Genomic DNA, 57,671 nt, shown 5'->3' with positions numbered 1-57,671 from the left:
GTGGACGGTGGGAGCCGTGTGGCGACAGGGAACTGTGGGCGCGTCAGACTCTCGTAAGACGGTTCTCTGGCGCGCGGTGCCGTGGCGTCGATCGCCCCGGCGAGAGTCTTACGGAACCCTTACGCGGCCGTATCCGACGGCGTCACGCGCTTACGCTCGCAGGCGTGTTGACCATACGAAACATCGCCCTCGCCACCACCGCCCCACTGGTTCTGGCCGTGGCGGGCATCGCGCATCCGCATGGGCTGTCCCGATCGACGGCCTCGGACTGGACGCAGTTGCACATCGTGCTCCTGCCGGTCTTTCCGCTGCTCACGGTCGGTCTCCTGGTGCCTCTTTGGCACCGGCCCCGACCCGGCCTCGCGGGCTTCGCCACGGTGGTCGCCTGGGCGGGTGCCTTCGGCTACGCGGCCTTCTACACCGGCCTCGACGCGGTCGCCGGTATAGCCGCGGGGACCGCGGTCGAGCACGTCGGCGCGACAGCCGACCTCGGGCCGGTCAAACGCCCGCTGTACGACACGGGGGAGATGCTCGGGCAGGTCGGCGTCTACGCGCTCATCGGCGCCATCGCCGCCACGGCGGTCGCGCTGTTCCCGAAGCACGGCGTCCGGATCCTGCCCGGCACGCTGGTGCTCCTCGGCGCCGGCTGGTCCTTCGTCGACAGCCACATCTTCTGGCCGCGCGGTGTCTGGACGATGTTCGGCTTCGCCCTGGGCTTCGCGCTCCTCGCCTGGGGGACCGCGGACAGCGGACCCACCGGTACGGACGACAAGGCTTCCCGCCGCCAACGATGCTGAGCGCCGCCCCTGCCAAGCAGGTGCGGGCCAGAGGCATCTTGCGTCACCAGCCGGTCAGCCGCAGGTGAGGAGTGCGCGGCCAACCGCGTCTGCAGCATGATCGCCGGGCCTGGCCCATGGGCGGCCACGCCGGCGCAGCCGCCGGGACGGCGGGCGCTCACCGGACGGTCAGGGTGCCGGGCCGGCGTGGCGGCACGAGAGCGGGCAACCCTCCCTCATAGGCATCTGTGACCAGGCGAAGGAGTGTGGCACCAGCAGCGGTCTCGGGCGTTCGTCGAACGCTCTGCTCGATCACCGCGACATGGCCGGCCACGACCGTCATCAGAACCAAGACCGGCTTCATCGTCGGGCTGGCCTACAACGCGAACGCGAACTGGGCGCTGAACATCCTCGCCGCCGACGGTGGCGCGATCAGCCGTGGCGGGCGCCGCTACACACTCAGCCAACCCCGCAAGCGTGGCGCGGAGGCCCGCGCCGACCTGCCGGAACCGATCGGGTTCACCATGCGCAAGCTCGGCATCGACGCCTTCCTCGAGTTCGACGCCACTCGCATCTGAGTCGGCCCGAGCGGATTTGAGTCGGGCAGGCGCTCATCGGCAGGTGGGTCCAGCGAAGTCACGGGCTTGTGGGCCAACGGAATGATCGAGCGATCAGCCAGCGACGTGTTCAGCGGGTACCGCGCCTGGTGGTTCGGCGATTGAGGCCGCCAGCAGATCTCGCCGGCGATCTTGGCGGTCTGTCATGGATCGACAGCTGTCCAAGTGACAACCGGTGTCCGTCACCTGCGCCCTTGGGGCAAGCTGATCTGCCGCTGATTGCGATGCTCTGGCAGCGTTGAGCGGTCGTACCCGAGGCCAGTGCGTCTTCGCAGGTCGCGGGGTTCCGGTCCGGAGGTGAGGAGTTGCCGAGAACCGTCTATCGCCTTCGCCGAGTGGACTACGGAGGTCTTCGTCACTCAGGCTCGGTGAGGGGCTACTTCGACTCGATCCTGCCGAAGGGTTCCGGGCGGGCCTCCAATTCCGCGACTGCCTTGTCCCACGACGGGTCGTCCTCATACAGCGCGGAGCGGAGGTAGGCCCAGGCGAGCGCGCGCAGCGTGGAGACACGCTCCGGGTTCTCGTCGGAAGCCTCGACCGCGTCATAACCGGAGATGCCACCGAACATGTGCTCCGCGCCGAAGACCGTCAGCAGGGTCTTCGGGCCCGGGCTCAAGGTGTACGTGTCCCAGCGATAGCTGAGGCGCTCGGAGAAGTTGGGGTTCAGGTCCTTGTCACCCGCGATCACGAGCGCCTTGCCCGTCATGTTCGAGAAGTTGTTGCCCTTCGTCACCGGGTAGTGTTCCGCTGCCCAGTCGGCCAGACCTTCGGCGCTGCCAGGGGCGCCGAAGATCACTCCTGCCTTGACCCGGGCGTCGGTCAGGTCCACTTCGATCCCGTCGTTCGGGTCGGTGACCCGCATGCCCAGCAGCATCGAGGCGGTCGCACCACCGAGGGAATGCCCGGCAACCGCGATCCGGCCTCGGTCCAACCGGCCCGCGAGGCCCGGAACCGCCGCCTCGATTTCGTCGAGCCTGTCCAGGATGTGGTGCATGTCTTCGCCACGCGTACGCCAGTACAGCGGGGCCTGTGGATCGTCGGCCTCGCGAAGACCGAGTGCGACGGAGTCCAGGTGGGTCGGCTGGATGACGACGAAGCCGTGCGCCGCCCAGAAGTTGGCGAGCGGGCCGTAGCCGTTCAGTGACGACAGGAAGTTGGTCATCCCGTGGCCGTGGGACAGCAGGATGACCGGGAGGTCGCTCCCCGTCTCCGGCGCTGAGACCTTCATCTCGAGACTGACCGCTCGACCTGGGACATCCAGTACCACCGGGCTGTACGTGACGACAGCAGTGGGCTCGCTCACCGGAATATCTCCGGCTTCGCTGATCGGTGCGCTCATGGAAAAGGGTCTCCTTCATAGTGTCCTGCGCCGTAGAAAACGTCGGTTTCCAGCAGCGCGCCGCTGGCATTGAGGTACGCGTGAGTCCTACGTGCGCGGTTGTCGTCCGTACGGCGGTGGGCGCCCAGACCGATGCGGACAAGGTCGGGCGAGCTCACCAGAAGGCCGGCGGGGCCGAGGCGACGGGGAGCAGGCCGGGTGGTCATGACGCCACAGTGCACTGGTCGCCGCGCCCGTAACAGGGGCAACCTATCCAGGGACTGGCTGACCCTGGATGATCGACTGGCATGATAAATACATGATTGACCGCGTCGGGTTGGCCGACTTCCTTCGCCGCCGTCGTGAGTTACTGCTCCCCGCCGATGTCGGTCTGCCCGACGGTGTGCGACGCCGCACGCCTGGTCTGCGGCGAGACGAAGTAGCGCAGTTGGTCGGCATATCCAGCGACTACTACGCGCGGCTGGAGCAGTGCCGAGGGCCACGTCCGTCCGAGTCGATCGTGGCCGCCCTGACTCGCGCGCTGCGCTGCAACCTGGACGAGCGCGACCACCTCTTCTACCTCGCTGGGCTGACACCACCGACACGTCGTGCCGGCCGGTCCATCCGTCCAGGGCTGATCAGCCTGGCCGAGCGGCTCGCCGACATCCCGGTCTGTATCTGCACCGATCTGGACGAGGTGCTGTGGCAGAACGGCCTCGCCGACATCGTGCTCGGCCGCCGGAGTGACGACCCTGGACGGGCCCGCAACAACACGTGGCGGTGGTTCACCGAACCCGGGGCTCGCAACCTGTTCCCGGAAGAAGACTGGGTTCGAAACTCTGCCGCGCACGTCAACGAGCTGCGCGCCACGCACGCACGCCGCGCCGGTGAGGACGACGTCGCGTCTTTGGTGGACGATCTGTTGGAACGCAGCGCCGAGTTCCGCTCGTTGTGGGAGCGGCATGAGGTCGCCGAGCGCCGCACGTACCGCAAACGCATCCTGCACCCCGAAGTCGGAGTGCTGGACGTGACCTGCGAGGTGTTGCTCACCTACGAGGCGGACCTCACCTTGCGCGCGTTCTTTCCCGTCGAGGGAACTGACGCGCGAGCGAAGCTCGACCTCTTACGTGACGCCAGAGCGCAGAGCCCTCAGTCGACCGACTGACTGCTACGGGTCAACCCGCTCAAGCGGCGCGGCGATTCGCTTGCAACTCCTCAACGGCCCTGTGACCACGAGCTCGACCAACACCACTCCTCCCTCTGAGGTGTGGATGTCGACAGGATCACGGCTTGAGGGAGCCTCAGCTCACCGGAAGTGGTGGACGAACTCGTGCCATTGTTCCTTCTTCTTCATCAGGCTGATCATGTGGTGCGAGCGCTCGTTGATGAGGTACTCGGCGCAGGAGGACCAGCCCCCGTCGACGACGATGTCGGTCCGGTGATGTAGGAGGACTCGTCGCTGAGGAGGGAGAGCGCCGTGTTCGCGATCTCATCGGCCTTGCCGGTCCGGCGGAGCAGAACGGTGTTGTTCATGATGCGCTCGTTCATCTTCTTCATGACCGGGTTGCTCGAGATGGCCGCGGTCATGTCGGTCTCGATCCTGGAGACGGCGGGATTGCTGCGACGCGTGCCCTCCCCGGGCGATGAGCACGCGGTCGCCGCAGTGATCACGGACGCGGGGCGAGAGCTGCTCGAACGGGTACTGCCCGGCCATGTCGCGGTCGTGCAGGAAGGCATGTTCGACGCCCTGGACGACCGGCAGGCGGAAGCGCTGTCCGATGCGCTGGGTGCGGTACGGGACCGGCTGCGGCAACTGGCGCCGTCCCCGGCTGAACGGCGGCGCGGCCGCAACTGAGCGTGGTGATGGTTCGCCCCCTCGCACGCTGTCGCGATTCCGGGGGCGCCGCTCGGCGGCGGTCGCGGCGCCCACCGGGACGGCGGGCCGCAGGCCGGGCTCCACCAGGTGTGGATCTCCCTGCGGGTGGCCACCGAGGTCCTGCCTCTGCTGGTCGACGCCGGCTCGATGGCTTGCGTTTCCGCTCTTCCCTCCGGCGCCGAGGACTACGTGCAGCTGCCGCACACAGGCGGCGGCGTCGAGCAGCCACCGTCGGACTGGACCTGATCGGACGGTCGGCGGGGCAGCGTGGCCCTCAGAGGTTGAGACTTCCGACCGATTGGCCGATCGCAGAGCATGTCAGGCCAGACGGAAGTCCGCGTCCTCCTCGGACGGCTCCAGAGGCGTGAACCGTCTCAGTTCGCCGCCTCGGATCATCCACAGGCAGAAGACAAGCCGCCGACCGGGATGCCCCACAGGCCCGTTGCTCCGTCCCTCGACACGCCGGATTCATGGGGCGGCCCGCCGCCGTCCCCCGGACGCGCGGTGGCCGACAACCCCGTCTGCTCGCGGCGCAGTTGCGCCATGGCACAAGAGCGACATGTGTGACCCCTTGAACGACGGTGGGGGAGGCCGGAGGATCCAGTGATCTTTCGATCTTCGCCGCGTCTCAGGAGTCTTCCTTGCCCAAGGTTCCCATCCCCCGGCCCGGGCCGATCGCCCTCGCCGTGGCGGCCGCGCTCACACTCGGCGTCATACCTGCGACTGCCGCTGTGTCCGCGTACTCCACCGGTGAGGCGTCGCACAACGACGCCGGACACCGAACCCCCGGCGCTGCCGGCACGCACACCATCACCCTGATCACGGGTGACAAGGTCACCATCGGGACCGCCGCCGACGGCACCGTCGTGCGCTCCTTCCAAGCAGCGAGCGGAGCCACCACCGGCTTCCACCGCGCTGTCGTGGACGGCGCCACCTATGTCTACCCCGACGCCGCCCTGCCATATGTGAGCGCCGGCAAACTCGACAAGCAGCTCTTCAACGTGACGCGGCTGATCGCCGAGGGCTATGACGACGCGCACAGCTCCCGGCTGCCGCTGATCGTGCGTTACACCGGAGCCGCCGCCAAGGCCCGCACCCGGACGAAGATGGCCGGCTCGACCGACGTCCGCCGCCTGGACAGCATCCAGGGCGCGGCCCTCGCGCAGAACCACAAGCAGGCACCGGAGTTCTGGTCCTCGCTCACCGGGGGTTCCGGCGCGGCGGCCCGGTTCGCGAAGCCGTCTTTCACGGGCGGCGTCGCCAACGTGTGGCTCGACGGCAAGGTGAAGGCAGACCTGGCCGACTCCACCGTCCAGATCGGCGCGCAGAAGGTATGGGCGGAGGGCGACACCGGCCAGGGCGTGAAGGTCGCGTTGCTCGACAGCGGCGCGGACACCGAACACCCGGACCTGGTGGGGCAGGTGTCCGACAGCGCCAGCTTCGTCCCCGGCGAGGACGACATCGCCGACTACAACGGCCACGGCACGCACGTCGCCTCGACCATCGTCGGCACGGGCAGTGCCTCCGACGGCAAGGAGCGGGGTGTCGCCTCCGGCGCCCGGCTGGCCGTCGGCAAGGTGCTCAACTCCGAGGGCAGCGGCCAGGAATCCTGGATCATCGCGGGCATGGAGTGGGCCGCCCGCGACCAGAAGGCCAGGATCATCAGCATGAGCCTGGGCGGCGGCGGTGACAAGAGCGACCCGATGAGCCAAGCCGTCGACGAACTCAGCCACGACACGGGCGCGTTGTTCGTGATCGCGGCGGGCAACGGCGGCCCGCACTCCATCAGCAGCCCCGGTGCCGCAGACTCCGCGCTGACCGTCGGCGCCGTCGACTCCACCGACACGCTCGCCGACTTCTCCAGTCAGGGCCCGCGTGACGGCGACGGTGGGCTGAAGCCGGAGATCACCGCGCCCGGCGTCGACATCGTCGCGGCGCGCTCGCACTACAGGCGCGGCTCCGGCTACTACACCACGATGAGCGGCACGTCGATGGCGACGCCGCACGTCGCCGGTGCCGCCGCGCTCCTCGCCTCGGAGCACCCCGACTGGACGGGCACCCAGCTCAAGGAGGCGCTGGTCAGCAGCGCCAAGGCAACCCCGGCGTACACCCCGTACCAGGCGGGCGCCGGCCGGCTCGACGCGCTGGCGGCCGTGCACACCACGGTCTTCGCCACCACGAGCGCCTACTCCGGCTTCTACACGTGGCCGCCGAAGCCGGGGCAGACCGATGTCCGGACGGTGACGTACACCAACGTCGGCGACGCACCGGCCGACCTCAACCTGGCGGTCAACGGCACCGTCCCGGCAGGGTTGTTCAGCCTCTCCGCCGACCACGTCACCGTGCCCGCCCACGGCACCGCCACGGTCACCCTGACGGCGGAGGTGGACAAGCTGGGTGGCGACCGGTCGGTCAGCGCCATGATCACCGGTACGGACGGCAGCGGAGCGGTCCGCGCCCGGACCCTGATCGGCGCGGCCCGCGAGGGCCAGCGGCAGAATCTGACCGTGGTCGCCAAGGACCGTTCGGGCAAGCCGCTGGAGGGCCGGGTCGTCCTGACTGCCGAGCACCTCTTCACAGTGATGGACCTCGACGCGTCCGGCACCGGCACGGCGAGGCTGCCCGTCGGCAGCTACAGCGGCTGGCTCACCGGTGACGTGCAGGGCGCCGAAGGCCCGCACTCGCGCGGCATGGTGCTGCTCGCCTTCAACGACGTGAAGCTGGACCGGGACCGTACCGTCACCCTGGACGGCCGCAAGGCACGCCGGATCCTGGCGCGCGTGCCGCAGCAGACCACCGCCGTCGCGCCGCGCCTGGACGCCCACCGGTCCTTCACCGACAGCCTGGTGGAGACGTCCATGCTGCCGGACCCGTCGTACGACAGCATCTGGGCGCTCCCGACCGGCAAGAAGGTCACCGACGGCGAGTTCGAGACCGGCGCCCGCTTCCGCCTCGAGCAGCCCGCGCTGACCGTGAGCACGAAGTCGACGACCTTCAACGACCCGCTGGTCAAGCGCGCGGCCACGCCGCTGCCCGCCGGTACCCGGAACCTGACGGCGGTCTTCGCCGGTGACGGCACGGCCGAGGAGCTCGCGCGGCAGAACGTGCGCGGCAAGGCCGTCGTGGTGCGCGGCGCCGGCACGGAAGGGATCAAGGCCCAGGCGGAGGCCGCCGCGGCCGCTGGCGCCCGGCTGCTGCTGGTCGTCAACGACGGCGTCGGCCGCCTGGAGCCCTGGGACGAGAACCCCTGGAGCCCTCAGAGCCCGGCCCCGGTGACGGTGGCGACGCTCAACGCCGACCAGGGCGCCGACCTGCTCGGCCAACTTCGGCACGGCGCGGTCTCGCTGAAGGTCACCTCGCACCCCACGACCGACTACGTCTACGACGTCGTGCACCACTGGACGGGCGCCGTTCCGGCGGACCCGACCTGGCGTGAGGGGTCCGAGGACCTCGGCCGGGTGAACGTCTCCTTCCGGAACTACCGGCAGGGCAAGGCGCTGGAGTTCCGTCCGGACGTCTGGCGCGGCTGGGCCGTCGGCAACCAGCTCACCGCGCCCGCCCAGGGCCGGCGCACCGACTGGGTCACCGCCGGCACCACGTGGCTCGACGACGCCTTCATCCAGGGCGAGACCGGGCAGCACTCCATCAACCCGCTGAACTACCCGGCGCGCAGGACCGGCAAGGTCAGCTGGTTCGGCCCGATCCAGCGGCCTCGTATGGGCCCGGTGAACTACCAGCCGGTGCGCTACCTCGACACGATGTACATCACCGCGCCCGGCTGGGGTGACTCGGGGTCCGGCCATGTCGGCGAGGCGGGCGCGAACTTCGACGTCAAGGACTGGATGTCGCTCTACCAGGGCGACCGGCAGCTCGACTGGGGCAACGCCGAGTACCTGCAGGTTCCCGGCCTCGGCGCCGAGCGCCTGCCCTACCGGCTGGTCCTCGACAACGACCGCGGCACCTGGGCCGACCCGTACTCGACGCACACGCTGACCGAGTGGGACTTCACCTCCGCGGTCACCGGCAGCGATGCGGCGGTGTCCCTGCCGCTCATCCAGCTCGACTACGGCGTGGACACCGACAAGTCCGGCCGTGCCGACCGGCACGCCGGCCTGACGGTGACCGCCTCGCACCTGCCGGGCACCACCGCCACCATCGGGAAGCCGACCGTCGAGGTGTCGTACGACGACGGTGCGACCTGGCAGCGGACCGACCTGAGCCGGTGCGACGACGGATGGCGGACGAACCTGCGCGCGCCGCGGTCCGCCGACTTCGTCACCCTCCGGGTCGGCGCCCGGGACAGCGCGGGCAACACCGTCTCGCAGACGATCACCCGGGCCTTCGGCCTGCGCTGACGTCACACCCCGGGAGATCAACTGGGAGCACCGCGTGGGTGGGACCGCAGCCGGCGGCCCCACCCACGCGGTGCTCCCAGTTGTCAGAGGATCCATGAGGAGACCTCGTCGCGGAACGGCAAGCGGCTGCTCGTCGACCGACTGTGGCCCCGCGGCATGAGCAGTGGATCGGCGCCGCCGGCACAGCGAGCCGCTAATTCCGTCGCTCCGTCATCCGGCGGGCGCGTGGCGGACTGCGCGGCAGCAGGTTCTTCGCCCCGAGGACGGCGAACACCTCTCGCGCGCGGGGCGGCGGCCGGTCAGGGTGTCTGCGGCAGAGCCTGCCCCGTCGCCTCGGCTTCCTTCGGCGCGGCGGGTCCCGTCTGCTCGGGGCTCCGGCCCCGTCCTCGGCTGAGCTGCGCCCCGACCGCCGAGGTCGCCAGGCTCAGCGCCGCGGCTGTGTACCAGACGACCCGGAAGTCGTGGTGCGAGGTGGCGTCGACATGGGAGCCGACGACCGCGACCAGGACGCCGACGCCGATCGTGGCCGAGATCTGGCGCACTGAGTTGACCAGCGCCGACCCGGTCGCCGCACGGTGTCCCGGTACCGCGTGCACGCCAGCGGCCACCAGTGTGCCCAGGGCCAGGCCCACTCCGGCACCGGTCAGCAGCTGGCTGGGCAGCAGCTCACTCACGTAGTCCGGTGTGACCGACGCGAAGATCGCGAACCAGACCATGCCACCGGCGAACAGCACGCCGCCCGCCGTGATCAGCGGTCCCTGCCCGAAGCGCTGCGTGGCGCGGGTGGTCAGCACGGTGACGACGGGCACGAGCGCGGGGCCGGTGGCCAGGGCGAGACCGGTGCGCAGCGCGCTCCAGTGCCAGACCTCCTGACACCACAGCACGTTCGACAGCAGCATGATCGAGAAGGCCACGCCGAACAGGAGACTGCCCGCGTTCGCCGCACCGAAGCGCGGCAGCCGCAGCAGGTCCAGCTCGAACAGCGGACGGGGGTGCCGCAGGGACCGGAGCGCGAACGCGGCGCCGCCGATCACGGCGACGGCCAGCAGCAGTAGGGTCTCGCCGCTCGTCCAGCCCTGGTCGGGTGCCTGGACCAGCGCCCCGGACATCGAAGCGATCGAGACGATGACCAGCAGGGCGCCGAGGAGGTCGGGCAGCGGCCCGGTCTCCCGCGCGGCCGGCTTCGGCAGCGCGGATCGGCCGACGACGAGCGCCGCGATGCCGATGGGCAGGTTGACGGCGAAGACCCACCGCCAGTCCACCTCGGTCAGCAGGCCACCGGCGACGGGCCCGGCGGCCGCCGCGAGTCCGCCGACCCCGGCCCAGCCGCGGGTGGCTTGGGTGCGGCGCTCGGCCGGCACCGCCGCCAGCAGCAGGGCCAGGGAGGTCGGGATCTGGGCCGACGCCCCTACGGCCTGCACTACCCGGGCCACGATGAGGGTTCCCAGGTTCGGGGCCAGGGCACAGCCCAGCGACGCGAGCGTGAAGACGGCGATCCCGGCGAGGAAGACCGGCCGCTGCCCTATGCGGTCTCCGGCACGCCCGGCCACCACCAGCAGCGCGGCGAAGGTGATCGCGTAGGCGTTGAGGACCCAGGACAGCGATCCGAGGCCCGCTGCGCCACCGCCTTCGGAGAAGTCCTTTCCCACGGCGGGCAGCGCGACGTTGACGATCAGCAGATCCAGGTTGGTCATGAAGACGGCCACCAGGACGACGACGGCGGCCGCCCGAGGGTGCTTTGAAAATCGAAGCAGCATGGACATGATGCAACCCAAGCACAGGGTGATTTGGAAATCAAACCTGGCCGGGTGATACTGGGACGGTGACCACACGCATCGACCCCCGGGACATGGCGGGGCGCCCGTGCTCCCTCGCCGCGGCCCTCCAGATCATCGGTGACCGCTGGGCCCTGCCGGCGATCCGCGAGGTCATACTCGGCAACCACCGCTTCCGGCAGATCGCCAGGAACACCGGCGCTCCCACGGACCGGCTCGCCGCGCGCCTGAAGGCGCTGGTGGAGGGCGGTGTCCTCGAACGGCGCCCGCTGCCGGACGACGCCCGCTACAGCGGCTACTACCTGACGGAGGCCGGGCGCGATCTGGGGGCCATCACTCGCGAGCTGATCGGCTGGGGCGACCGCTGGGTCGTCACCGCACCGCCTGCCCGGATCCGGCACCGGGATCACGAACTCGTCACCCACACGGTGTGCGAGACCTGCGGCGAGCGGGTCCACGGGGAAGATATCCACCGTGACGACCTCGTACCCGGCTGGGACCAGTCGGGCCCGGTGACGACCCCTTAGACCGAACGGCCCCACCTCAGCGAAACGAAGGTCCGGCATGATCAACGGCGCCCACGTCATCCTCTACAGCCAGGACGCGGAGGCCGACCGCGCCTTCATCCGCGACGTCCTCGCCTTCCCCGGTGTCGACGCGGGCGGCGGGTGGCTGATCTTCAAGCTGCCCCCGGCAGAAATCGCCGTACACCCCACCGAGGGCGCCCCCCAGCACGAGTTCTGCCTGATGTGCGACGACCTCGACGCCCAGCTCGAGGAACTGCGTGCGCGGGGCGTCGAGATCACCCGCCCGGTCAGCGAACAGCGCTGGGGCAGGCTGACGGCGGTGCGTCTGCCCAGTGGCGCCGAACTGCCGCTGTACGAACCTCGCCACCCCGTGGCCCACAGTCTGTGACACTCGAGCGGCCCCGCCCGGGTCCACCGGATGCTGACGGCACCATCCCGTCACGGTGAACCAGATCGCCGGCGACAACCGTCGTCGCGCCTGGTCGCAGGGTTCTGGCGGAATCATCCGCCGGGACGACCGCGTTCCCCCCGCGGAAACCCGGGCGAAGGCGGCCCGGAAGGTGAGAAAGGTGGCGACATGCTGGAGACGGTGGGCCTGACGGCCGACGAGAGCGAGGTGTACCGCCTTCTGATCGCCACCGGGACGGCGTCCGCTCAGGACATCTCCGGCCGCTCGGACCTCGACGTCGTGACCGCTCGGCTGCTGCTGCGCGCGCTGGAGCACAAGGGCCTGGCGTCGTCGGTCGAGGACACTCCCGAATGGTTCACGGCCGTGCCGCCGCAAGTGGCCCTCATGCCCCGGCTCCAACGCCACTTCGACGCCCTGGAACAGACCCGGGCCGCCGTCTACGAACTGGCGGAGACACACCGCCGCAGCGCATGGGCCCGGAGCACGGGCGAGGCCGTCGAGATCATCACCGGCGCGGCGGCACTGCGCCAGCATCTGCGCCAGCTCCAGCACGGCGCCGACCGCGAGATGATGTGGTTCGTGAAGGCCCAGTACGTGGCCATGTCCCCGGAGAGCAATCACGAGGAGTTCGACGCGCTGGACCGGGGCGTGCTCTACCGGGCCCTGTACGAGCAGGCGTACTTCGACGACCCCGACTCGGTGGACTACGTCGTCAAGGGCGTGTGCGCCGGAGAGGTCGCCCGGGCGGTGCCTCTGCTGCCGCTGCGGATGGCGATCGCCGACCGCTCGGTGGCCATCCTGCCGCTGGCCGCCTCGGGCACGTCCAGCAACCCCCGTGAACTGCGGGCCGCGGTGGTGCGGGAGAGCAGCCTGCTGGACACGCTCATCGCCCTGTTCGAACACCACTGGGAGATCGGTGCCCCGCTCCGGGTGACCGAGGAGGGCCAGATCCGCGGCGCCGGCACCACGGACGCCGCCTCGCCGGTCGGGGAGGACCGGCACCTGCTTTCCCTGATGGTCGCCGGCATGACGGACGAGGCGATAGCCGGACAGCTGCGGGTCAGCAAGCGCACCGTCCAGCGGCGCATCCAGGGCCTGATGGGCCTGGCGGGCGTCGCGACCCGTATGCAGCTGGGCTGGCACGCGGCCCGCCGCGACTGGCTCTGAGCACGGCGGACGCCGCAACGCACACGGACAGGGCCCACCGGACATGTCCGGCGGGCCCTGTCCGTGTGCGTTGCGGCCGCTGCGGCCGGGCTGCGCTGCTCGCGGAAGCAGTTGCTCGAGGACGTGACTACTCCGTGAAGGCGGCTACTTGAGCAGGTAGCCTTTGATGACGGTCTCCTTGAAGGAGTTGCCCGCCGCGTCCTCGACGTGGACGCGCAGGCTGACCGAGCCGCCCGCGGCGCGGCGCGGGTGCTCCACGGTCACGGTGCGCTCCATGCTGGAACCCTTGACCCGCACCGACTGCCAGGTCTTCCCCTCGTCGAAGGAGACCTCGGTGGTGAAGAGGCGGATGGGCGACGCCGGTGCGCCGGCCGTCCGCTGGATCAGGACCGGGATGTCGAGCTTGCGGCCGGCCTCTGCCCGGTTCCACTCGTCCAGCTTCGGCGACATACGGACCGCGTACAGCGGCAGCGCCTGCCGGGTTGCCGTGCTCTGCGACCGGAACCGCCATTCCGCCCGCACGCTCGTGGAGACGGAGCTGGGGGCCATGTCACGGTCGTGCTCGACCGTCAGACGGTAGTCGGCGGGGGTGGCGTCGGCCGGGACGTCGCTCATGCTCCAGTCCTGGGAGACCAGCTCGCCGTTGCGCCACAGCTTCACCTCGGGCAGGCCGGACGTGGTGTCGGCCACCAGGTCGAGGTTGCCGTTCGCGGCCGACTGGAAGGGCCGGTACATCGTGTCGCCCTCGCGGAAGGCGGCCATCTGGGACGAGAGTCCCACGGCCTGGATCCCGCCGTTCCAGCGCTCCTCGACCCGGGAGCCGGCCTGGTAGCCGTGCAGGTCGCTGAGGTAGCTCTGCCCGTGCGCGTTCGGGTCGAGGAAGCTGTTCTGGTCGAAGGCCGTCTGCCAGCGCAGGCCTTCGGCCGCCGAGAAGTAGTCGACGCGCCGGGCCGGGACCGGGATTCCCTCCATCGCCCGGCCGCTGAAGCGTATGTTGCCGACGTACGTCCAGACGATGCGCGTGGCCGTGGTTCCCGGCGTGGTGGCGGCGAACGTGGTGTTCACCCTGGCCAGTTCCGACGTGCGGGGGTGGTAGGCGGGATCTGCCGGGATGGCGCCGTGCACCGGTCGCGTGAGGTAGTAGACCGAGGCGGGGTTCCCGTCCGCGCCGGCCGGGTCGCCCCAGACGCTGGTGACGAGGTAGGTGAACTTCGAGTCCTTGTACCGGGCCGTCGGCACCGCGTACACGCCGTCGATGTGGTCGGTGCCGATCGCGTTGTTCATGGTGACCGAGAGCAGCTGGTCGGCCATGCTGATCGTGCCGATCTCGGCCGACATGATGCGCGCGGAGCGGCTCGGTGCCGACACCGTGACGGGCCTCGCCTTCCGGGCGTCGATGGTCACCTGCCGGTCGGCGGTCATCACGACCTTCGGCACGCCGACGATGGTGCCCTCGGTGAAGGAGGCGTCGAAGTAGAAGCCGCTCACCGAGTAGGTGTCCTTCGGCAGTCGCACCACCGTGCTGCTCCTGCCGAGCGCCTCGACCTCGTACGCCTTGCCGTCGGCCGAGTTGACCAGCAGGTAGGCGTTGTCGGGGGCGGCGCCCGTGCGGCTCTTCATGCCGATGCGCAGGTCGTAGGACGGCTGCTCGACGTCCATGCCGAACGGGACGCGCACCGACACCTGGTCGTCCGCGGTGCTTGCGATCACCGCACCGCTGTAGGCGGCGTACGTCGCGGTGGCTTCCGGGGTCGCGGTGAGGGTGACGGCCGCGGTTCCGTGCGCGGGCACGACGACCGTGTCGGCGCTGAGCCGGAACAGCCCGGCGGGGGCGGGCACGTCCTTCTTCCCGGTGCTCGGGTTGTCCTTCAGCTGAAGGGTTACCGGCGCGGCGCCCGGGTTGCGGTAGGTGATGCTCTTGGTCACCGGAGGCCGATTGCCGTCCGTCCAGCGGATCAGCCCGAAGTCCAGTGCGTCGGTGTCGGCGGTGACGTCCTGGTCGACCGCCCGGGCGACGTCGACACGTCCGGCGCCCTGGAAGTAGGCGCCGTGCTCCTTGGCGCCGGTCGCCGACTGCATCAACTGGCTCTTGACCTGCTCCGCCGTCCAGTCGGGGTGCTGCTGGAACAGGATGGCGGCGGCTCCGGCCACATGGGGCGTGGCCATGGACGTACCGCTCATCGCGACATAGCCGTCGTCGGCGGTGGTGCCACCCGCCCTCGCGGCGACGACGTTGACGCCGGGGGCGATGATGTCGGGCTTGAGGCCGGAGTCGCCCACCCGCGGGCCGACCGAGCTGAAGGCGGCGAGGTCGTCGTCCTCCTCGGCCGCGCCGACGGCAAGCGCCCGGTCGTCGGAGGCGGGCGAGGAGACCTTGCCGGGACCGCTGTTGCCGGCCGCGGCCACGACCAGCGTGCCGTAGTCACGGGTCACGGTGTCGACCATGGCCTCGAGGGCGTCGGTCTCCGGTGTGTCCGTGTCGCCCAGGCTGAGGCTGATCACCTTGGCGCCGTGCTGGGCGGCCCAGGCCAGTCCCTCGACGATGTCCGAGTTGTCGCAGTTGCCGTCCGCGGTGCACACCTTGCCGGACAGGATCTGCACACCGGGTGCCACACCCTTGTACTTGCCGTCGGAGGCCGCGCCGGAACCGGCGACCGTGGAGGTCACATGGGTGCCGTGACCGTTCAGGTCATCGGTGTTCGGCTCGGTGGTGAAGTTCGCGGACTCGGTGACGAGGCCCTTGAGGTCCGGGTGGTCGGGGTCGTAACCGGTGTCGAGCACGGCGACCTTGACGCCGGTGCCGGTGTAGCCCTTCTCCCAGGCGTGCGGGGCGCCGATACGCGGCACCGTGCTGTCGAGCTGGATCCTGGAGTGGCCGTCCAGCCAGACCCGGCGCACACCCGCTCCGAAGGACGTGGCGTCCGCCCGGCCGGGGGCGATGCCCTTCCAGAACCCGGCGGCGTCCGCGCGGTGTTCGCCGAGGGTCGCGAAGGGGGTCCCGCCGATGGGGCGGACGGTGTCGGCGCCGGCGGCGGCCAGCTGTCGCCGGGCGGTGCCCGCGTCCCCGGCGTACTCGACGATCAGCGGCAGGCTCGACCGCTGCGCGTACTTGCCCCGGACCAGGGCGGAGACGTTGAACAGCGCCTTGTCGAGGCGGCCCGTCGCGAGCAGCGGGAGCGTGTCGGCGGGTATGACCGTCCAGTCGCGACCGGCCTGGCGCTTGATGAACGCGACTCGTTCGCGGCCCTCGGCGGGTTCGACCGACACACTCTGCTTGCCCGAGGTGTCCGTCTCCAGCGTGACGCGGTCGCCGGTGATCAGGGTGAGCTGATGCCGGGAGGTGATCGGCGCCCGGGCCGCTCCGGTCTGCGCGGCGGCTTCCGTTCGCCCGGTGTGCGGGCCGAGGTCCTGCGCGGCGCCCGGGGCGGCGGTCAGACCGGCCACGAGCGCCACGAGGGCGGCGGCTGCCACCGTATGCCGGGGCCGGGGAGGGCGGATCCCGCGGCGCCACCTGTTGTTCATGTCTCTCATGGGAGGACAGCGTGGTGCCGTCAAGTGCCGAGGTCAGCAGTTTGCCCTGTCCACCAGGCGTCAAGTCACCTTTACGCCAGCCCCTATGCTTCAGAAAAAGGGCAAAAGAGGCCAGGTCGGCGGCTCGTGGACGGACCGAGCGAGCCGCTCCCCGGAGGCGGACGCCCGCGGCATCTCCACCGGAGCACCTCCGCTCGCGCGGAGTCGACACCGGGTCCTCGTACGGGGTCGACACCGGGTCCTCGCACGGGATCTTGCAACAGCACGGGACACCTCCGCTCGCGCGGGGCCGACTGGGAATGCGCGATGTTCGTCAGGTGGGGCGGCGGGAGACCTCTGCTCGCGCGGAGCCCATGCGGTCGTGACGTCCAGGGATGGCCGTTCTCCGGGCCACCTCGTCGCCGCCCTGGTGAAGTCGGCCGGCGACGACATGGAGACCAGGCCACTCAAGGTGCTCGCGCAGGGCCGGCGCGGGACATGGATGCTGGAAGCCCTGTCCGGCGCCCAGCTCGCCCCGCCTCTGGCGCGTGCGGCCATCCAGGTGCCGGGGACGCGACGGACCCCGCCGATAGGGCTCGGCCCCCGGACCGGACCCGGGAGACCTTCTTCCACCGGTGGCGAGGCCCGTCAGACAGCCGCCCCGCCAGGCCCGCTGACGGCACATTCGGGAGATGGACGAACCGTGCCGCCCCCGTCCGGCCGGACAGATCAGATGCCTCGAAGCGCGACCCGTTGTCCGTCAGGGCTGCAAGCGCGCCTGGACGAGACGCCGGTCGAACGAGCACGGTCGGCTCCGACAGGACGGCATCCCGGTCGACGGGGCCGTAAGCGATGTTGAATGTGTCGAGCGAGTACGACCACCCGCGGATTCCCAAGGCGCTGGTGCACCGGCAGTTCAACTGCCAGCGGACCGATTGCCCGGCAAGCAGACGAACTGGCGGCGGCCTGCACGGCCGAGGCGGCAAGCCCAAGAGCGGCTCCGCACGAGCCAGCACTCGGAGCCGATCACCTTCGTCCCGCAGGCTGACACCGATCTCGCGAAGGTCCTTCTGGCTTGGCCTGGGCGGTTGGTGGCGGAACTACTCTGCCGGTCAGTGCCTGCTGGCGGACCGTTTGCGACTGACCACAACAAGTCCCGTGCCCGCGATGAGCATCGCGCCGGCCGCGCCGACCCCGACGCGCCCGAGAGTGGTGAGTCCTGTTTCGGCGAGGGCCGGGGTGCCGGACTCCGCGCGGGCGGCAGCGAGAATAAGGTCCGTGATGGCGTCAGGGTGGGAAATCATCACACTGTGTGAGGAGTCGATCTCGACGGTGTGCGACCCGGCGCGCTTGGCCTGGAAGCGCTCCAAGTCGGGTGAGATGGCCTTGTCGTTGGTGGCGACGGCGGCCCAGGACGGGATGGTCCTCCACGCGGCGGACGTGACTTTGTCGGTGAAGGCCGTGGCCGAGATGGGACGCTGGGCCGCAGCCGCCACCGATGTGGCGGCCTCGGGGAGGTCCGCGGCTGCGACGGCGCGGAACTTGTCCGGCGAGACGTACAGATCTGTGCCCGAGGAGCCGTCCGCGTTCTTGATGGGCACTTGCACCAAGGCCGGGTTGAGCTCGCTGCCGGGGAATTTCGCGCCGAGCTGGCCGAGCGTCTCGCCCTTGTCCGGCATGAAGGCGGAGACGTACACGAGTGCCTTGACGTTGGGGTTGCCGGTGGCGGCCTCGCTGATCACTGCGCCACCGTACGACTGGCCGACCAGGACGATGGGGCCCTTCACGCTGCGGAGGATGCTGGCGATGTAGGCAGAGTCGGCAGGCAGACCGCGCAGCGGATTGGGAGCAGCGATGACCCGGTAGCCGTGGCTCTGCAGGCGTCCCACGACGGCGTTCCAGCTGGACGCGTCGACGAACGCGCCGTGCACCAGTACGACGGTCGGCTTGCTGCCGGCGGCACCTGCTTCGGTGTCGGCACTTGAGGCTGCGGCCCCTCCGTCGGCGAAGGCCGGCACCGACGCCGACAGAGCCGCCGCGGTGAGCAGTGCGGCAGCGGCGGCGTGTATTCGGCGGCGGTGGGGTCGCGGCGCAGAGGACGGCGTCATGGGTGCTCTCCTTCGATGGACGGGCTGGCTGATGGAAGCCTGTCCATCACGCGACAAACCCGCATTCGCGGCGAAGCACACGAGCGAATCGGCGCACCCATTCAGGTCGCATCTGGGTACTTTCGGTTCAAAGGGCCTCTGGCCCCTGTGCGCTTCAATCGTGTGCTTGCTCCGCTACCAGCTACTCATCCGAGAGTTCATACACATGGGCCCGATGCACGGTTGGGTGACCCGAGCCGTTGGCGTTCGCAGGCGGTCTTCAATGGCCCGAACCGTTCCAGCAGATCCCGTCCTGCACCCCGGCCCGGACTCGGCAGCTGCCCTGTTCGCCGGGCTTGAACAGGGCGCCGCGGTCGCCTGTGAGCTTCTCGACGGAGGTCTTCGGGTTGTCGAGGCCCTTGGCGCCCTGGACGTGTCAGCCGCGCGGGATGGTGTGCGGCCGGTGGGGGAGCCGTTTGCCGGTGTTCGGGTCAGCCGGGCGGCGATGCCCTCGCCGCCGATGGCGCCGGGAACGGTGACAGGGTCCCCCTCGCCGAAGCATGGCGCTCCGGTAGCGACCCCTGGACCGCCGAGCAACGCAAAGCCTCCGGCGACGACCTCAAAGATCACCAACGTCCCACCTGGAAGGCATGGTCAGGGCAAAGCCTTTCGCGAGCTGTTGATCCCTTTCCTTCGCTCGCCTGACACTGTGTTCTCTGCGCGTCCACACAGGGGCGTACGGCGGAGGGGGTTGCAAGGACATGAACAGACCGATACCAGGCACTGTGGAAGTCTCGGTGCGCCACATCCTCAGTGACCGGACAACCGGTGTCCTCACCCGAACCCGCAGGATCACGTGGCGGGACAGCCTGTACCGCGTGCGCCGACCGGCATCCGGCAAGCACAGCGTCGAATTGGCCTGCCCCATGTGCGACGCCTCCCTGCTGGCCGAGGTCCGCACGGAGGCCCGCACCCGCCGGACCAGCGCACTCCTGCTGGTCCTGGCTGCCCTGAGCGTCGTTGTCTTCTTCGCCGCATTCGCCTATGCCGTCCACGAGGGCGGCCGCACTCTTCCCGAGGGACAGTCGCTCCCGGCTCTGTTCCCCGTCAGCGTCGTCTCGATCTTCATCACGTTCGTTGCAGCTCCCGTGCTCTTCCTCCAGGGCCGCCGCTACAACGGCGTCACCCTGCTGGACGCCCCCAAACCCCGCCGGCTCCACGGGATCATGCCAGTACGCGGCCAAGTACCGGGAACCGCGACGAGGTAGCCCACTGCCTTTGGCCGTAGTCGTTCTCTCGCGGCCCTCCCGGCGTCGGTCGGCCCGCCGTCCTGCACGTGCATCACGCCCCCATGACATGGCCTCAGGCCGGGTTGAGGATGCACGTGTGACTCGTGACGATGCGTCAGACGTCGTCCGGGGGTGAGAAGTCGCGGACGACGCTCGTCGTCTCGTCCGCGAGCCAGAAGGCGCCGTCGGCGGCGACGGTGCTGCCCAGCGATCGCGCGCCCGGCGCGGGCCACATGGTGAGCTTTCCCGCCGGTGTGAGGCGGCCTACCTGGGACTCCGTGGTGAACCACCGGGCGCCATTGGGGCCTTGGACGATGGTTTGCGGATCGGTTCCGGCGGGCAGGGGCCAGTGTTCGTAGTCGCCGTCGGCCGTGACGCGTCCAATGCCGTCCACGGCAGCCCACGTCAGCATCGCCCCCCTGTCGCCCCCCGGCGCCACCCGCTCAGCCGAACCGCGTACGCCAACTCGCTTACAGCGAAGAGAAGTTCGACACACAGTCCTCAATGATGCACGGGCCGCGCCAGACGTGTGCGGGCATCACGACAACTACCTGACGGATACACCAACTCTCCCCGAACGCCCAGCCGTTCTCGCCGCACCGTCGGACCCGTTCCGCGACGTCGGGCACCCCGGTTCTTCCACCTCGGGCGCGCGGAAATCGGTCGTCGGATGCGGGGCTGAGGCATGCTTTGGGGCGCAGGGGTTGGCTACTCGCCGGTGACGCCATCGATGGCCTCCCGGAGGAGATCCGCATGGCCCACGTGGCGGGCGTACTCCTCGATCACGTGCTCAAGGACGAACCGCACATCGGTGTCACCGAATTCCGGGTTCGGCACGATGCGTGCGACGTCGACGGTCACCTCCGCGAAGGCCTGTCGCGACTCCTCGCACGCCGTGAGGTAGTCCTCGTAGACGTCCCCGGCCGGCGTGGTGTCCGACTCGTCATACCACTCGCCACCGTCAGCGGTGACGTAGGTCCGATAGGGGAAGAAGCGAGGCGTCGTGGCGGCCAACGTCCGCTGGAACCAGGCACGTTCGACTCCCTGAAGGTGGCGCATGAGCCCCAGCAGGGTCAGCGCCGACGACCGCATTGGACGTTGCCGCAGTTGTTCATCCGAGAGGCCTTCGCATTTCCACAAGAAGGTCGCTCGGTGGTAGTCGAGATTCGAGGCGATCACCTCCAGCCACGGGCCCGATACTGTGCGCTCAGGCCGGACGATCTTCGGGACCACGATGTCGCTCACGCGGAGTCTCCTCACCAGTCATCAAGCTTCTTCGAGTCCCTACGTGCCCACGATCCGAGGACTGGCCGACGTCACTACCGGCGCCTCACGAGCACGTACCCCAAGAAGACCTCTCTTGGCATCGGAACTGATCGCTCGATGTCGCCTCGGGATCGCCCCTCCACGGATGCAAGCTCTTGACCTGGATGCCCCTGCTCGCTCTCACCGGCCAAGACCGCCGATGGGAGCCCCTAGGTGGGCGAGGTTTGCCCCGCGCCTGGTTGCGGCCGGGACCAGCGGTGGCGGGATCAGCCCGCCGAGCCCCCGCCGGAGGCGAAGTGACGGTCCACCGCCTGCGGCATCCTGTGGGCCACCTCGTCTCCGAGGCGCTCGAATTCTCCGCGCAGGAACGGAGAGGCCAGCCGGGCCAGGCCGTGGAAGTCGATTCGGGCCCGGTAGGTGAGACGGGTGGCGCCGTTCTCCTCGCGGAAGGTGAGGTCGTCCGTGGAGGTGGCGGTGCGATTACGTCCGACGAAGGTCAGGCGCTGGTCTTCGAGCCGGGCCAGTTGGTAGCGGAGTTCGGTGCGCCGTCCGCGGAACGTAGAGACGTTGAGCCATTCAGCGCCCTTGGCGACGGGGGCGCCGGCTCTGGCCGGACGGCAGCTGACCGTGCCCGGGTCCCATTCCTGGGCGTGCGAGAAATCGGCCAGGTAGGCCACCACGTCCGGAAGGGGGTGGTGCAGGGTGAGCGTGCGTTCGACTTCGACCATGGAAGGTCCCTTTCGCGGAGACCGCAGCGGCTGACTTCAGGAGTACGGGAGGTTCCTACGTCTTCCCGACAGGAACGCTGAGCGGATGCACCGGATCCGTATTTCGAGATCTCGGGCCTCACGATTCGATCCTGCCCTATGCGCGCGGGTCAGCACCTGCGGCCGTCGCGCAGCGCGACGATCTGGTGACCGACGCGATGGTGCCGACCGCCGCCGGCCGGGCCGACGCGCTGTGTGCCGACCGCCGCCGGCAGGGCCGCCGAGTTCGATCTGTGGCAGCCGCGCCCCGAACAGCCCGCGAGTCCGGACCAGGTGGTCCCGGCTCGCTCGCGTATCCGCGGGCGGCGGTACCTCTATGTCCTTCATCAAGGCTGAGCGGTCTGCGGTGGCTGTTCCGGTGGTGCGTGGTTCGCAGAAGGCGCCGTCGTGGTGCATCTCGGAGGGCACGCCCACGCGGGTGCCGGGGGAAGGGGAAGGGAACCTGGATGCGGGTCTTGTCCTGATCCCGCCATATGTCGCTCCTGTGGTTCGCCTGGCCGCCGCAGGTGAACTGGATCGGTGGCGATTCGCCTGAGAGCCCGCCGGGGGTTGGGCCGTGTTGCCGGACGCGTCATCACGCGGCGTCGCTCGCCGGGGCCGGTGCCCCGGGGCACGTCACAGCGCGAACACCGGGACCCCGGGGGTACGGGTCACACCGCGCACCCCCCGTGCGCGCGAGGGCGCCGGCGGCGGCGCGAGGGTCTGCCCGATCAGCGGCATGACGGCCGCCAGCATCTCCGCCTCGCTCGCGGTCCCGTCGACGACCAGATCGGCTGCTGCCCGGGAGGGCGCGACGTGGGCTGCGTGGCGGTCCCTGCCGGTCTGGAGATAGTTGCGCAGGGACAGCCGGGGGTCCTGCCGCTGCATCTCGATCTTCCGGAGGATCTTGCGGGCCAGGCGTATGTCGTCGGGGGTGTCGACGTACACCCGCCACGCCGCTCGCCGGACCACGGACGGCAGTGACAGCGCGAACAGGCCCTCGACCACCACCAGCAGCACGCCGGGGCGCCGCAGCGCCGCGTCGATGGCGTGTGTCACCGCTGTCTCGTCGATCGACCCCGGATGGTTCCAGTCGAGGACGGTGTGCCCGTCGGCACTGACTGTCCACACACCCCTCAGGGTGTCGTGCGCGGGCACGTAGTAGTCGTCCAGATGGATCAGCGCCACGCTCTCGGGACACTGCAGCGACAGGGCTTCGGCAAGGGTGGACTTGCCGGATGCGGTGCCGCCTGAGACCGCCATTACACCCGTCATACCGGGCGCTCCTCATGTGCTCAAAGGGGATAGTCGAAGCGGCCGGACAAGCCGGGTGCAGGGAATGTACGGCGGTGAGATCGCTCATGGCAAGCAGGGAAACGCGGCCCGGTTCAGCGGAGGCCAGGGCCGCTGCCTTCGGGTCGACCTGAGCACCGGTCTCGGCGATGTCGCGGACCTTCAACGTGGCGTAACGGCCATCGCGCGCGGGCGTGACGTCGACGCACGGGAACGATAGTCATGCATCCGGCTAGACGTCTGCTCAGCGTTGCGGCCGCCGTCGTCGCCGTCCTCGTGACCGCCCTGTCCGCTGCTCCGCCGACCGCTGCCGCACTGTGTACGTCGACGTGGCGGGCGGTCCAGAAGGTGGCGGTGCGCAGGCCGACGCGGAACGAGGGACCGGTCGCGACGACACGTTCGCCGATCGTGCGGTTCCGCCCGGGGCGAGCGGGTGCGGTCGTGCATCGTCGCCGTCGGCCGGGACCGTCGCAGTACCGCGAGAGCGGCGGCGGGAGCCTGTGGCGGGTCGTATCCGACGGCCAGGTGCCGTCCGGGTGCCTGCGCCCGGCATGAGCCGACAAGTAGATCCGGTGCACCGCGACCACAACCAGGCGCTCGCGCTGGGCGTGTCCGAGGATGTGAAGGACGATCGTTCATTCGGCCTACATGAACGCGCTCCATTCCTGTCATGACTGAAGCAGACACGGGCGCGGGATGTTCAATATGAAAATATTGCTTTCCGTAATCGTTCGGGAGTACACCCCCGGCGGCCCGGTGCCGGCCAGCCTGCTCCACCAACTGTCGGGTAAAAAACCTTGCATCCCGCCTGCGGCGCGAGTTCCTCACCGCCCACAGCTTCCTCGAGGACGACCTGCCCCAGACGATCGAGGTCTCGTTCGCCCGCACCACGGCGGCTCTGTCCGAGGTCATGACCGGCCAGCTCGCCCACTGGTTCACCACCCGCCTGCACGGCCGAACCGACCCGCCCCGCAGCCTGGCCCGTCCCGGCCATCATGCGCCACCACCTGCAGTTCGCCGTGCCCGTCCTCACCCGCCTCGCCGCGGTAGGCCCGAGCGACCTCACCCACGTCAGTGCCACCCAACTCCGCCAGGAACTCGACGCCTGCCACCTGACGGGCAACGACTACACCAATGCCGCTTCCGCCCTGCGTACCGTGTTCGCCTTCCTGCACACCCACCACGGCGCACTCCGCAACCCCGCCGTCAATTTGCGGGTCGGCACCCTCTACCGCGGCATCCCGCTGCCGGCCGACCTCGACCCCATCCGCGAGGCCCTCACCTCACCCGACCCGGCCCGCGCCGCCGTCACCGCCCTGCTCGCCTTCGACGCCCTGCGCACAACCGAGATCCGTGCCCTCACGCTCAAAAGGACCGCGACAGTGTGCGCGTTGCGCTCACGCTCGATCTGCACCGCTGTACGTGCGTGGAGCCGTTCCGTCGGATACCGCAGGATGCCGCCGCACCCCCGAACGGCGCGTCCCACGGCCTTCGCTCCTGCCACGACGTGCTCGATCATCCCGTTCTCGTCTCACTCGTCCCGAACTGACGCAAGCCATAAGGGACGTTCACCGAAAGCGGTGGGACGTTCACGAGTTGGTCCCTGGCACGTTCACGAATTACCGGTCGAGTCATATGACTCACCGGTTTTTCGTCGTTCCTGGAGCCTTCGGGTCGTGTGATCGGCTCGGTGAGGGGTTGGTGCGGTGGCGCTCCGGGTGCTGTACCTCTCACCTGCAAAAACAGGACATGCCTGCGCGACACGTCCGTGCGGCAGGTGGAACCGGGGATTGTCGATGCTGTCGAGGGCGGACTTCTTGAGGTTGCCGTTGCCGCCCTCGTTCTGACCACGCAATCCGGCCCAGGCTTCCTGCCAGGGCGCGGTGAACAGGGCGTACTTTTGTCGCCACTTGGCCGGCACGGTGCCCGGAACGGTTCACCCTGGAGGCGGACGAGGTCGACGCCGCCTCCGATTCAGGTTGGAGCGGTGTCGTCACCGGTGTGGCGGAACCTGGTCACCGATCCCGCCGAGCACGCACGGCTTCTGTGGACGGGTCCGCGTTCGTGGGTGTCGGCGCCACGCGAGGTCTTCGGGCGCATCGAGTCGGAGTTGGTCACCGGGCGCCGACTCGTCGGTGGCCGCGGCCTGTACGGCTTGCAACTCTCTTCTTGAACTCCGCGCCGTGCGCGGCCTCGCCTGCGAGGGCGAGGAGGAGCGTCTGGTCGACTTCGAGGCCGATGCCGGGTCGGTCACAGCAGGCTGCTCCAGTACGGCCAGAAGCGGGTGAGGACGAGCAGCGCGATCACCCCGTACCAGGCGCCGAGCAGCATCCAGTGGGTGTCGCGGACGACCACCAGTACGTGGTGCGGTGCGGGGAGGATTCCTTGCTCCAGGCAGTGCAATGTGACGTACCAGAACAGTGCGATGGTGGAGATCCACACGACAGCGCAATAGGGACAGAGCTTGTTGAGTTCGTAGAGCGACTGCGCGATCAGCCAGTGGACGAACACCACGCCCATCAGCGCCCCGGCGTCCAGCCCGAGCCAGAGTCCGCGGTGCAGGCGGGTGCCGGTGAGGGCGGCGATGCCCAGGGCGGCCACGGCGGCGAAGGCGCCGAGCCCGAGCAGCATGTTGGGGAAGCCGAACAGGCTGCCCTGCGAACTGGACATGACGCTGCCGCAGCTCACGACCGGGCTGATGTTGCACGGCGGTCGGTAGGAGGGGTCGCGGAGCAGCCGCCAGTCGTCCACGGTGAGCTGGAAGGAGGCGAGCCAGCCGACGATCCCGGTGAGGAGCAAGACCAGGCCCGTTCGGCGGCCGGCGCCCGCTGGGTGCGTGCTCCCGGCGGTCGTGGACTCCGCCGAGAGTGCGGGACCGTGGCTCACACGGCACGCCGGGAGTTGGAGGCCGACCGGGTCCGGCCCGCGGCCGTGAGGGCTGCCGTCGACGTAGCCCTCCTGCGGTAGACCAGGTAGGGCCGGGTGAGGTACCCGATCGGCGCGCTCCACACATGGACGAGGCGGGTGAAGGGCCAGGCGGCGAAGAGCAGGCAGGCGGTCAGGGCGTGCAGTCGGAACAGGATCGGAGCCCCGGAGATCGCTTCCGGCTGCGGTTGGAGGGTGAACAGGCCGCGGAACCAGACGGAGATGGTGGAGCGGTAGTCGTAGCCGGGGCCGAAGACGTTGTGCGCGGCGGTGGCGGAGATGCCCAGCAGCACGGTGGCGGACAGCAGCGGGAAGAGGAGCTTGTCGCTGCGGTCGGTGCCCAGCCGGATCCGCCGGGTCAGCAGCCGTCGGGCGCACAGCATGCCGAGGCCCGTGACCATGGCGACGCCCGCCACCGAGCCCGCCCAGACGGCCGTGGTGTGGTACATGTGCTCGGAGATGCCCGCGGCCTCGGTCCACGAGTCGGGGACGGCGAGCCCCACGACATGTCCGCCGATCACCATGAAGGCGCCGAGGTGGAACAGTGGGTTGGCCCAGCGCAGCCAGCGGTGTTCGAGGAGCTGGCTGGTGCGGGAGGTCCAGCCGAACTGGTCCTGCCGGTAGCGCCAGATGTGCCCGACCACGAACACCGCGAGACAGATGTACGGGATCGCGACCCACAGGAGCAGATCGGCGCCGCTGACGGAGGTGGCGGCCACGGGGAGGAGCGGGGCGTTCATCGGGGGCCTTCCATAAGGCTGGTCGGGTGGGGCGGCACGCGGGTCGGCGGGGCGGACACCGGGGGCACGAACGTGCCCGGAGGGGCGAACTCCCCCTCCCCGTAGGTCCCGTAGGGGTCGAGGCCGACGTCCTCGTTGGGCGGGCCCTCGGCGACCAGCCGGGCTACCGCAGCCCGGTCCGCCTCGGTGGACGGGGGAAGCAGGGTGAGCAGCGCTCCCAGCACGTGCCGGTACGCGGAGTCGGCGTCTGTCAGCGCCTGGTGGATCAGCTCCAGTCCCCGTCGGTGCTGACGCAGGGGCGCCTCGCCCGCGCCGGGGCCGGTGAGGGCGGCGAACTCCAGCACGACCGGGAGGTGGTCGGGCAGTTCACCCCCGTCGGTGTCCCAGCCGGCAGCCTTGTATCGCTGGTTCAGGGTGAGCAGGGCCATGCCGCGGCGGCGGGTGTCGCCGTGCAGGTAGTAGGTGAGGTAGAGACTGCTCTTGCGGCGCAGGTCGAACATCTCGACGTAGTGGCGCTCCAGGGCATCCGTCTCCTCGGCGGTGAGCCAGGCGCTGAAGGAGGTGAGGTGCTCGGCGGCGGGTGAGGGCGGCAGCGCCCTGACGGCGGCTGTCAGGACCGGCCGGGCGGTGGTGAGTTCGGCGTCGGGGTACTGGAGCAGGAGCGAGCACAGGCGCAGCAGCAGCGTGCGCGCCTCGGCCTCCTCGGGCGTGAGCCGGACCGGGCGGCGTACGGCCGCCCGTACGCGGGTGCGGACCAGGGCGGGAATGCCGGCGGGCAGGGGGCTCATGGTCGGTCTCCGGTGTTCTTGCGGCGCAGGGTGGGGATCCCGAGCATCACCCGTCCACCCCCGGCGTCCTGCTCGGTGTCGGACGATTCGACCGGGCAGCGGTTCTCCATCGCGGTCAGCGCGGCCGCGTCCTCCTTGTGCGCGGCCGGGACGACATAGCGGTCGGCATACTTCGCGACCGCGAGCAGCCGGTGCATGTCCTCGGCCTCCCGGGCGGTGAGGCCGACGGCCTTGAGCACGGCCTCGTCCCCGTCCTCGCCCAGGGTGCGCTCGCGCATGTAGGAGCGCAGCGCGGTGAGCTTCATCAGCACTCCGCCGACCACGTCCGCGTCCCCGGCGGCGAACAGCTCCGCCAGGTACTCCAGCGGGATGCGCAGCCGGGTGACGGCGGCGAAGACATGGTCGGGGTCGTCCTGGTTCCCGCCCGCCGCGTCCACGGCGTCCAGCACGGGAGAGAGCGGCGGCACGTACCAGACCATCGGCAGAGTCCGGTACTCCGGGTGCAGTGGCAGCGCCACTTTGTAGCGCATGACCAGGTCGTACACCGGAGAGCGGCGGGCGGCGTCCAGCCAGTCCTCGGGGATGCCGGCCTCCCGTGCCGCCGCGATGACTTGGGGGTCGCGCGGGTCGAGGAAGACGCCGCGCTGGGCGTCCAGCAGGTCCTTCTCGTCCTGGGTGGCCGCGGCCTCGCCGACGCGGTCGGCGTCGTAGAGGAGCAGGCCGAGGTAGCGCAGGCGTCCGACACAGGTCTCGGAGCAGACGGTGGGCTGCCCGGCCTCGATGCGCGGGAAGCAGAAGGTGCACTTCTCGGCCTTGCCGGTGGCGTGGTTGACGTACACCTTCTTGTACGGGCACGCCGTCACGCACATCCGCCAGCCGCGGCAGCGGTCCTGGTCGACCAGGACGATGCCGTCCTCGACCCGCTTGTACATCGCGCCGGACGGACACGCCGACACACAGGCCGGGTTGAGGCAGTGCTCGCACAGGCGGGGGAGGTGGAAGAGGAAGGTCTGCTCGAACTCGAACTTCACCTTCGCGGCCCATTCCCCGGTGAGGTTGGGGTCGGCGCCGGCGTTCTCGCCCGCGCCACCGAGGCCGTCCTCCCAGTTGGCGCCCCAGGTGATGGCGGTGGGTTTTCCGGTGAGGACCGAGCGGGGGCGGGCAACCGGCATGTCCGGGCCCGCCGGGGCGTTGACCAGGTTGTCGTAGTCGTAGGTGACCGGCTCGTAGTAGTCCTCGATGGATGGCAGGTCGGGGTTGGAGAACAGTGACAGCAGCCGCTTCAGGCGGCCTCCGGAGCGCAGGACGAGGCGCCCGCGCTTGTCGAGCATCCAGCCGCCCTTCCACTGCTCCTGGTCCTCGTAGCGGCGCGGGTAGCCGACGCCGGGCTTGGTCTCGACGTTGTTGAACCAGGCGTACTCGACACCGGTGCGGTTGGTCCAGGTCTGCTTGCAGGTGACCGAACAGGTGTGGCAGCCGATGCACTTGTCGAGGTTCATCACCATCGCGATCTGAGCCATCACGCGTCCGATAGTGGCTTCGCCACGGGGCATGTCAGTACTCCACATCCTGCGAGCGACGGCGGATGACCGTGACCTCGTCGCGCTGGTTGCCGGTCGGGCCGTAGTAGTTGAAGGCGTACGTGAACTGGGCGTAGCCGCCCGCCAGATGGGTGGGCTTGATCAGCAGGCGGGTCAGGGAGTTGTGGATGCCGCCGCGTTTGCCGCTGACCTCGGTCTTCGGCACGTTCACGTTGCGGTCCTGGGCGTGGTACATGTACACCGTGCCCTCGGGCATGCGGTGGGTGACCACGGCGCGGGCGGCGACGACACCGTTGCGGTTGTACGCCTCGATCCACTCGTTGTCCTTGACGCCGATCTTCTCGGCGTCGGCGGTGGACATCCAGATGACCGGGCCGCCCCGGGACAGCGCCAGCATGTGGGCGTTGTCCTGGTAGTTGGAGTGGATGGACCACTTCGAGTGCGGGGTCAGATAGCGGACCGTGACCTCGGCCCGGCCCTCCTCGTGCAGTTGATCGTCGCCGTAGTGCCGAGGTGTGTTCAACGGCGGCCGGTAGACCGGGAGTTGCTCGCCGAATTCGGCCATCCAGTCGTGCTGGACGAAGAAGTGCTGCCGTCCGGTGAGGGTGTGCCAGGGCTTCTTGTGCTCGGTGTTGATGACGAATGCGGAGTAGCGGCGCCCGCCTGCCTCGCTGCCCGACCACTCGTACGACGTCATCACGGCGCGGGGCTGGGTGCGGGTGTCGGCGAAGGTGATCCGCTCGCCCTCCCGTTCGGCGGCGAGTTCCACGAGACCCTTGCTGCCGGTCTGCCGTTCCAGTTCGCGGAAGCCCTCCGTTGCCAGGCGACCGTTGGTGGTGCCGGACAGGGCGAGGATCGCCTCGCACATGTCGGAGGCGGTGGCCAGCGAGGGGCGCCCGGCGGCGATTCCGTCCCGGACGGTCCCGTTGCGGTGGCGCAGTTCCTCGATTTCCTGGTCCGGGTGGACGGTGACGCCCTTGGTGGTGGTGCCCAGCGTGTCGAGGAGCGGGCCGACGGCGCGCATCTTCTGCGCCACCGCCGCGTAGTCGCGCTCGATGACGACGAGTTTGGGCATGGTCCGGCCGGGGACCGGCTCGCACTCGCCGGCCTTCCAGTCCCGTACGAACCCGCCGGGCTGGGCGAGTTCGTCGGGGGTGTCGTGCAGCAGAGGTACGGCCAGGACGTCGGTACGGGTGCCGAGGTGCTCACCGGCCAGTTCGCTGAACTTGTCGGCGATGGTCAGGAACGTGTCGTAGTCGGTGCGGGCCTGCCAGGGCGGGGCGATGGCCGGGGTGAAGGCGTGCACGAAGGGGTGCATGTCCGTGCTGGACAGGTCGTCCTTCTCGTACCAGGTGGCGGCCGGCAGGACGACGTCGGAGAGCAGGCTGGTCGAGGTCATCCGGAAGTCCATGGTGACCAGCAGGTCGAGCTTGCCCTCGGGGGCCTCCTCCCGCCACACCACGTCCTTGGGGCGTGCCTCGGGCGGGGTCTCCTCGGAGCGGACCGCCGCGTCCGTGCCCAGCAGATGGCGCAGGAAGTACTCGTTGCCCTTGCCGGAGGAGCCCAGCAGGTTGGCCCGCCAGACAGTCAGTACGCGGGGGAAGTTGGCCGGGTCGTCGGGGTCCTCCGCGGCGAACCTCAGCCGCCCGGACTTGAGTTCGTCGACGATGTGCTCGGCGACGGGTCGCCCGGCGGCGGCAGCCTCGTCGGTGAGGTCGAGCGGGTTGCGGTTGAAGCCGGGGTGACCAGGGGTCCAGCCCATGCGGATCGCCTGGGCCAGGCAGTCGGCGGTGGACTTGCCCGCGAAGCGTCCCTCGCCCAGGGGCGACGCCAACTCGTCCGGCCCGATGGCCTCGTAGCGCCACTGGTCGGTGTTGAGGTACCAGTACGAGGTGCCGGCCATGTGCCGGGTGGGCCGCTGCCAGTCGAAGGCGAACGACAGGTGCTGCTGCCCGGTGACCGGGCGGACCTTCTCCTGCCCGACGTAGTGCGCCCAGCCGCCGCCGTTGACGCCCTGGCAGCCGGTCATGGTGGTCAGCGCCAGGAAGGCCCGGTAGATGGTGTCGGAGTGGAACCAGTGGTTGGTGCCCGCGCCCATCGCGATCATCGAACGGCCGCGTGTGCGCTCGGCGTTGCGGGCGAACTCCCGGGCGATCCGGGCCGCCTGCTCGGCCGGGACCGAGGTGATCGTCTCCTGCCAGGCCGGCGTGTACGGCTCGGACGCGTCCTCGTACGACGAGGGCCAGGTGCCCGGCAGTCCCGGGCGGGCCACGCCGTACTGGGCCAGCATCAGATCGAACACCGTGGTCACCAGCCGCCCGCCGATCCTGCGGACGGGAACCCCGCGGACCATCACCGAACCACCCTCGGTGGCTCCCTCGTCGAACCGGGGCAGTGCGACGGCGACCCTGTCCTCGGCCCGCTCCAGGAGGCTCAACTCGGGTACGACATCGCCGAGGTCGAGGTTCCAGCGGCCCGCGCCGGTCTCTCCCCACCGGTAGCCGAGCGAACCGTTCGGCACGACGGGTTCACCGCTCGCGCTGTCCAGCAGCACGGTCTTGGAAGTGGCGTTCTCCTCGTCGTGCCCGAGGTCGGCCGCGGTCAGGAACCCGTCCGGGACCAGCCCCTGCTCGTGCTCGCGCAGGGTCACCAGGAACGGCGCGTCCGTGAAAGTCCTCAAGTACTCCTGGAAGTAGGGCACTTCGCGGTCGATCAGGAACTCTCGCAGAATCACGTGGCCCATGGCCATGGCCAGCGCCCCGTCCGTTCCGGGGTGCGGGGAGAGCCACTCGTCGGCGTGCTTGACGTTGTCGGCGTAGTCGGGGCTGACCGCGACGACCTTCGTGCCGTTGTAGCGGGTCTCGGTGAGGAAGTGCGCGTCGGGCGTGCGGGTGACGGGGATGTTGGAGCCCCACATCACCAGGTAGCCGGCGTTCCACCAGTCGGCGGCCTCGGGGACGTCGGTCTGGTCGCCGAAGACCTGCGGGGAGGCGATCGGCAGGTCGGCGTACCAGTCGTAGAACGACAGCAGAGTTCCGCCGATCAGCGACATGAACCGGGTGCCGGCCGCGAACGACGCCATCGACATCGCCGGGATCGGCGAGAAGCCCGCTACGCGGTCCGGACCGTACGCCTTGACCGTGTGGACGTGGGCGGCGGCGACCAGCTCGCTCACCTCGTCCCAGTCGGCGCGCACCAGACCGCCCTTGCCGCGGGCCCGCTTGTAGGCGCGCGCCTTCGCCGGGTCGGAGGTGATCTCCGCCCAGGCGGCGACCGGGTCGCCGAGCCGCTTGCGTGCCTCGCGCCACAGTTTCAGCAGTGTGCCGCGCACGTACGGGTAGCGGACCCGGCTGGGGGAGTACGTGTACCAGGAGAACGATGCTCCGCGCGGGCAGCCGCGCGGTTCGTACTCGGGGCAGTCCGTGCCGATCGACGGATAGTCGGTGGCCTGGTGCTCCCAGGTGATGATGCCGTCCTTTACATACACCATCCACGAGCAGGAACCCGTGCAGTTGACCCCGTGCGTGGAACGCACCACCTTGTCGTGCGCCCACCGGTCGCGGTAGAAACCCTCCCACTTCGGGTCGCCCTCGCCGAACACGGCGCGGCCGTCGGCCGACACCTCACGGCGGGTGAGCAATCGCCGGGCGGCCAGCGGCCAGTCCTCACCAGCGCGCGACGTCTGCCCTCGTACGTTCTGATCGCTCTCCATGGACCGGAACGCTAGGTGGCCCGGACCTCGGCGTACCTGGGTCCGGCGGTCCCTACCGGACGGCCTACCGGCCCACTCCGGAAGGCCGCAATAGGGCCGAACGGTCCCGGTGCCGGGTCCGGTCGGCCAGCAGGTCGGGTGTGTCCGCAGTTGCATGCTGGGCATCGACCGAACCGCGGACGGGCTTTCGTCCGGACCCTCGCATCGTGTGCCTGCCAGGCGACCACTCCTTCGTCCCCCGTCACCGCAGGCGCACCGCGAACGGGCCCGCGTCGCCCCGGTTCGGCCGTGCGTCCAGCCGCCCCACCGCGGCCGGACGCGGCGTCAGCCCTCCCCGGCACCGGACCCCAAGATGCCATCGCCACCCGAACCGGCCGGCAGAGCCGACCGCCGACCCGCTGGAGACCGTCATGAGTGTGCTCACCCTCGCCTCGGCCCCCGAGGACGCCAAGGCTCTCGAAGCCGCCGCGATGCATCATGCCCGCCTGGCCGGGGAGTTGGCCGGGCGGGTGAGGATGCTGCTCACAGCCGTGGACCGGGACCGGGGCGGCGCCGAGGAGATCCGTCTCGGCCTCGCGGCATTCTGCGACCGGTCGCTGCTGCCGCACGCCGAAGCCGAGGAGCTGGACCTTTACCCGGCCGCCCACGCCATGCCCGAGGCCCGCCTGCTCGTCGAGAGCCTGATCGGCGAACACCGCTGTCTGGCCGCGCTCGTCGACTCCCTGCGCGCCGCGCCCACCCCGGTGGGCGCGGCGGCCGACGCCCGAGCCCTGCAAGTGCTCTTCGAGGAGCATCTGGCCAAGGAGAACGGCATCGTGCTGCCGCTGCTCGCCATGACACCCGGGGTGTCGCTCGCGGAACTGCTCGCGGACACCCACCGGCGACTCACGGACGACACGTCCGCCAGGAGCGCCCACGAGAACCGGAACACCGAGAAGGGACAGGACATGCGGGAAGAACCGGTCGAGGAGAGCGGCGGCTGCGGCGGAGTGTGCGGCTGCGGCGGCGCCGAGGAGGCGGCGGAGCCCGAGCTGGATGTACGGGAGGTCCCGCATGCCCTGCGCCACGCCACCGTGTTCGGCGCTCTCGACGCAGTCCCGGCCGGCACCGCGATGGTGCTGATCGCCCCGCACGACCCGCTGCCGCTCCTCGCGCAGATCGAGCAGCGCAACCCCGGGATCTTCTCGGTGGAGTACCTGGAGCGCGGCCCCGAAGCCTGGCGGTTGCGGCTCAGTCACCCCTGACGCGGCGCCACCCCACCTCCCGGCAGAGGCCGGGCATCGCTCGGGCCGGCGGGTGCACGCACCCGCCGCACCCGCGGGCTCACGAGGAAAGAAGGAAGACACGCCATGGACGGAACACACCGTCGGGCCGGCACCCTGCTCGGGACGGTAGGCATTGCTCTGATCGTGGCCGGGCCGGTCATGCTGGTGCGCGCCCGCGGCGGCAGGAATGAGATCCGTACCGAACTGGCCGCCCAGAAGATCACCTTCCCCGACCGGGGGCTGCCCGCCGAACTCGAGGCCTACGCCGGGCACCCTGTGGAAACGGGCACCGAGGCGCACGCCTACGCCGAGTTCATCAAGGGCAATCTCGTCCGGGCCACCGGCGGCCGCACCTACGCGGAGATCACCGCGGAGCTGCACGCCGCCGGCGGCGAGGACGAGCAACTCTCCCGACTGCGCCAGACCGCGTTCATGGGCCAGTCCCTGCGCGCCTCGCTGATGTCCGCCTACCAGGCATGGCAGATCACGACCCTGGTCGCCGGTCTGGGCGCCGCACTGACCGGTCTGGGCGTCGCACTGGTCGCCACCGCGGACGCCCTGACGCCCCGCTCCCCGAACCGTCCCTGAACACACGGCGGCCCGCCCGCCCGGGACCAGACCCATGCCGCCTTTCTGGCTAATTGTCCGGAACTGTGCGTTTGTCGCGAAAGGGGCCATCGGCCCCGTGCGCCCGTCGCGAAAAGGGACCGTCGGCCCCGTTCGAGAAGACCTTCGGCCGCCGCCCCGACCACCGCCGCCGCTGGCTGCTGACGGCGACCGATCCGGAGGAATACCGTGCACGACCACATCACCGGCCTTCAAGGCCGGTCCCATCGCCGCCGCTCACGATGGGTGCCGCGCCCGGTCCGGCCCGGTCACCGTCCGGCCGCCCGCCTCGTCCGCCCTGACTCCAGGGCGGCCGGACACAGCCTCGGGACGCAGGGAAGGACCGCGCGATGAGCGCCGCCACGCACGTCATCCGCCACCAGAGGCACGACGCGGGGGAGCGGCCCTTCATCGTCATCTGGGAGTCCACCCGCGCCTGCCCGCTGGCCTGCCTCCACTGCCGTGCCGAAGCCGTGCCCGACCGCGACCCGTGGGAGCTGGACACCGCCGCCGCGCGGGATCTGCTGCGCCAGGTGGCCGCCTTCGGGCAGCCGGCCCCCCTGTTCGTGATCACCGGAGGGGACCCGTTCCAGCGTCCCGACCTGACGGACCTCATCGCGTACGGCAGGGAAGCCGGGGTCCGCGTCGCCGTCTCCCCCTCCGGCACCCCGACGCTCACCGAGGAGCGACTGCGCGCCGTGCACGCCGCGGGCGCCTCCGGGCTCTCCCTCAGCCTGGACGGTTCCACCGCCGAACTCCACGACGACTTCCGCGGGGTGCCCGGAGTGTTCCGCTGGACCCTGGACGCCTGGGACACGGCTCGCGCCCTCGGCATGAAGGTACAGATCAACACCACGGTCGCCCGGCACAATCTGCACGACCTCCCCGACATCGTCCGCCTGGTCGCCGAGCACGGGGCGATGCTGTGGAGCGCCTTCTTCCTGGTACCCACCGGCCGGGGCCGCAGCCTCGGCGTGCTGACGCCCGACGAGGTCGAGGACGTTCTCAACTTCGTCTACGACGTGGGCCTGACCGTCCCCGCCAAGACCACCGAGGCCCACCACTTCCGCCGGGTCGCGCTGCAGCGCCGGATCCTCGCGGACAAGGGCGACGACCATCTCGCGGTGCTGGGACTCGGCCCGCTGTACAGGCAGTTGCGCGACCGGGCCGCCGACCTGGGCCTGGACACCGCGGTGCGCCGGGTGCGGCGACCGCCGCTCGACGTCAACGCGGGCCGCGGTTTCGTCTTCGTCTCCCACACCGGCTCCGTCCACCCCAGCGGTTTCCTGCCGCTCGGCGCGGGCAGCGTACGCGAGCGGCCGTTGACGGAGATCTACCGCGCCTCCGAGCTGTTCACCGGTCTGCGCGACGCCGACCGGCTGGGCGGCAGGTGCGGGGCGTGCGAGTTCCGCCGGGTCTGCGGCGGCTCCCGTTCTCGCGCCTACGGTGTCACCGGCGACCCGTACGCCGAGGAGCCGTGGTGCGGCTACGTCCCCGGGTCCTTCCCCTACCAGCGGGAGCTGGCCGCGCTGTCGGCCGGCGTCGGCCACGCGACCCCGCCTGTTCGTCCCCGTCCGACCGCCGCCCCCGGCGGCAACGAGCAGCACCATGGATGACCCCGCTGCCGACGGTGCCCGTCCGCCCAGCAGATTCAAGGCGTCCGGTCAACGCGGCCGGCATCTGGCCGCCCACGCCCTGGTCGCGGCCTGGGCGGGGCTCGCCCTGCTGGCGGCGAGCGCCCAGCAGACGCTGCCGGTGGCCCGCTGGCTGGCGATCCACCTGTTCCTGCTCGGCGCCGCGACCACCGCGATCGTGGTGTGGAGCGAGCACTTCACGGTCGCCATGCTCCACACCCCGCCGCCCGACCGGTGGTGGAGCAACGCCCGGCTGGCCGGCGTCAACCTCGGGGTCGTGGGCGTCCTCACCGGAGTGTGGGCGGACCTGCCCGTCCTGACCGGTGCCGGATGTGCGCTGCTGGTCACCGCGATCGTCGCGCACCTGATGGTGCTGGTCCGCATGGGGCGGGGAGCGCTGGGCGGACGGCTCGCCCCGATTGCCGACTACTACCGGGCCGCCGCGGCGGCGCTGGTGGTCGGCGCGGTCCTGGGCTGGCTGCTGGCGACCGGCAGGCCCGGTCCGCAGCACTACACCGGGCTGAAGCTGGCCCACGTGCACGTCACGCTCCTCGGGTGGATCGGACTGCCCGTGCTGGGCACGCTGTTCATGCTCTGGCCCACCGTCCTGGGCGTGCGGATGGCCGAGCACACCACCCGGCTGGCCCGGCGGGTGCTGATGCTTACCGGGGGCGGACTGCTGACCGCGGTCGCCGGCCTCTCGGCCGGACGGCGTCCCGCCGCCGCACTCGGCATGGCCCTCTACGCGGCCGGAGTCGCCGTCACCGGGCACCTGTTCGCCCGTACGGTGCGCAGGAGGCCCGCGGTCTCGGCGGCCGCCGCGTGGATGCTGGCCGCGGCCATGGGATGGCTGGTCGTCGGCGTGGTCGTGGACCTGGGGCTCCTGGCCGCGCGGCCACTGGCCGCCGTGCGGGACGACATCGGGGCCCTGGTCCCCGTGCTGCTCGTCGGGCTCGTCGCACAGGTGCTCGTCGGGGCCCTGACCTACCTCCTCCCCGTCGTGCTCTCCCGCGGCCCGAAGGACCGGGCCGCACTGCGGGCGGTACTGGAGCGCTGCTGGCAGGTGCGGCTGACGGCCCTCAACCTGGGCGTCGCCCTCCTGGCGCTGCCGCTGCCCCACCCCGTCGGCACCGCGGGAGTGCTCCTCGCCGGGGCGGCCGGGGCCGCGTTCCTCGCCCTGGCCGTGGCCGTGCTCGTCCGCAGCGGCCGCGGTCTCCTGCGCGGGGCCGGATCGGCACGGCACCCGGTGCTGTGGGGTACCGCCGCGGGTGCCGTGGTGACCGTGCTGGCCGTGCTGATGGCGAACAGCGGTGGCGGCACCGGCGGTCCGGACGTCGCCGCCGGGCCGGCGGGCGGGGGTTCGGGAGCCACCCGTACCGTCGCCGTGACCCTGGCAGACATGCGGATCCGCCCGGCCCGGATCGAGGTCGCCGCGGGCACCGACCTGCGGCTGAAAGTCACCAACACCGACTCCCAGCGGCACGACCTCGTGGTGGAGGACGGCCCCGCCACCCCGATGCTCGCCAAGGGGCACAGCCGGGTGCTCCACGTCGGAGCGGTCACCTCGGACCGCGAGGCGTGGTGCACCCTGCCGGGTCACCGGGCGGCCGGGATGACCCTGGACATCGTCGTGAAGAAGGACGCCATGGCGACGGACGGCACCGGACACGAGGGAGACATGCCGGCCGGCCACGAGGGACACACCTCGGCGGCCGCCACCGACGGAGGCCTGGACCTCTCCGCCGCCTTCTCCGCCGGCTGGCGACCGCGCGACGCGGAGCTGGCACCGGCGCCCGGCGGCACGCTGCACGAGGCCGAACTGCACGCCGGTCACACCGAGATCGAGGTGGCCCCGGGCGTGAAGCAGCAGATGTGGACCTTCGGCGGCACCGCGCCGGGCCCCACCCTGCACGGCAAGGTCGGCGACGTCTTCGAGGTCACCCTGGTCAACGACGACACCGGCATGGGCCACGGCATCGACTTCCATGCCGGCTCCCTCGCCCCCGACAAGCCCATGCGCACGATCCAGCCGGGCGAGCGGCTGGTCTACCGCTTCCGCGCGGACAGGGCCGGAGCCTGGCTCTACCACTGCAGCACCGCGCCGATGCTCCAGCACATGGGCAACGGCATGTACGGCGCCGTCGTCATCGACCCGCCCGGCCTGAAGAAGGCCGACCACGAGTACGTGCTGGTCTCCTCCGAGCTGTATCTTGGGACGCCGGGCAGCACCGCCCAGGTGACGAAGATGCGTCAGAACACCCCGGACGCCTGGGTGTTCAACGGCATTGCCAACCAGTACACCCAGCGGCCCCTGAAGGCGAAGACCGGCGAACGAGCCCGCTTCTGGGTGGTCGCCGCCGGGCCGAGCGACGGCATCGCCTTCCACATCGTCGGCACCGTCTTCGACACCGTGTACAAGGAGGGCGCCTACCTGCTCCGGCCGGACCAGGCGGGCAGCTCGCAGGTGCTGGACCTGGCCACGGCGCAGGGCGGCTTCGTCGAGACGACGTTCCCCGAGGCCGGCCACTACGCCTTCGTCGACCACGACATGCGCCACGCCGAGGCCGGCGCGCACGGCATGGTGGAGGTGAGCGACTGATGGACACCGTCGGCTGGTGGTCCCTGGTGCGCTTCGCGCATGTCACGGGCGCCGTCCTGTGGGTCGGCGGGCAACTGGCCCTGTCCCTGGTGGTTCTGCCGCTGGCCCGTCGTCGGCTCGCCCCCGAGGCCAAGGACCGCTTCACCGCCGCGGCCGGGCGCCGGTTCGGGATGCTGACCGGGGCGGTGTTCCTGCCGGTGCAACTGTGCACGGGATGGGCCATGGCCTGGCACAGGGGCGTCACCTGGGCCTCGCTCGCCGAACCCGGCTACGGCCGCACCCTCGCGGCCAAACTCGTCCTCTTCGCCGTGGTGATGATCGCCGCGGCTGGACACGGCATCGCCCACGCCAAGGGCCGCTCGGACCTGGCCCGGTCCCTGGCGGTCGTCTCTCTCGTGGGCTCCCTCGGCATCATCCTGCTCGCCACGGCGCTGCCCAGCACCTGAGCCGACCCACGCCGCTCGTTCGCCGGAGGCGCGAGTGCCGTTGGCGACCGCGACCGCTGCGGCCGTCGAGAGTCCTGCCCGTGTCCTCCTCGCCGATCGGGGCCGTATGGCCCGCGGTATGGGCCGGTCAACCCCCGTTCCCGAGCTGGTCGGCGGCGCAGGGTTGGTGGCACGAAGGAGAATTGTCCGAAGGAGCCTCGATGCAGACCCGGAAGGTCGACGCCGCAACGGTTCATGCCCTGCTGGCCGCGGCGGTGGCGGCGCCGTCGATTCACAACACACAACCCTGGCGGTTCGGCCTGAACCCGCACACCGCACTGATCCAGGTCCGTCTCGACCGAGGGCGGCGGCTTCCGCGGACCGATCCCCTGCTGCGCGCCCAGTACCTGTCGGTGGGCGCGGCCGTCTTCAACCTCCGGGTGGCCGCTGAGCACCTGGGCTGGGATCCGATCGTCAGGCTGTGCCCCGCCGCGGACGACCCGGACCTGCTCGCCACGGTGCGGCTTGCCCGGACTGTCGCGGACGGGCCGTCGCCCCTGTGCGATCTGTACGAAGCGGTCGAGCGGCGCCACACGAGCAGGATGCCGTTCACCGGCCGCCCGGTGCCGGAACCGATCGTGATCGAGATGATCAGCTCGGCCCGGGCCGAGGGCGCGTACCTGGATGTCCCCGACATCATCGGGACCCGGCGTCTGCTGCGTCTGACGCAGGCGGCCGAGGCCCGCAACGCCGCCGACCCGGCTCGCACGGACGAGGCGCGCCGCTGGCTCACCGCTCCGGGAGGCGACGCCTCCTACGGCATTCCGGTCACAATTCTGGGCCCGAGGGACGTGTCCGGCCGGATGCCGGTGCGGGACTTCACCGCTGGGCTGTCCGTGCCGCGGCTGCCCGCCCTGCGCTTCGAACGCCACGCCCAGGTGGCCCTGCTGTGGACGTCCCACGACCGGCGGGTGGACTGGCTCAGGGCGGGGCAGGCCTTGGAGCGGGTGCTGCTCACGGCGACCCGGTACGGGGTGCGTACCTCGATGCTGCACCAGGCGATGGAGTGGCCGGACCTGCGGAAGGCGATGACCGGATCGAAGCTGTGGTGCGGTCCGCAGATGCTGATCCGCTTCGGATACGGCATGGACGGGGGCCGTACCCCCCGCGCCTGCGCGGATACCGCACCGGGATCCGTCACCGGGCCGGAGAAGAACGCCGCTCACATGGGGACCGGGGCACGGCCTGGGACACGGCCTGATACGTGGACCGATACGCGGACCGGGCCGACGGGCTGACTCCGCCACGTCCGTACATGCCCCGTCGGCAGGCGCCGGTCCGCGCATGCCGACGGGGCACCGGTCCGCGCGTGTCCCGTCCGGGCGGCAGGCGGCAGAAGCCCCGGCGCCGCCGCGGACTGTGCCGTCACCGCGCGCCGTGTTCTTCGCGGAGCCGGCGTACGGTGACCATCTCGGATTCGATCCGCACGAACACCGTGTTCCGCAGGGGCATCCAGGAAGCCGGCTCGGCCTGCGACAGCCGCTCGTGATCGGCGGGGTCCGTCACGACGGTGGCTTGTCCGGTGACGACCACGCTCCAGCCGGACCGGGTGCGCGCATCGAACTCGTCCGCCTCGAAAGCGACCACGACGCCGTCGATGGCGCGGGCGAGATCCGAGTCCGACGAGGTGCGCAGCAGCACGGAGGCGTCCGCGTCCGGACAGAAGTTGACAGGAAGGACCGCGGGCAGCGCCTGCCGGGTGTGGACGACACGGCCGACCGGAACCTTGGCCAGGAGGCGTACGCACTCCTGCCGGTCGAGCTGGTGAAACGCATCGAACCGGGACATCGGGCCATCGTCCCTCAACGCACCGCGATCGTGTAGGGCCGGTCGGCCCTACACCGGGGCAGGGCCTTACGGCTGTACGGCCGGGTCCGGATCGGGGACTGTCCGACCCGGAGGCAGGGACCCATGGCCCATGACGCCGGGAGGTACGGGGGCGGATCGTGGGGATCCGGCCCACCGGCGAGAAGCCTGTGACGCCAGCGCGATTCCGGTGCCGCGGCACCATGGTGAGAGGGAAGGGACGGACAGCATGGTCCAGCCGTTGAAGTCGAAGAGAGTCAGCTCGCCCTCGGGCGCCCCGGTGTCCCGGCAGGCGTGGCAGATGCTGGCCCTGGCCACCGTCGGCTTTGCCGTGAACTTCTGGGCGTGGGCGCTGGTCAGCCCGCTCGGCCCCCGGTTCAAGGACACCCTCGATCTGTCGTCGTTCGAGCAGTCGCTGCTGGTGGCGGTGCCCGTCGTGGTCGGCTCCCTTGGCCGTATCCCGGTCGGCGCGCTGACGGACCGGTACGGCGGTCGCATCATGTTCCCGATCGTGTCGGCGGTCACCATCGTGCCGGTGCTCTACCTCGGCCTGGTCGGGCACTCCTCCCTCGCGGCGCTGCTGATCGGCGGGTTCTTCCTCGGTATCGGCGGCACCACCTTCGCCGTCGGCGTGCCCCTGGTGAACGCCTGGTTCCCGCCCGAGCGACGAGGCCTGGCCATCGGCATCTTCGGCGCCGGCATGGGCGGCACGGCCATCAGCGCCCTGACCACCGTGAAGCTGGTCGACGCGCACGGCATGGCGACACCGTTCCTGATCACCGCCGTGGTCCTGGCCCTGTACGCCGTCGTCGCCGCGCTGCTGCTGCGCGACGCACCGGGCCGCACCGTACCGACGGAGTCCCTGGCCCGTCGGCTGGCCGCCACCGCCCGGCTGAGCGTCACCTGGCAGGCGTCCGCGCTCTACGCGGTGGCCTTCGGCGGGTACGTCGCCTTCTCGGTCTACCTGCCGACCTACCTCAAGACCGGCTACGGCCTGACCCAGGCGGACGCCGCGAACCGCATGGCCGGCTTCGTGCTGCTGGCGGTGGCGATGCGCCCGATAGGCGGTTGGCTGTCCGACCGGCTGGGTCCGGTCCGGATACTCGCCGGCTCGCTGGCCGTGGTCGTGGTCGGAGCGCTCGCGCAGTCGGCCACCCCGGCGCTGGCACCGGTGGGGACCATCGCCTTCCTCGCCATGGCGGCCACGCTCGGCGCGGCCAGCGGGGCGACCTTCGCCCTGGTGGCGCTGCTGACCCCGGCCAACAAGGTCGGTTCGGTCACCGGTGTGGTCGGCGCCGCGGGCGGACTGGGCGGCTTCCTGCCGCCGCTGGTGATGGGCACGCTGTACGGCGCGTACGGGACGTACGCGGCCGGTCTCGCCCTGCTCGCGATCGTGGCCGCCGCTGCCCTGGTCTACACCCTCACCGGCGTCCGCGCCGCGGTGGAAGCCGCCGAGGGCAAGCCGGTCACCGTGCGCCAGGACGACCACCGCGTCACCGGCCAGGCCGCGTAACGGGTATCGAACGAGACCCACGGGTATCGAAGGAAAGGGAGAAGACCGGTGTGTGAGTACTGCGGCTGCCAGTCCCTGGCGTCGATCGACGAGCTGACCCGCGAGCACGACGAGGTCGTCCGCCTGATCAGCCACCTCCGCCCGGCCCGGCGGGAGGGCGGCGCGGCCCGGATGGCGGACGTCGCCCGGGAGATCGTGACCGTGCTCGGCCCGCACACCCGGGTGGAGGAACACGGCCTGTTCCCCGCCCTGGCCGCAGACTTCCCCGAGCAGATCGCCGCCCTGGAGGTGGAACACCGCCGTATCGAGTCCGTGCTGGCAGAGGCCGCGGACGGTGTCACGCCCGCGGACCCGTCCTGGCCGGACCGGCTGATGGAGGCGATGGGGATGCTGCGCGATCACATCCTCAAGGAGCAGGACGGTGTCTTCCCGGCCGCGCTCGCGAACCTGAGCACCAAGGACTGGGAGGCGGTCGAGGCCGTGCGCGGCGAGGCGGGCGGTGCACTGGTCCGGCCGACCGCCTGACCGGGACGGGCTCCCGCCCCGTCGGGAGCAGATCACGCGGATGCGGCATCCGCGTGTCCGGGGTGCGGCAGGGCGGAGCGCGGGCGGCTGCCGCGGCGAACGGGTGACACTCGCCGAACCACCCTTCGATCGTGGTGCCACCGATGTCGACGGCCTCAAGCCCTGGCACACCCTCACCGGGCGGCAGTACTTCTATCTCGACCACGACTCGATGTACTGCGAGAACGCGGTCTGCTCGAGGAAGACGTTGACTGACACTCCGCTTCGATCCCATTACAGCGATCTGACCTGCACGATTGGCTCTATTTTCGTGTCAGTCCCAAGCTCGTAACGCGATCCTGTTGAGGTGTCTTGGTCAGGCGTGACCGATGTGACGATTCGGCTGTTTGCGAAGGGGTGAGTAATCGGCCATGGATCGTGGGTGACAACTTGTGGATGCTGATCGAGCCGCTGTTGCCGGAGTGGTCGCCGAGATTTGGCTGCAACGAGGACAACCCCTATATGTAGTTCATCCAGTTGGGGGTTGCGCCCCGCCTCGTGGTGTAAGCGACCTTGCTCGACGCGTTCCGGTAAGCCGCGTGCCGACGACGTCGCGGAGACACTGGTCCCGCACCACGCCCGGCTGACCTGCCGGCCGTGCCACCGACAGCCCCGAGCCGCGTCGACGCGGCGGTGACCTGCGCATTCCAGGCAGTTGATCAGCTACACCACCTGGCGGGACGCCATCCAGTTGGGGCCGCGCACAGCGCGTGGCCCCAACGCCCGTACTTCTGCGGACTTCATGCCCACTCCGCGGATCACCGAGTTGCCGGGCGAAGTGCGCTCGCTAATCGAGAAGGCCAGTGGCCGGATCGCCGATGTCGGGGCCGTCCACGGGGGCCTCTTCCGCATCATTGAAGGCATCGACTGACCGAAGGGCTCAGCCATCGCTGAGCATCCGTCACCTGATACACACCGCCGGGTCGTCGTCGGTGACGGCCGTGGGGCTACCGCCCCGGCCGTCGCGCCGCACGCACGCATCAACCACCGTGACATCCGGCCAGGACATCGGCCCCTCTTCGGATGGACAGCAGGGTTCACGCACGTCAGCGGGCCGTTCGGATGAGTCGGGTAGGGGGTTAACGTTCGAGGCGGAGGGTGACTTCGAGGGAGGCGCGGATGCCGCCGAGCTGGTCCAGGACCAGGCGGACCCAGTCGTCCTCGGCGACGCGTTTCGCGTGGGGTTTCATCACTTCGTCCAGGGCACGGGTCATGTGCCGCAGCTCGGTGGCGAACAGGATGCGCCCGTAAGCGATCCACACGGCGGGGTCTTCCGAGAGCTGCCAGCCTTCCAGGCGTGACCAGGTGACGGGCGGGGTGCACGCTCGGGGGTGCAGGCCCACGGCCAAGACGTCGACCCCGGTCTGGTCCTCGTCGGCCGGGGCGGCCCGTCACACCGGGCCGATCACGAGTCCCGTGAGAACGACGGAGTCATGCGGACACCGTGACCACGTGCTTGCCTACGACGCCCCCGCGCTCGAACGCCTCGTGCGCCGCGGCGATGTCCGCGAGCGGGTACACGCTGTCGACCACCGGACGCAGCGCACCCGAGGTGACGTGGTCGGCCACCTCGCCCAGCACGGCGCTGCCGGGATTGGCGCTGAAGGTGCGGATGCGGCGGGAACCGTGCACGCTCGACGCGGCGATCGCGGCCAGGGCAGACAGGGACAGTCCGACGGTGACCATCCGGCCGCCCTTTGCCAACCGGTTCCGGTAGCTGTGCAGTTCCGTGCCGACGGTGTCGACGATGACGTCGAACGGGCCGATCCGGTCCGAGGTGGTGGAGCGGTAGTCGTGGACCTCGTCGGCACCGAGTCCGGTGAGAAGTTCTGCGTGGCGGTCGCGGGCCAGCGCGGTGACATGGCCGCCCATCGCGTGTGCCAGTTGCACGGCGGCGGTGCCGACTCCGCCGGCTGCGCCCCGCACCAGGACCCGTTCCCCGCCCGCGACGTGCACGCTGTCACGCAGCGCGATCAGCGCCGTGGCGCCCGCCACGACCAGGGAGGCTGCGCCGACCGACGAGAGGCCCGCCGGAGCATGCGAGATACGGTTCGCTGCCACCGTGACGTACTCGGCCGCCCCCGCGGTGACGTGCCGCTGCCGGGGGTGCACCATGCCCCACACCCTGTCCCCGGCCCGGTAGCCCTGGACGTCGGCGCCGGTCTCGACGACGGTACCCGCGAAGTCCAGCCCCGTACCGATCGGGAACCGACGTCCCGACACCATCTTCAACTCCCCCGCGCGGAAGATCACATCGTGGCCGTTCACGCTGGTCGCCTCGACCGACACCAGTACCTCGCCCGCACCGGGAGCGGGACGGTCGACCTCGTTGACGCGCAGGACGTCCGCCGCACCGTAACTCATGATCTGAACGGCCTTCATGTCGCTGTCCTTCCGTGACCGACTTTGGTGCCTCCGATGCTGGACCCCGGACGCGACATCACGGTCGTTCCCCTCTTCCTAGGTCTGGCAGACCCACCCTCGCCGGCCCCGCCCGCGGCATACTGCTGCGGTGACCTACGACTTGCTCGCCCTGAGGGAAGCCCCCCGGCGTGAACTCGCGGAGTTTCTGCGCACCCGCCGAACCCGGCTGCGGCCCCAGGACGTCGGCCTGGAACCGGGCCCGCGGCGGCGTGTCGCCGGGCTGCGGCGCGAGGAACTGGCCCTGCTGGCCGGGGTGAGTTCGGACTACTACCAGCGCATGGAGCAGGGACGCGACGTACGCCCCTCCGACCATGTCCTGGACGCCCTCGCGCGCGCCCTGAACTTCTCCGCCGAGGAGACCCGGCACCTGCACAGCCTCGCCGCCGCCGCGCGAACCCCGGCCCGTCAACCACGTTCGTACATAGCGGAGGAGGTACCCGACACCACGCGGCGGCTGCTGCGCACCATGACCACACCCGCTCTGGTCGTCGGCCGGTTCCTGGACGTGCTGGCCTGGAGCCCGCTCGTCGGCGCCCTGCTGGGCGAGTTCACACAGCTACCCCAGACGCAGCGGAACCTGCTGTCTCTGTTCCTGCATCCCGAGGCCGACCAGACCTGCCCGGAACGAGCGGCCACGGTCGCGGAACTGATCGGGATGCTGCGCACCCAGGTCGCTGCCGACCCCGAACACCCGCGCGCCGTCGAGCTGGTGGGTGAACTCGTAGTCCACAGAGACGAGTTCGCGGCCCTGTGGGCCCGCCACGACGTCGAGGAACCGACCCGCGGCCAGATGCGTGTCAACCACCCCCTGGTCGGCGAACTCAACCTGGACTGGGATGCCTACCCCATGCCCGGCACCCCCGGCCCCATGCTCATCGTCTGCACCACCGCCGAGGGCAGCCCGGATGCCGAACGACTCCAACTCCTCGCCGGTCTGCTCGACGTCCGCTGACCCACCACAGAATCGAACCCCGCAGACCGGTTCGATCTCGGCCAGTAGGCCTCAGCCCCGCACAGCAGGATCAAATACCATCACGCACACCGCCAGACCCTTGACGACCACCACCCGAGGCTGCTCGCCTGAGCGGGGTCGGTGCGGATCTCAGTGAGGATCTGCCGGTTCTTCAGATGGGCGAAGCCGTGTTCGACCGGGGCGCGTCCGGCTGCCAGAACCGCGCCTGGACGCGTACAACAACGACACCAGGGCCTCCGGCACTGCTCGGTCAGATTCGCATCCCCGAGCCACCGAGAGGCCCTGCCTTGCACGCACAACGGGAAGATCACCCCGGCGGGAAACCTGTTCGGCTCGCCCGTTCCATGATCGGTTGAGATATGGCTTCTCAAAAGCCGGATCAGGCCCCCACTGCCACCTTCCGGACGCAGCTTCGTCACAGTCCCGATGGCGGCGAATAGAGCACGACTTCGCTCACCGGTGTGAATCCCAGCCGCCGGTAGACCGGCGCGCCCAGGTCACTGGCCTGCAGAGTGCAGACGAATGCTCCATGCTGCCGCCCAATGACCATTGCCGCCGCCGTGAGCGCCGCGCCGATGCCCCGCCCACGATAGGTGGGATCTGTCCCGACCCAGTAGACACCTGCAACACCGTTGCTGATCAGCACGGCCGATGTAGCCACCGCGCGACCGTCAATCCGCCCGACCAAGCGGATCAGGCGGCCGAGATCGGTGCGCAGGTTGGATTCAGCGTCTACTACCAGGTTCCGAAGCGTGGGGCCGACTCCGAAAGATGACGCGTAGGCATCGACGTAGTCCGTCACACCGTCCGGTCCATCGACGCGTTCGATGATGAGGCCGGCGGGCAGAGGCGGTTCAGACAACCGGTCGAGTCGGACTGCCATGATTGGCATGCTGCCGTTGCGGGCTGTAGCCGCGCTCCCGCAATGCCTCTGCCACGCCGGCGTCGCTGTCCGGGCCAACCCACCATCGCCAGGGCAAGTTGGCCAGTTGCCGCTCAGCATCAGCGGCGGCCTCGCGGACACTGCGACCGCTGAGCCTCAGGACACCATTGAGCAGTCCGTGCTGGAGGCCACTGCGGTAAACGATCAGATCCTCATGGATCGAGTCGGATCCGCCCCAGGCGAGCCAGTGTGCCCGAAGATTAGCCAGTTGTAGAGAAATGTCATGAATAGAAGTTGCCTCCGGTTCAGCGGTATTCATGATTCCACCCTGAAGCCGGAGGCCGGGTCGCGGTCGACGACCGTGACCTGCCGGTAGAAGTTGGTGAGCACTGCGGCTGTGAGGAGACCGGCGAAGCCGGCGCCGAGGACGACTGCGTTTTCGTTGTTTTCGTTTGGCACGAGACGAATGCTCGGCGCTCCCTCATGCCCAGAAACAGGTCAAGCGGTGTCCACCTTGTGCCCGTAGACCTCGCGTTCCCACATCCAGTCCGTGATGTGAGCCACCGCCAGGTCCCGGTGCCGGCGGTAGGTGCTGAAGGACAGGTGCAGCGACTGGGCCACGCGCTCCTGCGGGCCGGCCGGGTGCAGAAAGGTGCGGTCGACCACCTCGAACAGGCCGCGGCGGTCGGCCCGCAACGGCTCGGCGGCCATCGCGAGGAGCTCGTCGAGCCCTGAGCCGGATGACCGCACGACCCGCGATCGCATCAGCGGATTGCGCCGCAGTGCCTGCGGCGCGTGCAGATCGCGCAGCGCCGCGCGGACCGACTCGGCGAACTCGGGCTGGGAGAGGACGAGTTCGGCCGACTGCTGCTGCGCCGGCCGGGCCGGGGCGCCCACCTCGCGGGCCGCGGTGAGTTCGAGCCACTCGGTGAGGCCGGTGCGTCGCCAGTCGTGGACGAAGACCGGGTAGGTGGTCTCCCCGATCGTGTACGTCGCCTCGGCTGCCGGCCAGAAGTCCAGATAGCCGAGTGTCGGCTCCCACAGTCCGGCATCCGCGTACGCCCCCACCAACGTCCAGGCGGAGTGGTCACGCGTGAGGATGTCGAGGATCTGGCACACGGCGAACAGGGTCAGTGACGGCGATGAGGCCTGCCCACGGTCACGGTCGAGGAAGAACCGCCAGGCCCGTACGTGCTCGCCGGGGCGTGCCGCGCCGTGCTGCTGGGTGTACTGCCACATGCTGTCGACGCCCGGATCCACCCCGAGGTCCTCGGCGCGCAGGTCGAGGCAGGCGCCGAACCCTCGTGGCTCCCCGGCCGGTCCGCGAAAGACCCGGAAGGCTCCGGGCTGGCGCCGTATCCAGCAGGCCACCAGCTCGGCCTGTTCCGCACCCTGAGCCCGGGTCGTCATCTCAACGATTGCGGCCGTGTCTTGCGGCCGCAGCGCATCGATATGGTGATCGACGGGCCGCGCGGCCGCGACGTATGCCGCGAGCCTGGTCCGCGGGCAGGTCACGACGATGGCGTCGGCCAGGAGCCGTTGCTGCTCGCGTGGGTCCGGCGCCGAGCGGATCCGCGCGACCAAGTCGGCCCGCACCTGGTGATGCACCTCGGCGTAACGCTGCGGATCGCGCCACCGCAGGTCGGCGTCAAGGACGTCGCGGACCGTGTCGTGCAGGAACAGGCCGTACGGACCCTCCCCGACGAACGACAACGTGCGCAGCCACGTGAACAGCTCCCCGGCGTTGTCACCGACCACGGATCGCAGGACGTTCTCGGTGATGACGTTGGCGTGCGCGCAGACCTCCAACGCCAGTCGATGGCGCGGACTTGGCACATCGTCCAGGGTGCGTGTCAGCAAGCTGCGCACCACGTCGGGCAGATCCCCGAGCGTGCGCGGCAGAACGCCACCGCCCCGCCGTACCGCGTCCACGAGCATGGACAGGGTGAGCGGGTGGCCGTGGCTGATGTCGAGCAGACGCTCGTGGAACTCGGCGGGGACGTTCTGCCCCGCCAGGTAGGCCCGGCCGTCACGCGGCGCGAGGTTGCGCAGCGCGACGACCCGAACCAGCTCGCGCCAGGCGGGATCGGCCAGCCACCGCGACGAGGGCGGTCGCCGTGCCGCGATGACCACGACCGCGTCGGCGGGCAGCCCTGGCAGGAACTCCTCCCGCACCCAGTCGTCGATCGGGGCGAGCAGCTCGTAGGTGTCGAGCAGCAGCACCGCCCGGCCGCTGATGGAGTGCGCCTCGAGGGAACCTGGGACCGGCGGCACATCGCGGCCGTCGATCGTGGTCGGATCGGCGCCCGCAGTCACGGCGACATCGGCCAGAACATCCAGCAACGCGCTCTTGCCGATGCCGCCAGGACCGTGAAGGTAAAGCACGCCGCCTGCGCCCAGCATCGACCGGAACAGCTCGATCTCACCGGTGCGCCCCGCGAAGGCTTGGCGTCGTAGCTCACTCAGCCGCTGCTTGATGATCGTCACACCGCGACACTACCCATCGTCGAACAGCACGTGCCGGCAGCCATGGCAGCCATGGCAGCGAAAGGCACACGGGCAGCAGGCCGCGCCCAGACCCCGGTGATCACGTCGGCGAAGGTTGATCCAGAAGCGCGGATCTGCGGCAGGGGCGGTGCTCGCCTCGGCTGACCGCCGCCCCTGCCCCTCATGGCGCCCTCGGTCCGTCGACGAGCCTGGTCGTCGGCCGACCGAGGAGCCGGGAAAGATCGTCGCTGACACGCGCGAACGCCCCCGCGGCGATGGTCTCGTCGAGATTCACCAAGAAGCTCGCCAATTCACCTACAGCCTCTCCGGCGACACGGACTTCACCTACGCGGACATCGCGAAAGCGACGGTCATCGTCGGCTCGAACGCCACTGGTGTAGTAGACGTGCCGGACATCCGCGCTCTTGGCGGCATCGATGACAGAGAGGTGTTGAGCGAGTCGATTCGGGTCGCTGCCGGAGATCAGCACCACGTCGGTGTGCCGGGTGACCACTTCGGCGACGCCGGCCGAGTCGGACAAGTCGACGGCGACAGGGTTGAGACCCGCGGACGCGAGCTCACCGAGGCGCAGCCGGTTTCGACCGACCGCGGTGATCGACTCGGGAGCGGCCCCCGGTCGAGCAGCGCATTCAGGACGTAGTCGCCAAGTGAGCCAGTGGCCCCGAAGACCAGGATCGACGACTCAGGCACGGTCATGGAGCGTCACCTGGTAGCTGTCGAGGTCGGCAAATGTGAAGGTGCGACCGAAGGGGCCGTCGATCGGTGCGGAGACGATGGTGTGGCCGTCGGCGACGAGAGCATCGTGGATGGCCTGGACGTCGGTGGCGTGCAGCCAGAGCGCGACACCGATGCCGGGCTGGGGCACGGAGTCGAGGTCAGTGCCGGGGACGATGTCGCGGAGCGCGAATGCGATCGGCTTCGTCTCGAAGACGACAGCGTGCGGAGGCCCCGCCTGCGAGCGGACGAGGCCGAGGTACTGCTCGTAGAACGCCTGCGAGGCGTCGAGGTCGCGCGCCTGGAGCGAGATGAAATCGGGGCCGGTGACGGGCATGGCGGACTCCTTGGCTTTCGTGTCAGCTTACTGACACAAGAGGGTATGTCAAAATACTGACATGAGTCAAAGCGGGGACGGCATCGACCTGGACAAATCACTGGGCTACCTGCTGAAGGAGGCTTCGAGTGCCCTGCGCGCAGCCATGGAGGAGGTGCTGCGGCCGCTCAGAATGACGATCACGCACTACTCGTGCCTTGAACTGCTCGCGCAACGGCCGGGCTTGTCGAACTCCGAGCTCGCACGAGGCGCCTTCGTGACACGACAGTCGATGAACGTGCTGCTCCGAACCCTGGAGCGAGACGGCTACGTGACCAGGCCTGCGGAGGCGCCAGTCGGGAAGGTCCTTCCCGCGCGACTGACGCCTCGCGGCCGAGAGAGCCTGGAGAAGGCGAGCAAGGCGGTCCGCTCCGTCGAAGTCAGGATGCTGGCCGGCCTGACCGAGGCTGAGCGGTCGGACGCGCTCCGAGTACTGCGGAGCATGATCCATTCCCTGCGCGATGACAATGACGGCGCATGACTACGCTTCCCGGTGCACGCCTCGGCGCGCCGGTTCAGGCGCGTCTGTGGCGTGGTCACCGTGCTGGCTGTCCCAGAATGCGTTGTGCGCCAAGCCCAGCGCGGCGAACACCAGCGGCTCCGCCTGCGTGAACGGCTGCTCGAAGCGCGCCTCGACCGCAACGTCGGCGCAAGCGGCCCGGGGCACCACTGGCCGCGCCTGTAGCCCGCGCGCCAGCCGGTGCGCCGCCACGCTCTTGGCCCCGACCCGGTCCGCGACCCACCGGGTCGACAGCGCGGCCGAACTAGTTGATCGTCACCAGGCCGAGGAGGACCAGCAGGTCCGCCAGTCGGCCCGGCGCGACCTCCCCCACCGGAAGCGGCGCCAGGAACGGGGCGCTCCCGCCGGCCGGGACGACCCGCTGCGCGCGTGCCGCCAGTTGCGCGGCCGCCAAGCCGTCCGCGATGCCGATCCGGCACTCGACCCCGCACGCCTGTGAGGGCAGTAGGGGCCGGCACAGGAGGGCCGGGCGAGCCGGTAGCCGCCACGCACCGACGCGAATGACAAGGCGGCGGGGACAGGCCCCTCCTGGACGCAACGCTGGATACGGCCCGCCGGGGCGGTGCGCTGTGTGCGGATCAGCGGGCGATGGAGATCGCGAAGGGTGCGAATCCGCTGGAGCGGATCACGTTCGGCGCGAACAGGATCGCGGCCTCCGTGGCGCGGGCGGTCCGGATGCCGCCGAGGTCGGTGAACCATTCCGTGTGCCAGCCGAGGCCCGTGAGCAGTTCACGGACGGCCTGCTTGGCCTGAGGATCGTCGTCTGAGAGGAACGCGGTCGGTGCCTGAGCGAGTGTGGACGGTGCGGTCATCACCGGGAAGAGCATGGCGTTGAGTGTCTTGACGACGCGTGTTTCCGGGAGCGCTTCCTGAAGTTGTTCGGCGAGGCTTGAGCCGGGGTGGAGCGGGTCGCCAGGCAGTCCGTCCGGTCCGTCGACGGTGGCGTTGGAGACGTCGACGAGGATCTTGTCGCGCAATTCCTCGCGCAGGGCCACGAGCCGGTCCAGCGAGCCGGCGCCCGGCGTGGCGTTGATGACGATCTGGGCTGTCCGGGCGGCGTCGGCGGCGGCGCCCGGTCCGCCACGGGCACCTGATGCCACGCTCGGGTGAGAGCGGCGGCCAGGCTGCCGCCGACGCGGCCTGTGCGACACGGCCGTTTCCGAGTACGGCGATGTCGTACATGTGGCCGTCAACGCAGACTCGCGACAACTGGGCTGCACCTGTCCTTCAGCACCTACCGCCGGCACCGGGACCTGGCGGTGGCTCACATCACGGACTGGATGTGGGAACGCGAGGTCTACAGACACCAGGTGGACACCGCTTGACCTGTTTCTGGGCATGAGGGAGCGCCGAGCATTCGTCTCGTGCCAAACGAAAACAACGAAAACGCAGTCGTCCTCGGCGCCGGCTTCGCCGGTCTCCTCACAGCCGCAGTGCTCACCAACTTCTACCGGCAGGTCACGGTCGTCGACCGCGACCCAGCCTCCGGCCAGTACCGCCGGGGTGTCCCTCAGGGCAGGCATGCCCACAACCTCCTTCCGGCCGGGGCGCGAGTCGTCGACGAGGTCTTTCCCGGTCTGGTGGACGAGATGAGCGCCGACGGCGCGATTGTGGCGGATGTGCTGTCGGACTATCGCCTCTATCTCGGCGGGAAGGAATTGCCGCGGGTGCCGGTCGGTGCGCACTCCGTCCAGGCCACCCGGCCGTTCTACGAGCGCCACTTGCGCCGACGGCTGGTCGCCCAGGACGGCCTGCGGATGGTGCTCGGCGCCGACGTGGTCGGGCTGATCGGCGATGACCGGCGGATCACCGGCGTGAGCATCCTGCGGCAGGAGCCCAGCAGCAGCGAAGAGACGTTGAATGCCGACCTGGTGGTCGACGCGATGGGCCGGGGCAGCCGTACCCCGGTCTGGCTCCAGCAACTCGGATACGAACGTCCCGTCGAGCAACGCGTCAACGTCGATGTCGCCTACGCCAGCCGGCTTGTCCGGCTCCCGCCTCAGCCCGGCCGGGCACTGCTCATCGGCGGCGAGGTCAAGGCCAACGGCCGCGGGCTGCTGTTGCTGGCGGTCGAGGACGGCCAGCACATACTGACTGCCACCGGGACTGGTCCTGGCGCGCGCCCACCGACCGACGAGGCCGAATTCGCGGAGTTTGTTGCCGCGGCGGCCCCGGACGACGTGGTCGCGGCGCTGAAGACCGCCGAGGCGCTCAGCGACATCGTCGCGTACCGTTTTCCCGCGACCCTGTGGCGCCGGTACGACCAACTCGCCGGCTTTCCGTACGGGCTGGTCGTGGTCGGGGACGCGCTGTGCTCGTTGAGCCCGGTCAACGCGCAGGGCTTGACGGTGGCGGCGCTGGAGGCCCGCACGCTGCGCGACACACTCTCAGCGGGCCGGCGCGACGTCGTCGCGGACTACTTCGCCCGGGCGACTCGTATTCTGACCGCGCCGTGGGGGATGGTCGGTGAGCCGGGACAACCCGCGAATCTGACGCAGAAGATGCAGGGCGCCATGATGAGTCGGCTGATGGCCGCGGCGGCTACCGACCCGACGGTCGCGGCCCAGCTCATCCGGGTCCTGGCTCTGCTCGACCCGCCGTCGAAGCTGTTGCGGCCGGCCGTGCTCGGGCGAGCGTTGCTCCGGGCAGCATGAGTGCGGGGAAGATCGACGGGGAGCACTCGCCGCAACCCCGTACGAGCGCCGACACGCTGCCGGCATCCCCGAGTCGTCGCCTAACTCAGGGGACGATCACGCCTGCCGTCCTCGGGAGCATGCCCGCGAGTGATCACACTCGGCGCCGATCCGGCAGACGCCCGCAACGCGAACCCCGGCCGTCACCGCGCCATCTCCCGAACGCCGTCGGCCTGGTCCGCACCCGTATCCGCTCCGTCAACTCGTCAATCGAGGCACATCGTGGAGAGAGACGGCATCGCACCTCGGCCCTCAGCCGACGCCCGCGTCGTAGCTGATGTGTCAGCGGTGTGAGCATCAGGCCTCCCACAGCGAGAACACCATGGCTCAAAAGGATCAGTGGAAGGCGATCAGCTTCTATGAACGGTGCCGAGACTGTCCTGCGCACCCTGCTCAACAACGGCGTGGACGTCTGCTTTGCCAATCCGGGTACGTCGGAGATGCAGTTCGTCGCGGCGCTCGACCGCCACCCGGCCATGCGCGGTGTGCTGTGCCTCTTCGAAGGTGTAGCGACCGGGGCCGCCGACGGCTACGCCCGCATGACCGGCCGGTCGGCCGCGACCTTGCTCCACCTCGGCCCCGGCCTGGCCAACGGCCTGGCGAACCTCCACAACGCCCGCCGAGCGCGCACCCCGATCGTCAACGTCATAGGCGACCACGCCCGCTCGCACAAGGAGCTCGACTCGCCCCTGGAATCCGACATCGATGCCGCAGCCGCGACGGTCTCCAACTGGGTGCGCCGGCCGATGACCTCGGCGCACATCGGTTCCGACACCGCCGCAGCCGTGGCGGCAGCGATGAGCGCCGGGGTGCCCGGCGCCCCGGACCGGTCACGAACCGGCACCTCCGGCGCGATCTCAACACTCATCATCGCCGCCGACCTTTCTTGGGAAGAGAGCGCCCCGCCCGCGCCACACCTCCCGGCACCGCCACTGCGTCGCGTCACCCGCGCAGACGTGGAAACCACAGCTGCATTGGTCGCCGGTCCCGAGCCCGTCGCGCTGCTGATCGACGGAGCCGGACTGGGTGAGCGCGGCCTGCGAGCTGGCGCCCGGATAGAGAAAGCCACCGGAACCGCCGCCTTCTGCCCAACCTGGCCCGCCCGGCTGCGGCGCGGTGCAGACGTACCAGCGATCCAGCCCCTGGGCTACCGGGCTGAAACGGTCAACCAGCAACTGGCAGGCATCAAGCACCTGATCCTGGTCGGAGCACGCGAACCAGTGGCATCGTTCGCCTATCCGGGCCGTCCGGGCCTTCTCACTCCACCGGGAACGCGAGTGCACCACTTGGTCCCCGAAGAGGGATTCGATGTCATCGACGCGCTGAGCGAACTGGCAGACATCGTCGCGCCGGGCACCCGCGCAGTGCTGCCGGCGCAAGACGCTCCGCCTCCAATCGCGGACGAGCCGTTGCGCACAGGCAACTGGGCACAAGTCATCGGCGCCCTGCTCCCACCGGAAACGGTCATCGTCGACGAGTCCATAACCGAGGGAATGAACACCCTCTTCCCGGCGACCGCCAACTCTGCACCACACGACGTACTGGGCCTGACCGGCCTCGCCATCGGGCAAGGCATCCCCGTTGCCGCCGGCGCAGCCATTGCATGTCCCGAACGGCCCGTCGTCTGCCTGCAAGCCGACGGCAGCGCGCTCTACACCATCTCCGGACTATGGACCCAGGCCCGCGAAAAGCTTGACGTGACCACCGTCATACTCAACAACCGCTCCTACGCAATCCTGCGCGCCGAACTGGACCGCGTCGGCGGCGGCCGAGCCGGACCGGCCGCCAACGCCCTCTTCGACCTCAGCCGACCCGACATCGACTTCACCGCCGTGGCCACCGGCATGGGCGTCCCCGCGACGCGGGCTGCAAGCACAACCGAACTGGCCGAACAATTCTCCACCGCGCTGGCCACACCCGGACCACACCTCATCGAGGTAATCCTCCAGCCGACCTGAACATCGTCCGGATTGGCGACAGCCAAAGACGTCGACTGTCCGGTCGAAAGGGAACCACCATGACCACTCCCATCACGATCATCGGCGCCGGGCTGGGCGGCCTGACCCTCGCCCGGGTCCTGCACCAACACGGCATCCCCGCGACCCTCTACGAAGCCGAGACGTCGGCGGAGGCCCGCACGCAGGGCGGCCAGCTCGACCTCCACGAGTACAACGGGCAGCTCGCCCTCGAAGCGGCCGGCCTCACCGACGAGTTCCGCGCGATCATCCACGAAGGCGGCCAGGCCGTGCGCGTGCTCGACCAGCACGGCGCGGTCCTGCTTGACCAGCCCGACGACGGCACGGGCGGGCGTCCCGAGGTGCTCCGTGGAGACCTGCGCCGGATCCTGCTCAACTCGCTGCCGAAGGAGATGATCCAGTGGGGACACAAGGTCACCGGTGTCCGCCCCCTGGGAGGCGGAAGGCACGAGCTGGCGTTCGCCGTAGGGCCGACCGTGACGACCAGCCTCCTCGTGGGCGCGGACGGCGCCTGGTCGAAGGTCCGGCCGCTGCTCTCCGACGCGAAGCCCGAGTACGTCGGCACCTCGTTCATCGAGACCTACCTGTACGACGCCGACCAACGCCACCCCGCAGCAGCCAAGGCCACCGGCGGCGGTTCACTGTTCGCCGTCACAGCCGGCAAGGGGATCCTTGGCCATCGAGAGGCCCACGCCGTTCTTCACACCTACGTCGCGCTCACCAAGCCGCAGGAATGGATCACCGCCATCCTCGCCAGTCCCGAAACGGCGGCGGCCCAGGTTGCGGCAGAATTCTCGGGATGGGCACCCGAGCTCACCGCACTGATCACTGACGGGGAAACCGCTCTCGCCCCGCGCCCGATCAGCGCCCTACCGATCTGCCACCGGTGGGACCGCGTTCCCGGAGTGACGCTGCTGGGCGACGCCGCCCACCTGATGTCACCGTTCGCCGGGGAGGGAGCCAACCTCGCCATGTTCGACGGCGCCGAACTCGGCAAGGCCATCACGGCACACCCCCATGACATCGAAGCCGCCCTCGCCGAGTACGAGCAGGCTCTCTTTTCCCGCAGCGCCCATTTCGCCACCGAATCCGACAGGAACCACCGGCTCATCTTCGGCGACAACGCCCCCGCCGGCTTGCTCAACCTGCTCACCGGCCTGAAGTCGACCGAGTGAAGGGTCCACGGGTCCGCGATCGTGAGCGGCAGGCGTCGGTCTGGCCGCCCCACGGCGGTCGGTCGTTACGCCTGCCGCCGGGGCTGGTGATCTGATGAGGGTCTCCCGTCGAGCAGTACGTACTCCGGTTCGTGCTCGCGCAGGACCTAGTACTCCAGCAGTACTTCGTGGCTTGACCTGGGGAAACGTCGAGCGGTGGGAGTGTAGCGGGCAGGATGCCGTCACGGACGGCTTCTGCCC

49 protein-coding genes and 3 pseudogenes are annotated in these 57,671 nt (G+C 70.0%); 26 read left to right on the top strand and 26 right to left on the bottom strand.

Going from position 1 to position 57,671, the window contains the following annotated elements; genetic code table 11:
• The first annotated feature begins 164 nt into the window (after positions 1-164).
• Both ABZV42_RS29325 and ABZV42_RS29320 read left to right on the top strand, forming a co-directional pair.
• Positions 165-797: a hypothetical protein gene (locus ABZV42_RS29325; RefSeq protein WP_356054344.1), complete on the top strand. Its 633-nt coding sequence runs from the start codon at positions 165-167 to the stop codon at positions 795-797.
• Between the two features lie 245 nt (positions 798-1,042).
• Positions 1,043-1,354 carry a hypothetical protein gene (locus ABZV42_RS29320; protein ID WP_356054342.1) on the top strand — a complete coding sequence of 104 codons (312 nt, stop codon included), beginning with the start codon at positions 1,043-1,045 and terminating at the stop codon, positions 1,352-1,354.
• Positions 1,355-1,769: 415 nt separating this feature from the next.
• Here ABZV42_RS29320 and ABZV42_RS29315 read toward each other — a convergent pair whose 3' ends face one another.
• Positions 1,770-2,732: an alpha/beta fold hydrolase gene (locus tag ABZV42_RS29315; protein ID WP_356054340.1), complete on the bottom strand. Its 963-nt coding sequence runs from the start codon at positions 2,730-2,732 to the stop codon at positions 1,770-1,772.
• Between the two features lie 298 nt (positions 2,733-3,030).
• On the opposite strand from ABZV42_RS29315, the gene ABZV42_RS29310 reads away from it, so the two are divergent.
• Positions 3,031-3,876 carry a helix-turn-helix transcriptional regulator gene (locus tag ABZV42_RS29310; protein ID WP_355984902.1) on the top strand — a complete coding sequence of 282 codons (846 nt, stop codon included), beginning with the start codon at positions 3,031-3,033 and terminating at the stop codon, positions 3,874-3,876.
• A 197-nt stretch (positions 3,877-4,073) separates the two neighbouring features.
• Here the strand turns inward: ABZV42_RS29310 and ABZV42_RS29305 are convergent, their stop codons facing one another.
• Complete coding sequence (locus tag ABZV42_RS29305; RefSeq protein ID WP_356054414.1) at positions 4,074-4,259, bottom strand: SDR family oxidoreductase; 186 nt, start codon at positions 4,257-4,259, stop codon at positions 4,074-4,076.
• On the opposite strand from ABZV42_RS29305, the gene ABZV42_RS29300 reads away from it, so the two are divergent.
• The 3 genes from ABZV42_RS29300 (at position 4,189) to ABZV42_RS29290 (ending at position 8,942) form a co-directional block, all read left to right on the top strand.
• Entirely contained in the window at positions 4,189-4,566 is a 378-nt protein-coding gene (locus ABZV42_RS29300) for a hypothetical protein (RefSeq protein WP_355985022.1), read from the top strand. The genes ABZV42_RS29305 and ABZV42_RS29300 overlap by 71 nt on opposite strands.
• Positions 4,567-4,674: 108 nt before the next feature.
• The gene (locus ABZV42_RS29295) at positions 4,675-4,833 is read left to right on the top strand and encodes a hypothetical protein (RefSeq protein ID WP_356054338.1); all 159 of its coding nucleotides are present in this window, start codon (positions 4,675-4,677) and stop codon (positions 4,831-4,833) included.
• A 395-nt stretch (positions 4,834-5,228) separates the two neighbouring features.
• Complete coding sequence (locus ABZV42_RS29290) at positions 5,229-8,942, top strand: S8 family serine peptidase (RefSeq protein ID WP_356054336.1); 3,714 nt, start codon at positions 5,229-5,231, stop codon at positions 8,940-8,942.
• Positions 8,943-9,241: 299 nt separating this feature from the next.
• On the opposite strand, the gene ABZV42_RS29285 is transcribed toward ABZV42_RS29290, so the two are convergent.
• Entirely contained in the window at positions 9,242-10,705 is a 1,464-nt protein-coding gene (locus ABZV42_RS29285; protein ID WP_356054334.1) for an MFS transporter, read from the bottom strand.
• Between the two features lie 59 nt (positions 10,706-10,764).
• Between ABZV42_RS29285 and ABZV42_RS29280 the strand changes: the two genes are divergently transcribed.
• The 3 genes from ABZV42_RS29280 (at position 10,765) to ABZV42_RS29270 (ending at position 12,820) form a co-directional block, all read left to right on the top strand.
• A complete protein-coding gene (locus tag ABZV42_RS29280) occupies positions 10,765-11,244 on the top strand; it encodes a helix-turn-helix domain-containing protein (protein ID WP_356054332.1) in 480 nt (159 codons plus the stop codon).
• Between the two features lie 37 nt (positions 11,245-11,281).
• Positions 11,282-11,632: a VOC family protein gene (locus ABZV42_RS29275; RefSeq protein WP_355984891.1), complete on the top strand. Its 351-nt coding sequence runs from the start codon at positions 11,282-11,284 to the stop codon at positions 11,630-11,632.
• A gap of 189 nt (positions 11,633-11,821) precedes the next feature.
• Positions 11,822-12,820 (top strand): helix-turn-helix domain-containing protein, encoded by a 999-nt coding sequence (locus tag ABZV42_RS29270; protein ID WP_355984889.1) that lies wholly within the window; start codon positions 11,822-11,824, stop codon positions 12,818-12,820.
• A gap of 144 nt (positions 12,821-12,964) precedes the next feature.
• Here the strand turns inward: ABZV42_RS29270 and ABZV42_RS29265 are convergent, their stop codons facing one another.
• From ABZV42_RS29265 to ABZV42_RS29255, 3 genes and pseudogenes are all read right to left on the bottom strand, one after another.
• Positions 12,965-16,342 carry a S8 family serine peptidase gene (locus ABZV42_RS29265; RefSeq protein WP_356054330.1) on the bottom strand — a complete coding sequence of 1,126 codons (3,378 nt, stop codon included), beginning with the start codon at positions 16,340-16,342 and terminating at the stop codon, positions 12,965-12,967.
• Between the two features lie 785 nt (positions 16,343-17,127).
• Positions 17,128-17,415: pseudogene (locus ABZV42_RS29260) on the bottom strand (hypothetical protein); the annotation flags it as partial.
• 27 nt (positions 17,416-17,442) lie between these two features.
• A complete protein-coding gene (locus ABZV42_RS29255; RefSeq protein ID WP_356054328.1) occupies positions 17,443-18,438 on the bottom strand; it encodes an alpha/beta hydrolase in 996 nt (331 codons plus the stop codon).
• 857 nt (positions 18,439-19,295) lie between these two features.
• Here ABZV42_RS29255 and ABZV42_RS29250 point away from each other — a divergent pair.
• Positions 19,296-19,685: a hypothetical protein gene (locus ABZV42_RS29250; protein WP_356054326.1), complete on the top strand. Its 390-nt coding sequence runs from the start codon at positions 19,296-19,298 to the stop codon at positions 19,683-19,685.
• Positions 19,686-19,821: 136 nt separating this feature from the next.
• Here ABZV42_RS29250 and ABZV42_RS29245 read toward each other — a convergent pair whose 3' ends face one another.
• The 4 genes from ABZV42_RS29245 to ABZV42_RS29230 all read right to left on the bottom strand — a co-directional run bounded on the left by ABZV42_RS29245 (position 19,822) and on the right by ABZV42_RS29230 (position 22,993).
• Positions 19,822-20,118 carry a hypothetical protein gene (locus ABZV42_RS29245; protein WP_355984881.1) on the bottom strand — a complete coding sequence of 99 codons (297 nt, stop codon included), beginning with the start codon at positions 20,116-20,118 and terminating at the stop codon, positions 19,822-19,824.
• 296 nt (positions 20,119-20,414) lie between these two features.
• Positions 20,415-20,951: a DinB family protein gene (locus ABZV42_RS29240; protein WP_356054324.1), complete on the bottom strand. Its 537-nt coding sequence runs from the start codon at positions 20,949-20,951 to the stop codon at positions 20,415-20,417.
• A 287-nt stretch (positions 20,952-21,238) separates the two neighbouring features.
• A complete protein-coding gene (locus tag ABZV42_RS29235; RefSeq protein WP_356054322.1) occupies positions 21,239-21,700 on the bottom strand; it encodes an SRPBCC family protein in 462 nt (153 codons plus the stop codon).
• 654 nt (positions 21,701-22,354) lie between these two features.
• Entirely contained in the window at positions 22,355-22,993 is a 639-nt protein-coding gene (locus tag ABZV42_RS29230; protein ID WP_356054321.1) for a hypothetical protein, read from the bottom strand.
• 1,013 nt (positions 22,994-24,006) lie between these two features.
• Between ABZV42_RS29230 and ABZV42_RS29225 the strand changes: the two genes are divergently transcribed.
• The gene (locus ABZV42_RS29225) at positions 24,007-24,693 is read left to right on the top strand and encodes a hypothetical protein (protein WP_355984873.1); all 687 of its coding nucleotides are present in this window, start codon (positions 24,007-24,009) and stop codon (positions 24,691-24,693) included.
• A 262-nt stretch (positions 24,694-24,955) separates the two neighbouring features.
• A pseudogene (locus tag ABZV42_RS29220) lies at positions 24,956-25,184 on the top strand (pyridoxamine 5'-phosphate oxidase family protein); the annotation flags it as partial.
• 77 nt (positions 25,185-25,261) lie between these two features.
• Here the strand turns inward: ABZV42_RS29220 and ABZV42_RS29215 are convergent.
• The 5 genes from ABZV42_RS29215 to ABZV42_RS29195 form a co-directional block, all read right to left on the bottom strand.
• Positions 25,262-25,810 (bottom strand): vitamin K epoxide reductase family protein, encoded by a 549-nt coding sequence (locus tag ABZV42_RS29215; RefSeq protein WP_356054319.1) that lies wholly within the window; start codon positions 25,808-25,810, stop codon positions 25,262-25,264.
• An 83-nt stretch (positions 25,811-25,893) separates the two neighbouring features.
• Positions 25,894-26,676 (bottom strand): respiratory nitrate reductase subunit gamma, encoded by a 783-nt coding sequence (gene narI / locus ABZV42_RS29210; protein ID WP_355984869.1) that lies wholly within the window; start codon positions 26,674-26,676, stop codon positions 25,894-25,896.
• Complete coding sequence (narJ, locus tag ABZV42_RS29205) at positions 26,673-27,464, bottom strand: nitrate reductase molybdenum cofactor assembly chaperone (RefSeq protein WP_355984867.1); 792 nt, start codon at positions 27,462-27,464, stop codon at positions 26,673-26,675. The genes narI and narJ overlap by 4 nt, the downstream gene beginning before the upstream one ends.
• The gene (gene narH, locus ABZV42_RS29200) at positions 27,461-29,017 is read right to left on the bottom strand and encodes a nitrate reductase subunit beta (protein WP_355984865.1); all 1,557 of its coding nucleotides are present in this window, start codon (positions 29,015-29,017) and stop codon (positions 27,461-27,463) included. Before narH ends, narJ begins: the two co-directional genes overlap by 4 nt.
• A gap of 1 nt (position 29,018) precedes the next feature.
• Positions 29,019-32,717, bottom strand: coding sequence for a nitrate reductase subunit alpha (locus tag ABZV42_RS29195; protein WP_356054317.1), 3,699 nt, complete (start codon positions 32,715-32,717; stop codon positions 29,019-29,021).
• Positions 32,718-33,127: 410 nt separating this feature from the next.
• On the opposite strand from ABZV42_RS29195, the gene ABZV42_RS29190 reads away from it, so the two are divergent.
• The 6 genes from ABZV42_RS29190 (at position 33,128) to ABZV42_RS29165 (ending at position 40,544) form a co-directional block, all read left to right on the top strand.
• Entirely contained in the window at positions 33,128-33,961 is an 834-nt protein-coding gene (locus tag ABZV42_RS29190) for a DUF2249 domain-containing protein (RefSeq protein WP_356054315.1), read from the top strand.
• 105 nt (positions 33,962-34,066) lie between these two features.
• On the top strand, positions 34,067-34,570 hold the full coding sequence (locus tag ABZV42_RS29185; RefSeq protein ID WP_356054313.1) for a hypothetical protein: 504 nt from the start codon (positions 34,067-34,069) through the stop codon (positions 34,568-34,570).
• Positions 34,571-34,938: 368 nt separating this feature from the next.
• Entirely contained in the window at positions 34,939-36,204 is a 1,266-nt protein-coding gene (locus tag ABZV42_RS29180) for a TIGR04053 family radical SAM/SPASM domain-containing protein (protein ID WP_355984859.1), read from the top strand.
• A complete protein-coding gene (locus ABZV42_RS29175) occupies positions 36,197-38,821 on the top strand; it encodes a multicopper oxidase domain-containing protein (protein ID WP_356054311.1) in 2,625 nt (874 codons plus the stop codon). The genes ABZV42_RS29180 and ABZV42_RS29175 overlap by 8 nt, the downstream gene beginning before the upstream one ends.
• The gene (locus ABZV42_RS29170) at positions 38,821-39,267 is read left to right on the top strand and encodes a hypothetical protein (RefSeq protein ID WP_356054308.1); all 447 of its coding nucleotides are present in this window, start codon (positions 38,821-38,823) and stop codon (positions 39,265-39,267) included. The genes ABZV42_RS29175 and ABZV42_RS29170 overlap by 1 nt, the downstream gene beginning before the upstream one ends.
• A gap of 200 nt (positions 39,268-39,467) precedes the next feature.
• Positions 39,468-40,544 carry a hypothetical protein gene (locus tag ABZV42_RS29165; RefSeq protein WP_356054306.1) on the top strand — a complete coding sequence of 359 codons (1,077 nt, stop codon included), beginning with the start codon at positions 39,468-39,470 and terminating at the stop codon, positions 40,542-40,544.
• Between the two features lie 127 nt (positions 40,545-40,671).
• On the opposite strand, the gene ABZV42_RS29160 is transcribed toward ABZV42_RS29165, so the two are convergent.
• Entirely contained in the window at positions 40,672-41,094 is a 423-nt protein-coding gene (locus ABZV42_RS29160) for a pyridoxamine 5'-phosphate oxidase family protein (RefSeq protein ID WP_355984854.1), read from the bottom strand.
• Positions 41,095-41,341: 247 nt separating this feature from the next.
• Between ABZV42_RS29160 and ABZV42_RS29155 the strand changes: the two genes are divergently transcribed.
• From ABZV42_RS29155 to ABZV42_RS29145, 3 genes are all read left to right on the top strand, one after another.
• Positions 41,342-42,625: a NarK/NasA family nitrate transporter gene (locus ABZV42_RS29155; RefSeq protein ID WP_356054304.1), complete on the top strand. Its 1,284-nt coding sequence runs from the start codon at positions 41,342-41,344 to the stop codon at positions 42,623-42,625.
• A 48-nt stretch (positions 42,626-42,673) separates the two neighbouring features.
• The gene (locus ABZV42_RS29150) at positions 42,674-43,150 is read left to right on the top strand and encodes a hemerythrin domain-containing protein (RefSeq protein ID WP_355984850.1); all 477 of its coding nucleotides are present in this window, start codon (positions 42,674-42,676) and stop codon (positions 43,148-43,150) included.
• A 694-nt stretch (positions 43,151-43,844) separates the two neighbouring features.
• Positions 43,845-44,060 carry a hypothetical protein gene (locus ABZV42_RS29145; protein ID WP_355984849.1) on the top strand — a complete coding sequence of 72 codons (216 nt, stop codon included), beginning with the start codon at positions 43,845-43,847 and terminating at the stop codon, positions 44,058-44,060.
• A gap of 208 nt (positions 44,061-44,268) precedes the next feature.
• On the opposite strand, the gene ABZV42_RS29140 is transcribed toward ABZV42_RS29145, so the two are convergent.
• Both ABZV42_RS29140 and ABZV42_RS29135 read right to left on the bottom strand, forming a co-directional pair.
• A complete protein-coding gene (locus ABZV42_RS29140) occupies positions 44,269-44,532 on the bottom strand; it encodes a hypothetical protein (protein ID WP_355984847.1) in 264 nt (87 codons plus the stop codon).
• Between the two features lie 88 nt (positions 44,533-44,620).
• Positions 44,621-45,571: an NAD(P)-dependent alcohol dehydrogenase gene (locus tag ABZV42_RS29135; protein WP_355984845.1), complete on the bottom strand. Its 951-nt coding sequence runs from the start codon at positions 45,569-45,571 to the stop codon at positions 44,621-44,623.
• Between the two features lie 130 nt (positions 45,572-45,701).
• Between ABZV42_RS29135 and ABZV42_RS29130 the strand changes: the two genes are divergently transcribed.
• Positions 45,702-46,565, top strand: coding sequence for a helix-turn-helix transcriptional regulator (locus ABZV42_RS29130; protein ID WP_356054302.1), 864 nt, complete (start codon positions 45,702-45,704; stop codon positions 46,563-46,565).
• A 436-nt stretch (positions 46,566-47,001) separates the two neighbouring features.
• Here the strand turns inward: ABZV42_RS29130 and ABZV42_RS29125 are convergent, their stop codons facing one another.
• From ABZV42_RS29125 to ABZV42_RS29100, 6 genes are all read right to left on the bottom strand, one after another.
• Entirely contained in the window at positions 47,002-47,469 is a 468-nt protein-coding gene (locus tag ABZV42_RS29125; RefSeq protein WP_356054300.1) for a GNAT family N-acetyltransferase, read from the bottom strand.
• On the bottom strand, positions 47,441-47,788 hold the full coding sequence (locus ABZV42_RS29120) for a hypothetical protein (RefSeq protein ID WP_356054298.1): 348 nt from the start codon (positions 47,786-47,788) through the stop codon (positions 47,441-47,443). The genes ABZV42_RS29125 and ABZV42_RS29120 overlap by 29 nt, the downstream gene beginning before the upstream one ends.
• On the bottom strand, positions 47,785-47,928 hold the full coding sequence (locus ABZV42_RS29115) for an NAD(P)-binding protein (protein WP_356054296.1): 144 nt from the start codon (positions 47,926-47,928) through the stop codon (positions 47,785-47,787). The genes ABZV42_RS29120 and ABZV42_RS29115 overlap by 4 nt, the downstream gene beginning before the upstream one ends.
• Before the next feature lie 39 nt (positions 47,929-47,967).
• The gene (locus ABZV42_RS29110; protein WP_356054294.1) at positions 47,968-49,956 is read right to left on the bottom strand and encodes an ATP-binding protein; all 1,989 of its coding nucleotides are present in this window, start codon (positions 49,954-49,956) and stop codon (positions 47,968-47,970) included.
• 181 nt (positions 49,957-50,137) lie between these two features.
• Entirely contained in the window at positions 50,138-50,548 is a 411-nt protein-coding gene (locus ABZV42_RS29105) for an NAD(P)H-binding protein (protein ID WP_356054412.1), read from the bottom strand.
• Positions 50,549-50,659: 111 nt separating this feature from the next.
• Positions 50,660-51,028, bottom strand: coding sequence for a VOC family protein (locus tag ABZV42_RS29100; protein ID WP_356054292.1), 369 nt, complete (start codon positions 51,026-51,028; stop codon positions 50,660-50,662).
• Positions 51,029-51,089: 61 nt separating this feature from the next.
• On the opposite strand from ABZV42_RS29100, the gene ABZV42_RS29095 reads away from it, so the two are divergent.
• On the top strand, positions 51,090-51,548 hold the full coding sequence (locus tag ABZV42_RS29095; protein ID WP_356054290.1) for a MarR family transcriptional regulator: 459 nt from the start codon (positions 51,090-51,092) through the stop codon (positions 51,546-51,548).
• A 283-nt stretch (positions 51,549-51,831) separates the two neighbouring features.
• On the opposite strand, the gene ABZV42_RS29090 is transcribed toward ABZV42_RS29095, so the two are convergent.
• Together ABZV42_RS29090 and ABZV42_RS29085 are read right to left on the bottom strand one after the other, a co-directional pair.
• Positions 51,832-51,981, bottom strand: coding sequence for a hypothetical protein (locus ABZV42_RS29090; protein ID WP_356054288.1), 150 nt, complete (start codon positions 51,979-51,981; stop codon positions 51,832-51,834).
• A 184-nt stretch (positions 51,982-52,165) separates the two neighbouring features.
• Positions 52,166-52,769: pseudogene (locus tag ABZV42_RS29085) on the bottom strand (NADP oxidoreductase).
• A 182-nt stretch (positions 52,770-52,951) separates the two neighbouring features.
• Between ABZV42_RS29085 and ABZV42_RS29080 the strand changes: the two are divergent.
• From ABZV42_RS29080 to ABZV42_RS29070, 3 genes are all read left to right on the top strand, one after another.
• The gene (locus ABZV42_RS29080; protein WP_356054286.1) at positions 52,952-54,241 is read left to right on the top strand and encodes an FAD-dependent monooxygenase; all 1,290 of its coding nucleotides are present in this window, start codon (positions 52,952-52,954) and stop codon (positions 54,239-54,241) included.
• Positions 54,242-54,639: 398 nt separating this feature from the next.
• Positions 54,640-56,238 (top strand): acetolactate synthase large subunit, encoded by a 1,599-nt coding sequence (locus tag ABZV42_RS29075; RefSeq protein WP_356054284.1) that lies wholly within the window; start codon positions 54,640-54,642, stop codon positions 56,236-56,238.
• Positions 56,239-56,297: 59 nt separating this feature from the next.
• Positions 56,298-57,431, top strand: coding sequence for an NAD(P)/FAD-dependent oxidoreductase (locus tag ABZV42_RS29070; RefSeq protein WP_356054282.1), 1,134 nt, complete (start codon positions 56,298-56,300; stop codon positions 57,429-57,431).
• Positions 57,432-57,671 lie beyond the last annotated feature (240 nt).

The organism is Streptomyces sp. NPDC005281, assembly GCF_040607495.1.
Classification (GTDB): domain Bacteria; phylum Actinomycetota; class Actinomycetes; order Streptomycetales; family Streptomycetaceae; genus Streptomyces.
Note: the sequence above shows the minus strand (reverse complement) of the source record. Positions and strands in the feature narration are given on the sequence as shown.

Coding starts and splice junctions, on each gene's coding strand:
- ABZV42_RS29315 (WP_356054340.1), bottom strand. CDS start 2,732: ATGAGCGCACCGATCAGCGAAGCCGGAGATATTCCGGTGAGCGAGCCC.
- ABZV42_RS29310 (WP_355984902.1), top strand. CDS start 3,031: ATGATTGACCGCGTCGGGTTGGCCGACTTCCTTCGCCGCCGTCGTGAG.
- ABZV42_RS29305 (WP_356054414.1), bottom strand. CDS start 4,259: ATGAACGAGCGCATCATGAACAACACCGTTCTGCTCCGCCGGACCGGC.
- ABZV42_RS29285 (WP_356054334.1), bottom strand. CDS start 10,705: ATGTCCATGCTGCTTCGATTTTCAAAGCACCCTCGGGCGGCCGCCGTC.
- ABZV42_RS29275 (WP_355984891.1), top strand. CDS start 11,282: ATGATCAACGGCGCCCACGTCATCCTCTACAGCCAGGACGCGGAGGCC.
- ABZV42_RS29270 (WP_355984889.1), top strand. CDS start 11,822: ATGCTGGAGACGGTGGGCCTGACGGCCGACGAGAGCGAGGTGTACCGC.
- ABZV42_RS29265 (WP_356054330.1), bottom strand. CDS start 16,342: ATGAACAACAGGTGGCGCCGCGGGATCCGCCCTCCCCGGCCCCGGCAT.
- ABZV42_RS29255 (WP_356054328.1), bottom strand. CDS start 18,438: ATGACGCCGTCCTCTGCGCCGCGACCCCACCGCCGCCGAATACACGCC.
- ABZV42_RS29245 (WP_355984881.1), bottom strand. CDS start 20,118: ATGCTGACGTGGGCTGCCGTGGACGGCATTGGACGCGTCACGGCCGAC.
- ABZV42_RS29235 (WP_356054322.1), bottom strand. CDS start 21,700: ATGGTCGAAGTCGAACGCACGCTCACCCTGCACCACCCCCTTCCGGAC.
- ABZV42_RS29230 (WP_356054321.1), bottom strand. CDS start 22,993: ATGACGGGTGTAATGGCGGTCTCAGGCGGCACCGCATCCGGCAAGTCC.
- ABZV42_RS29225 (WP_355984873.1), top strand. CDS start 24,007: ATGCGCCACCACCTGCAGTTCGCCGTGCCCGTCCTCACCCGCCTCGCC.
- narI (WP_355984869.1), bottom strand. CDS start 26,676: ATGAACGCCCCGCTCCTCCCCGTGGCCGCCACCTCCGTCAGCGGCGCC.
- narJ (WP_355984867.1), bottom strand. CDS start 27,464: ATGAGCCCCCTGCCCGCCGGCATTCCCGCCCTGGTCCGCACCCGCGTA.
- narH (WP_355984865.1), bottom strand. CDS start 29,017: ATGCCCCGTGGCGAAGCCACTATCGGACGCGTGATGGCTCAGATCGCG.
- ABZV42_RS29195 (WP_356054317.1), bottom strand. CDS start 32,717: ATGGAGAGCGATCAGAACGTACGAGGGCAGACGTCGCGCGCTGGTGAG.
- ABZV42_RS29190 (WP_356054315.1), top strand. CDS start 33,128: ATGAGTGTGCTCACCCTCGCCTCGGCCCCCGAGGACGCCAAGGCTCTC.
- ABZV42_RS29185 (WP_356054313.1), top strand. CDS start 34,067: ATGGACGGAACACACCGTCGGGCCGGCACCCTGCTCGGGACGGTAGGC.
- ABZV42_RS29180 (WP_355984859.1), top strand. CDS start 34,939: ATGAGCGCCGCCACGCACGTCATCCGCCACCAGAGGCACGACGCGGGG.
- ABZV42_RS29175 (WP_356054311.1), top strand. CDS start 36,197: ATGGATGACCCCGCTGCCGACGGTGCCCGTCCGCCCAGCAGATTCAAG.
- ABZV42_RS29170 (WP_356054308.1), top strand. CDS start 38,821: ATGGACACCGTCGGCTGGTGGTCCCTGGTGCGCTTCGCGCATGTCACG.
- ABZV42_RS29165 (WP_356054306.1), top strand. CDS start 39,468: ATGCAGACCCGGAAGGTCGACGCCGCAACGGTTCATGCCCTGCTGGCC.
- ABZV42_RS29160 (WP_355984854.1), bottom strand. CDS start 41,094: ATGTCCCGGTTCGATGCGTTTCACCAGCTCGACCGGCAGGAGTGCGTA.
- ABZV42_RS29155 (WP_356054304.1), top strand. CDS start 41,342: ATGGTCCAGCCGTTGAAGTCGAAGAGAGTCAGCTCGCCCTCGGGCGCC.
- ABZV42_RS29135 (WP_355984845.1), bottom strand. CDS start 45,571: ATGAAGGCCGTTCAGATCATGAGTTACGGTGCGGCGGACGTCCTGCGC.
- ABZV42_RS29125 (WP_356054300.1), bottom strand. CDS start 47,469: ATGGCAGTCCGACTCGACCGGTTGTCTGAACCGCCTCTGCCCGCCGGC.
- ABZV42_RS29120 (WP_356054298.1), bottom strand. CDS start 47,788: ATGAATACCGCTGAACCGGAGGCAACTTCTATTCATGACATTTCTCTA.
- ABZV42_RS29100 (WP_356054292.1), bottom strand. CDS start 51,028: ATGCCCGTCACCGGCCCCGATTTCATCTCGCTCCAGGCGCGCGACCTC.
- ABZV42_RS29095 (WP_356054290.1), top strand. CDS start 51,090: ATGAGTCAAAGCGGGGACGGCATCGACCTGGACAAATCACTGGGCTAC.
- ABZV42_RS29075 (WP_356054284.1), top strand. CDS start 54,640: ATGAACGGTGCCGAGACTGTCCTGCGCACCCTGCTCAACAACGGCGTG.
- ABZV42_RS29070 (WP_356054282.1), top strand. CDS start 56,298: ATGACCACTCCCATCACGATCATCGGCGCCGGGCTGGGCGGCCTGACC.